The organism is Nanhaiella sioensis, assembly GCF_046557775.1.
Lineage (GTDB): Bacteria > Bacillota > Bacilli > Bacillales > SM2101 > Nanhaiella > Nanhaiella sioensis.
Genome location: NZ_JBKAEG010000001.1, coordinates 3506444 through 3564114, shown reverse-complemented (window position 1 = coordinate 3564114; position 57671 = coordinate 3506444). Strand labels below are relative to the sequence as shown.

The window sequence follows — 57671 nt, the reverse complement described above, 5'->3', positions numbered from 1 at the left end:
AATACCCTCTTCATTTTCCATCACCTCTTATTTACAATTGTATAAACCATTCCTAGGCTGTTTACCGATCATTTCTAAGAATATTGAGATGCCTCTTTTTTTTTGATTCAGTTGCTTATTTTTTCATGACCAACTCGTATACTAAATTGTAGTTTGGGGTATGTCTGTATCAGAATGGGTAGTTCAGGTCTAATATATATTCATTAAGCCTATTTGACTTCCACTATGTCCTGTTAGCATAAATCATTATATTTTTTTCACCTATCTTTTAACCACTCCTCTGTTCTTCTTATGCCTTCTTCTAAGCTCACTTTCGGCACCCATCCTAATAATTGTGTTGCCTTATCAAAATTACATAATAGTTTCTCTATTTCACTTTGAGGATGAATATGAGGAACGAGTCGAACCCTAGATTGATCACCATTAACAATTATCTTTGCTAACTCTTTTATTGTAATATCAGATCCTAACCCCGCATTTACTATTTCGCCATTTGCTTGATTAGAGTAGCCTGCTGTAACGACAAATTGAGCACAGTCATCTACGAAAAGAAAATCTCTCGTCTGAGTCCCATTCCCATATATATTTAAGCTTTGACCATTCAATTTATTTTGCAGAAATTTAGTAATAACCCCACCTTCGCCATTTGATTTTTGATACGGACCATACGTATTAAACGGGCGAAGAACTACTACAGGAAGACCGTATGAATAATAATAAGAGAGCACCATATTTTCAGCTGCTATTTTCGCTCCTGCATATGGAGATGCTGGTTTAATTGAATGTGTCTCATTAATGCCAACATCGTTTGAAGATCGATCATAAACCATACATGTACTCATAAAAACAAGCTTTACATCATATCTCCTGCATTGTTCAAGAATGTAGAATGTTCCAATTGTATCATTATTAAAAGTTGTATCGGGATGCTCAATACTATCATGAACATTAATGCTCGCCGCCAGATGATAACAAAGATCAAATTTTTGTTGAAAGAGCTCGTTTAATAAAGCGGTGTCTTTAATATCCCCATGAACAAACTCCATAAAATTTTCATTTCCAATAAACTCTTCAATATTTTCTGTTCTGCCGTTAGATAGGTCGTCCACTATCCACACTTTGTGCTGATCTGATAATAGCTGTTTAACAACCCATCTACCAATAAATCCAGCCCCCCCTGTAACAAGCATTTTCAATGGTAAATTCCTCCTATAAAGTAGTGCCTCAATTTATTCTTTCAAATCCATTTATGCTCAATGTATTCCTGTTAAAGTTGTACTATGTATAACAAAATAAGTTAAGTAATTTATTTACTTATGGACTTACCACTCAAAAAAACCTTACTCTGTAATACATGAGCAAGGTTTACTGAATTGTATAAGATAACTAAACAACTACTATCACCAAAGAAGATATTATTTACCCTCGTGCCCAATCAATGCTGATTAGCAAGAATAAAATACACTAGACAAACTATGAAAAGGAGTTAAAAAATGGGTAAATATACTACATCGTCATGTTGTGGTAGCACTAAGATAACTACCGCAGAGAAGACAGCTTGTTGCGATTGCCCTACCTTTGTTAACCAGATGAACAGTAGTGTTAACTTATCTTGTGGGGCATCTGAATACACAATTTTCACTGGAAATACCCAAGGCTCTTTAAGTGGAACAATCTCTACCAATGGAGCCGGTACAGGACCTTGCTCTAATGCAACTATACGTATCTTATCAAATAACACGTTATTACATCAACAGGATTTAATTGTGACACAAAACTTTAGCTTTTCTTTTAATAATGTAACAAGAGTTACCGCTTCGTGTAGTGGAGGTAACGATGGAGATATGTGTGAAATAAAATGGGAGTTGGCATCTTCAGAAAGATGCATAACAAATAGTCCTCCCCCAACAACATTTTCTTCAAACTCAAATGGACCATAGAATCAATATTCTATTGCTGTAGCAGTGATTCCCGAATTATATCACAATTCCATAAATTCACAAATCTTAACTAAGCGCTCTTACACAAGTTACCACCGTTCATAGCGGTGGTAACTTGTGTAATGTTAAATTACTCCTCATTAACTAATGTTATTTCTTATCAAATACTCCTGCAAATTTCTCAAAAGCTCTAGGAAATAAATGATACAAAACACTACTAGCATTCATCCATCTAGGTAAATTTAACTCTCGCTTAGGATTAATCATTAATTTTATGATTTGCTCAGACACATAATCTGATTTCAAGATTATTTTTTTTACATTTTTCACATAATTACCTGATTTGTCAGCAGTGTTGAAAAAATTTGTTTCAATTGGCCCAGGATTAACTGCCGAAACATGAATGTTTGTTTTAGCAAGCTCCATTCTTAAACTATTAGTAAATCCAAGTACCGCATGTTTAGTTGCTGAATAACCGCTCGATTTAGGCGTCGCCAATTTGCCGGCTTGAGATGCAATATTTATAATATGACCTGAGTTATTGCTAATCATTGAAGGTAACACTTCCTTCGTACAAGCCATTAAACCAAGTACATTCACTGCAAACATTCGTTCAATATCATCCATATTTGCATCAATAAATGCATGGAAAATACCGAATCCAGCATTATTTACGAGAATATCTATATGTCCAACCTCTTGATAAATTTGTTGAATAACTACTTTCACTTGATGTAAGTTACTTACATCAAGTGAAAAATACAGACTATCGACTGAAGCTTGTTCGTTTATATATAATGAAATCTCTTTTAATTTATCTTCAGATCTAGCAAGCAGTATAGGTCGTGCACCCAGCTTAGCCACCTTCAATGCAATTTTTTCACCAATCCCTGAGGAAGCTCCTGTAATAACGATGTTTTTATTTAATAGTGTATTCATCCTTCTCCCCCGCAAAAATTAAGTTTCATAAGAGACATATTAGCTCATTTTATTTTTATATGACAGTTTTCTAGATGCTTATCAATTGTAGTCCTTAATCGTTTTTTACGTATCATTTTTGAATTTTCACTTAATACATCTGATATGATCGACAAGTTTTCATTAGAATTATAATTTATCCATTGTCAATTCATGGCTCTTTTCCAATATTGAAGGAAAACCGCTGCCTTATCAACCCCATTTTCTCTACAAATAATAAGCGTGTTAAAAATAGTACAACGAAACATATTAAAAGCTGTATTTGAATGACTTAAACTACAACACACCTTTTTTCATCCTCAGCATGTTAATTTTCACCTATTAACACGTATACTCCTAGCGTTCGTGGCATATTTTCTTCTGTACAACGCTACTAACATATAAACCACTTTTTATGGTACTAATCTGATAACAATAGCAACAGAGTTTACAAAAAGAGTATTTACCATTGTTCACTAGCGCTACATTAATTGAATCTGATGATTCTAAATGCTAGAAAAATTCTTTTTAATAGCGTTCATCCAACAAAAAAATCCTTTACAATATATATCCTGTCTAGCTCCAAAGTAATAGCTGTTGGATGCAATAAAGATCATCCACATTTATTTCTTAATGCATTGCCACTTCAAGTCTTGAGGAACAAGCATTTTTTACAAGTGCTAAACTACAAGGAGAGATAGAATGAAACGTAAATTAATGATTACATCTATTTTTATTACGACCTTTATTTATGGCTGTTCTTCTGAGCAAAGTGGAAGAATAGCAAGCTTAGAAAAACAGATAAGTGAATTACAAACTCAAAATGAACAACAACAACAGAATATGGTCACATATAAAGATCAAATTATTAAGTTAGAGAAAAGTCTTGTCAATGAAGAAAACAGATTTAATGAATTTAAAGATTACGACTATAAGTCTAGACATATTTTCTACTATTTAAAAACAAAGCAATATGAGAAAATGAAAGATACTTATAACACACAATTTATAGTAGAAGAAGAACAAATTATATTTGATGAGGAGGATCAATATCAGAAAATACCACTTGATATTATCGAAAATAACTACCCCATAATTCTTATATCAGCAAACCCATTTTATAAAGAATTGGATGGTAAAGATGTCAGTGGTTACGAAATTATTTATTATGTTTATAATTATGAAAAAGAAACAACACACGAATTAGCAGTACAATTTGAAGATAAAAAATTTAAAACAATATATAGTGGTTTAGAATAAAAGCCATCTACTTAAATAAGGCTAACTGGTCCTAAACCGTTAGCCTTTAAACACTTTCTATTTGTTCACTTTACAACACTTTAGAAACTTGAGCGGAATATAGCCATTGCTCGCTCGATGTATCGACTACAATTTCGTTGATATCAACTAAATAGTCCAATTGCCCAAACGCTTCAGACATTGTGAGAGCTAACTCTTTTTGATAAACAGAAGGATACAGCTGCTTACACACCTCAAAAGCAGTCATAGGTTTTTTCTTTAACATGTCTAGCACATAATATGCCTTTTCTTTTTGTTTATCAAGGCGTTTAAGAATTAACGAATGTGCATCTTCTATATCTTCTCCGTGGCCAGTAAAAGCATAAGAGATATCAATATCAAGTAGCTTTTTAATTGACTCATTATATTGTAATTGAGGTTTTGGACGATTTATCTCACCAAACATAGGTGCTTCAAGCAGCGGGTTAGGTGAAATAGCTGCTAATAAATGATCACCTGCAATTAGCAGTCCATCTGATTCGCGATAAAGCACGATATGACTTTGGGCATGCCCTGGTGTTTCTATAACCTTCCATTCATGCAAACCGTCAATCGTATCGCCTTGAATAATTTCACGTGTTAATGACCGAGTGCAAGAAAAGCGGAGAGACAGTTTCATTTTTGCGATGAGAGGCATATAAGCTGGATCGATACCCGCTTGAAAAAAAAGTGATGTAAAAAAAGATTCCCTTTGCGTTAAGTATTCCTTATCTTGACTAATCCATGGTTCATTTTTCGGATGACCAATGACCGGTAGATCAGCAGGTAAATAATCTAGTAAACCAACATGATCTGGATGATGATGTGTAATAACAACTTGCTCAATATCCTCTGGGCGATAGCCGTATTCCTTTAATTGAGTTCTAAAAACATTCCATGCTTCCTCTGTTTTAATTCCAGCGTCTATTAACGTTAAGCTGTCACCTTTTATGAGATACATATTAACATCACCAACTGGAAATGGTGTTGGTACAGTTAATTTTAAAATTTGCTCCATTACTTTTCACCCTTTCATGTTCAATTATATTTATATAATCATTTTTCAGCTGTTAACTTACAATTTTATAGCTCCCCTAACATGAGGAGTTTAATAATCATATACTATGTATCATAGTTTACATGTTTTCCTCTCACTTGTCATTATATTCAAATAATTAGATATGATAACGCGTTAATGTGGTAAAAAAAATCAACTGATAGCTATTGACAAATAGATGTGGACAATTCATAATGACAAACAAATAAGAAAAGTGGAATTAAAACTTATTGGGTACATGAGCTGAAAGACAAACACATGAATGCACCTTTTGTCTTCAAATGTTTGTCTGAAACGACTTGAACCCGATCGAGCTCGATATCTAGACACAAATAACCTAGGCAATTTATGCCTTCTAACCAAATAAGCAAATGCACTGAATGGGACTAGTAAATGATTAATGGTAATAAGAGAATGAAATCCATCGGCTGAAAGATTTCATAACCCGCTTAATCAATGAACCTACCCAGGAGCAGTTAGCAAAACTAACCGTATACCCTCGTTACGGGAGAGAGCTGGACGATTTTCATTCGTGAATTGTGAGTATCGAGTGTTATTGTCAATGAAGGTGGTACCGCGGAAATAGACCTATTCCGTCCTTTTTATGGATGGAATAGGTCTTTTTATATTTCACATACTTTTTGGAATATCAATTTGATTTTGGAGGGATTACAATGAACACTGAGTTAAACATTGCTTTCATCGGAGCAGGTTCGATGGCTGAAGCGCTAATAGCTGGTATGGTGAAGGAATCACTGTATCTACCAAAGCAAATTTCAGTAACAAATCGCTCCAACCATTCTCGTTTAGTAGAATTATCGAATAAATATGGGGTGACAAGGACTACCTCTAAAGAAAGCCTTATAAAGAATGCGGATGTTATCGTCCTAGCAATGAAACCGAAAGATGTGGCTGAAGGGTTGTCCTCCATATCGAAATATATTCGAGCAGATCAGCTCATTATTTCATTGTTGGCAGGCGTTTCTACGACATCTATAAATGAACTTTTACAGGAAAAGAACCCTGTTATACGAGCCATGCCAAATACGTCTGCAACCATTGGCAAATCCGCAACTGCTTTGGCACAAGGAACATATAGTTCAAAAAGCCATTTAGAAATTGCTAGGACATTGTTTGAAACTGTTGGGATCGTTACTATCGTTGCTGAAGACAAGTTACATGCTGTAACAGGCCTTTCTGGAAGTGGGCCAGCATATGTATATTATTTAGTGGAAGCAATGGAAAATGCATCAGTTGAAATTGGCCTAGATAAAGCTGTTGCCAAAGAGCTTATTTTACAAACAATTATCGGGGCAGCAGAAATGTTAAAGACATCAGAAAAACAACCAGCCACACTTAGACGTGAGGTGACAAGTCCAGGTGGTACAACAGAGGCTGGCATACAGGTCCTAGAACAGCACCAATATCAACAAGCTGTCATTGCATGTATAAAACGGGCAACTGATCGATCAACTGAATTGGGGGCAGCTTTAACACAACTTGTTAAATAACAAAGCTTAGCAAACCCAATTCTACCGTAGAGCAATCTATTTCATCAGGTGGAGCTTTTCCCCACCTGATGACAACCCCTTTAGATGAAGTAGAAACTAACTTCATATCAAAAAAATTGACATTAACCTTTCGTACCTCTTGATAATTTTGGAATAGGGTATGACAAAAAGTCATGAGCCATATATGTATTATCGAATATCTCACGAGCCTCATTTACTAGCACTTCAGAGCTACTCCCCTGATAGCGCGAGCTAATATGTGTTAGCAACAAAGCTTTAACATTAGCCTTTTTTGCAATCTCTGCAGCTTCATAACTAGTTGAATGAAAATAATTATAAGCTAACTCTTCTTCTGCTCCTCCAAAAGTTGCTTCGTGAATCAATAAGTCTGCATTTTTACCGAGTTCAACACTTTTTTCGTTGCTTCTCGTATCTCCTAAAACCGTAATAATTCTTCCTTTTTGGCTTGGACCAATAAATTGTTTTCCATCAATGATGTCACCGTTTTCTAATTCAATAGTTAAACCCTTTTTTAATTGTTGGTATATTGGACCAGGGGGGATACCACGTGCTTTTAACTCGTCTACAAGTAACGCTCCTGGTAAATCTTTTTCAACAATTCGATATCCATAGGAAGTGATACCATGTTCAAGTTTACCTGCAGTAACATGAAATTGCTCATCCTCATAGATCAATCCTTCATCAATTTCATGAATATGTAAATCGTATTTTAAACGGGTGCTACTAGTTTTTAAGGAGATGGTTAAATAATCTTTAATACCGCTCGGTCCATAAACTGTCACTGGTGTTTCTCCACCTTGAAACGATCGGCTTCCTAATAACCCTGGAAGTCCAAAAATATGATCGCCATGAAGATGGGTGATAAAAATTTTGTCTATTCTCCTCGGGCGAATAGACGTATGTAAAATTTGGTGTTGAGTTGCTTCACCACAATCAAAAAGCCATACAGATGCACGCTCTTCTAACAATTGTAAAGCAATTGATGTTACGTTCCGCTCCTTTGCAGGTACACCAGCCCCTGTTCCTAAAAAAATAACTTCCATAATAATACCTCCCCCACCGTTGCGCTATACTAAGCATAACAACTACAGTTGGATTAGGCAAAAAGAAAAATGATAGTTAAACTCATGTATGATTTCTTCAAATAATGACTCCAGAACTTCATCATACCAGTAGCTGTTGTATTAATAGACCTTTGTTACTAAGTATATATTTAATACATAAGTTTACTATGTAGGTGTCGGTTTTTTTCGAAAAATATGTAGAATATTAGCCTGTTTTATCGTATTTTTTCTTTTAAAACATAAAATTGGTTGCTATAAATTTTATTTTTGTAGTCATTTATGATAAAACTAAATATAAAGGATCAGCTAATATCATATATTTTCCTTTTACTTACAAACCACAATTAAGTATTGCATAAATACTTTTAACGCTACGAGAAGAGAGAGGTTTTGAGCGTGAGCAATGTAGAAAAACCAAAAGCAATTATTATTATTTTTGGAGCAACAGGTGACTTAGCAAAGCGAAAATTATATCCCTCCATTTATAACCTATTTAAGGAAAAAAAGATGTCTAATGACTTTGCAGTTGTGGGGGTTGCAAGGCGACCTTTATCAAACGAAGAGTTCCGTAACGATGTAAAAACTTCGATTGAAGATTCCAATATCCAAGAGCTTGATAATGATGATTTTACGTCGCATTTTTACTATCACCCTTTTGACGTAACGAATAGTTCTTCATACGAGCAATTAAAGGAGTTAGTAGACACACTTGATACAAAATATAACACCGTGGGCAACCGAATGTTTTATTTAGCAATGGCTCCGGAGTTTTTCGGTACAATTGCCTCTTTCTTAAAATCAGAAGGATTAACAAACACTCAAGGGTGGTCAAGGCTAGTCATTGAAAAACCATTCGGGCATGACCTACCATCAGCACAAAAATTAAATGAACAAATTAGAGAATCCTTCTCTGAAGATCAAATATATCGTATCGATCATTACTTGGGTAAAGAAATGGTTCAAAATATCGAAGTTATTCGCTTTGCGAATGCTTTATTTGAACCGCTCTGGAATAATAGATATATATCAAATATCCAAATCACGTCTAGTGAATCACTTGGTGTGGAAGATCGTGGACGATACTATGAAAAATCCGGAGCATTGCGGGATATGCTGCAAAACCATATGCTACAAATCGTATCTCTCCTAGCAATGGAGCCACCAAGTAAGCTTGCAACAAAAGAAATTCGAAATGAGAAAGTAAAAGTATTAGGTGCACTTCGTCCAATAGAAGAACAAGAAGTTAATGATTATTTTGTTCGTGGTCAATACGGCAAGGGTATCGTTAACGATAAGAACGTGAGTGCATATCGTGAAGAAAATTTAGTTGATGCAGAATCTAATACTGAAACGTATGTAGCTGGAAAGCTACTTATCGATAATTTCCGCTGGGCAGGGGTACCTTTTTACATAAGAACAGGTAAAAGAATGCCTACAAAATCAACGAAAGTTGTAGTTCAATTTAATGATGTACCGATGAACCTCTATTATAAAAAAGGGGAAACGATGCACCCTAACTTACTCGTCATACACATTCAACCTGATGAAGGAATTACATTGCATTTGAATGCAAAAAGAAGTGGACAGACGATGAAAACAACACCTATACAGCTAGATTATTGCAATAATTGTGTGGACGGCATAAATACGCCTGAAGCATATGAAAAACTCATCTTTGATTGTATGAGGGGTGATGCTACGAACTTTACACATTGGGATGAAGTTGCTCTTTCTTGGGAATTTGTTGATACAATATCATCTGTTTGGGAAAAAGAGAAAGCACAGGATTTTCCTAATTATGAAGCTGGTACTACAGGACCAAAATTAGCAGATCAACTCCTTGCAAAAGATGGCTTCGCTTGGTGGGGGATTTAACCCTCCACCAGATATACATATTAATTTAGCGGGGGACATACCCCATGAAAGGAATTGAATAATAATGAAGATGTATGATGTGACTGCACAAGTTTATACAGGAATGCCTGTGTACAAAAATACACCTGCAAAACAACCGAGTTTAACAACTGTAACTAATGATTATATAACCGAATCTCGAATTGATATGGATGTGCACAGTGGCACGCATGTTGATGCGCCTCTACACATGATTAATGATGGTGAAACGATTGAAACGATATCAATTGAAGACTTAGTAGGCCAATGTAAAGTATTTGACCTAACAGAGGTTGAAGACCAGATTACAAAAAAAGACATTGAAAAATTCGACATTCAGGAAAATGATTTTGTTATATTCAAAACGAAAAATTCGTATGATGAAGAGTTTAATTTTGAATTTATTTTTGTAAATGAAGAAGCTGCAACTTATCTTGCTGAAAAAGGAATAAAGGGTGTTGGTGTTGATGCATTGGGCATCGAAAGAAGCCAGCCAGGACATCCAACACATAAAACATTATTTACGAATGATGTTATTATTATCGAAGGTCTTCGTTTAAAAGAAGTAGCTGCTGGTGAATACTTTATGGTTGCTGCCCCAATAAAGCTGCAGGGCTGTGATGCTGCTCCAGCGCGTGTTTTATTGTTTGAAGGTATGTAAAATAAAGAGCTCTCATAAATAGTTTTTCAATATAAAAATGTGTACATCCATATGTAAAAAGGTGTACACATTTTATTTTTTTATTCCAATATCTGACACATTGATCATGAGATCAAAAGCTTATACCGCCATTGTTTGTAGCATTTTACCGTATTAAACCTTAGCGAGCAATTTAGTTTAGACAAATGTACAAAGAAACAACCTATACCTTTTCAATAACTTGCACACCGTCACTTGACCCAATGATAACTACATTGGCCATATTCGGAAACAAACCTGTGTCAATGACTCCAGTAACTTGTTTCAAGCTTTGATGTAACACTGCTGGAGCATGAATATCACTTACATTACAATCAAGTATGAAATTACCATTGTCAGTTATATATGGCTCATTCTGAACAGAGCGTAGTTTAGGCAATACATTCAACTGCTGAGTAATTTCCTTAGCAGTTCTTTGCCAAGCAAATGGTACAACTTCAATGGGTAGTGGAAACTTTCCCAAGGTTTCTACGACTTTGGTTTCATCAGCAACTATGACTAGCTGTTTTGAGGAAATAGCAACTAACTTCTCCCTCAACAATGCACCGCCTCCACCTTTAATAAGATTATACTTAGCATCAATTTCATCAGCACCATCTATTGTTATATCAAGTTCTTTTATTTCATCAAAATTACTCAATGGTATATTTAACTTTCTTGCTAATATCTCTGTATGATTTGAGGTAGGTATAGCCTTTATCGAAAGCCCTGCTTTTACTAACTCACCCAGCTTTTTAATGGTCCAATATACTGTTGAACCCGTTCCAAGTCCTACTGTCATTCCATCTGTAATATATTCTACTGCTTTCTCTCCTGCAATTCTTTTTGTATCCACATAAGCCTCCTTATTTTATAACAAGGTTTTTAATATATTTGATCTGCTAAGCAACTTTTATACAATATTATAGTCGTTAACGCAGAAAAAGATGTTGCGAACTTGAGTTATATATATTGATCTGTCAGAACAAAAATATCAATCAAAGCTACAACTATGATTCTATTTTTACCGTACTCTTCTAGCAGCCTGTTGAATTGGATCCCACGCGCCGTTAAATGGTGGAGCATAACATAGATCAAGATCTTCTAGTTCGTTTATTGACATGCGATTATACAGTCCTGTTGCTAAGACGTCCACACGCTTATCAACCCCTGCTTTACCGATCAATTGTCCACCAAGTAAAAGGTGGTTATCACTTCTATAAACTAGTTTTATATGTATTGGATCAGCCCCTGGATAATACCCTGCAATATGCTTCGTAGTTATTTTTACTGTTTCATAGGGAATATTTAAAGCGTGAGCTTCTTTCTCCGAAAGTCCTGTTCTGCCTAATGATAGATCCATAAATTTTATAATGGATGACCCTGTAACTCCTGCAAAAGCTCTTGACTTTCCTATCATATTTAAACCAGCAAGTCTTCCCTGCTTGTTTGCTGTCGTTCCAAGAGGAATATAGTCATCTTGTCCTTTTACCATATGATATTGTACTGCACAGTCCCCTGCCGCATACACATCCTCTATATTTGTTTGCATATAACGATTTATTTGAATAGCACCCTTTACGCCAAAAACAAGCCCCGTGTCTTTCACAAATGTCGTATTAGGTCTTGCACCGATAGCTATTAAAACGAGATCTGTGTCATATTCACCACAATCTGTTTGAACTGATTCAACAATTTTATCCCCATTTAAGGAAATGACATTCTCATTTGTATTTAACTCTATTCCATGCTTTATTGCTTCTTCATGAATGAGTTCGGCCATATCTTCATCAAAAATACTTCCCAATTGACTTCCACGTTGAATCATGCGAACATTTTTTCCAAGCATCTTGAAGTTTTCTGCCATCTCTAAGCCAATGTAACCACCGCCAATTACAGTCACATTGTTTATATCATCATCCAGTTCTTCGAGTATGCTATTAGCATCTGGGATTGTTTTCAGTGTAAACACTCGCTTAAGGTTAACACCCTTCCATTTTGGAACGACAGGCGATGCACCGCTAGCAATTAATAATTTATCATACTCATAAGCAAACGTTTCTCCGGTATGGCTGTTAATACCTTGAACTACTTTTTCTTCAGAAATCACATTTTGAACTTCGTGGTATATTTGTGCATTAATTCCGTATTTGTCTCGAAAAGTCTCCACAGACCTAGCTATAAGTTTCTCAGTGGATGGAATTACTCCACTTATCGTATATGGTAGACCGCATTGTCCATAAGAATAAATTCCACCTTTTTCTAATGTTGTGACCTTGGCATCGCTGTCATTTCTTATAATTTGCATAGCAGCACTCATACCAGCTGCATCACCGCCTATAATTACGTAATTCAAAAAACCACCCTCCTCACTCTTATATTTATCAATAATTTTCAGTAACAGCGAAATTATTTTTTATCGGTTCTCACGATAAAAAACTTTTTATATCTGATAATAACTGTTCACTATCCTCAAACATACTCATATGACCAACGTTTTTAATTAGAGATTGAGTTACATTATCTTTTGAAGTGGAAAACACGTTTGCTGTTGATATGATTCGATCCTGTTCTCCAGCGACTAATAACACAGGTAAAGAAGTATGCTCTAGTATTTCGTTGCGATTTGGGCGGTTTTTCATTGCATTTAACGCACCAATAGTTCCCTCTTTCGATGTTTTATACCCAATTTCCTTTATGTAAGCCACCTCTTCCTTCATTTTCATTACGTTATTTTCTGAAAAGAGCTTCGGGACTAAACCATTAATTAGGGGGTCTACCCCGTCTTTTTCAACTTTTTTTATATTCTCTTCCCTACCGGCTATCGCCTCATCTGAATCAGCAAAAGCAGTCGAATGAATGAGTGAAAAACTATTTAGCATGCTACTATAATGTTCTACAAAAGCGAGTGTAATGTACCCACCTAGTGAATGTCCAAACATTGAAACTTTATTAATATTTAGGGCTTCTAACAGAAGTTTAATATCTTCAGCCATATCTTCAATCGCATATTCGTCGGTTTGATAAGTTGAACCTCCGTGCCCGCGTAAATCGGGAGCAATTACTCGATATTGTTTCGCTAATTCTGGCATAATCCTTTCCCAATAAGCATGACTCCCACAAAATCCATGCAGTAAGACAATGGCTTCACCTTGTCCAACATCTTCATATGATAGTGTTAAATTTTCCGATATGAACCGCTTCTTCAGCAAAATCTTCCCCTCCTATTGACTAATAAATAATTTAATCTGCAAATATACAAAAGAAAGCCCCACCTTAAGGAGCTTTCTTCATTACTTTTATTTTTCTAACCATTCTGTATGGAAAATGCCTTCTTTATCAATTCTTTGATACGTATGCGCTCCAAAATAGTCACGCTGTGCTTGAAGTAGATTTGCAGGTAAAGTTTCAGTACGATAACTATCGTAATATGCGAGAGCACTAGAAAATGCAGGTACAGGAATACCTAACTTCACCGCACTAGCAATAATCTCACGTAGTGATGATTGATAGCTTTCAACGATCTCTTTAAAATATGGATCAAGCAAAAGGTTTGGTAAATGAGCATCTCTATCATATGCATCCTTAATTTTTTGTAGGAATCTTGCTCGAATAATACACCCGCCTCTAAAAATCATCGCAATATCTCCGTATTGTAGATTCCAATCATATTCTTCAGAAGCTGCTTTATATTGAGCCCAGCCTTGAGCGTAGGAACATATTTTACTCATATACAGTGCTTTTCTTACCGCTTCAATAAACTCTTGTCTATCTCCATCAAAAGCAGGTGATTTCGGACCACTTAACATGGAGCTTGCTTTAACCCGTTCTTCCTTCATAGCAGATATGAAGCGAGCAAAAACAGATTCTGTAATAATAGGTAATGGCACACCGAGGTCAAGAGCACTTTGGCTTGTCCACTTTCCTGTACCTTTTTGACCAGCTGTATCTAAAATAACATCAACTAGAGGTTTCCCCGTTTCCTCATCAATTTTTTTGAATATATCAGCTGTGATTTCAATGAGATAACTATCAAGTTCACCAGTATTCCACTCTTTAAATATTTCATGAAGTTCTAAAGCGTCGAGTCCTAGGACGTTTTTCAATAGAAAATAAGCTTCACTAATAAGCTGCATATCGCCATATTCAATTCCATTATGTACCATTTTCACATAATGTCCAGCTCCATCTGGGCCAATATATGTACAACAAGGCTCACCATTAACTTTTGCGGAAATAGCTTCAAAAATTGGTCGTACAAGCTCGTATGCTTCCTTTTGACCTCCTGGCATAATAGCTGGGCCTTTTAAAGCGCCTTCTTCTCCACCTGAAACCCCTGTACCAATAAAGTGAATGCCTTTCTCAGCTAACAGTTGGTTTCTTCTTTGTGTATCGCCAAAATAAGTATTTCCACCGTCTATTAATATATCCCCTTTTGATAAGTGAGGAAGTAATTGCTCAATCGTTGCATCCGTCGGCTTCCCTGCCTTAACCATCAACATGATTTTTCGTGGTACTTCAAGTGATTCCACAAATTCTTCAATACTATAAGTAGGTTTAACATTTTTTCCTTGTGCTTCACTAAGCATTTCATCCGTTTTTTCACGTGAACGATTATATACAGATATAGAGTACCCTCTACTTTCAATATTAAATGCTAAATTTTTCCCCATGACCGCTAAGCCGATCACACCAATTTGCTGTTTTGTCATGATAAGTACTTCCTTTCTATCAACAAATTCTATCTTCAACCTTGAAAATACCACAAATATACTACTATAATCAAGTTCCACACCCTAATGTACTACAGGAAAAAGTCTTTTTCAAAGCTTGTGCCTGATTCATTATCTCCATAGTCATTTGATTTGTTAACTTTCACACCTCTTTTTATCGTATCTTTACCGAACTTTTCATTTATTTGTGTTATCGTATTAGCTAATGGTTCTTCTCTAGCATCATCTTCGAATGAAAAAATATCAAGCTGTTTTGATGCAGTTTCTTTTTCAAGTAAGTTTTGAGCTGTAATACCGAGCAAACGAATCGGTTGCTCATCCCAATGGCTTTTTAATAGTTGTAGCCCTGTTGAAAAAAGCATCTCATCGTCAGACATTGGGTTTGAAAGCTTTTGACTGCGAGTAATTGTTTTGCGATTAGCGTAGCGGATCGTTAGTTGTACTGTTTGACAAACTAAATGTTTACGCCTCAAACGTTGTCCCACCGATTGGGCTAATTTCTGCAATACTTTTTCTATTTTACGGTCATCAATTGTATCGTGTGGTAAAGTTGTTGAATTACCTATACTTTTACGATCATAAATCGCCTCTGGGTCAACCTGCCTCACATCTTGCCCATTTGCTCTTTCCTTCAATTTTATACCGTTAATCCCAAGAAGGTTTCTTAACTGAACATCGTTTCCTTTCGCTAAATCCTCGATCGTTTGAATATTGATTGTATTTAACTTTTCTGCTGTTCTTTTACCAACCCCGTGCATGGCATCAACCTGTAACGGCCAAAGCTTTGTTACTACATCTCTTTTTCTCAAAATTGTGATACCAAGCGGTTTTTTCATATTTGATGCCATTTTAGCTAGAAATTTATTAGGTGCTATACCAATGCTACTAGGTAATTGCAGATTGTGAAGAAGCTTTTTTTGTATTTCTGTGGCGATATGAAGAGGTGAACCGAGCTCATAGCAATTAGTAATATCTACGTATCCTTCATCAATGGACACCGGCTCGACAAGTGGAGTAATAGTTCTAAGCACGTCAAACATTTGCAATGAAGCTTTCCTATATCTTTCGAAATTTGGTTTAATTATCGCTAGTGTTGGACATAGCTTTTTCGCTTCCCATACGGGCATTGTAGTCTTAACTCCTAGAGCACGTGCTTCATAGCTACATGTTATAATAATTCCTCTTCGTTCTTCTACATTTCCAGCGATCGCTATTGGCTTTCCCTTAAGCGATGGTTCATACGATACTTCAACAGATGCATAAAAACTATTCATGTCTACATGTAAAATTACTTGACCATTTTTCGGATATAAATGTTTCATAAAAACACTTCCAAAATTAATGTGATAACACAGTCACCAATTATTGGTGACTGAGCATATGTCCTTTAATATCTTCTTTCCCTTCCAAACTATCAAATAGCATAGCCGGGTCAATTAAAGTTACTAAACGACTTTGTAGATTTGCTACACCTGTGAAATAAGATGTCTTTTTAAACTGTACAAGTTGAACCTCTTTTATATACTCACTAGCAATATCAATAATTTCCTTTGCTTCATCAACTACAAAGCCGACAGTAATATCTTTGGCTTTTGTAACTATTATTTTTATGTTAGCCATAGTTTCAAAAGAGTTGTTAAATAAAATAGTACTCGTATCAATAATCGGCACAAGCTCATCGCGAATTTTTAAGACACCTATCACATATGGAGGCATTTGAGGAATGATCGTAACAGACGCCATTTTTTCTATCGAAACGACTTGGTTAATTGGAAATCCGTATTCTTCCTTATTTATATTAAAAACGACCACTTTATTACTTTCCATTTAAATTCCCCCTTCAAATGGCAACGCCTACAAAAACTATTTGCTAAGTGCATTCAATTGAAATGCAAATCATTTCTAGAGACTCCAAAGGCTTTTTTGTATTCGTTGTTGTTTTATAAATTATATATAATTAGCGTCCATGGCACCTTTTCTTTTAAGGTAATTTAATGTTGGCAACAATAGCAACAAATGATAAGAAAAGTGCTTAGCTAAAAAATCGACCCCACTTCCCATGATAAGGAAATGGAGCCTCATCCTTACCTTAATTCGCTACTTCTTCAATAATTGCAACGACCATTTCAGCACATTTTACTAATTCTTCTATTGGTATTTTTTCATTTGTTGTATGTATTTCCTCATAACCAACTGCTAAGTTGACTGTTGGGATTCCAAACCCAGCAATTACATTAGCGTCACTACCCCCACCACTTCTTTGTAGTTCGCATGGACGATTGATTTTTTTTGCAGCTTTTTTTGCGATCTCAACAACATGATCGCCATCTCCAAACTTAAATCCTGGATACATAATGTTGACTTCAACATCAGCTTTTCCACCCATTTGTTCTGCAACAGATTCAAAGGCATCCTTCATTTTTGCAACTTGTGCTTCCATTTTTTCCTGAACTAATGAGCGTGCCTCAGCTAAAATATCAACACGATCACAAACAATATTTGTTTGGGTGCCACCCTCGAAGCGTCCAATATTTGCAGTAGTTTCTTCATCAATACGGCCTAACGGCATTTGTGCAATTGCTTTTGACGCAATTGTTATTGCAGAAACTCCTTTTTCCGGAGCAACCCCAGCATGAGCTGTTTTCCCATGGATGGTTGCTATTATTTTCGCTTGCGTAGGTGCAGCTACCACAATATTACCTACTTTACCATCGCTATCAATAGCATAACCATACTTTGCAATGATTTGCGATGGGTCTAATACTTTTGCGCCAACTAGACCAGACTCTTCACCAACAGTAATAATAAATTGAATCGTTCCATGCGCTATATTATTTTCTTTTAACACGCGAATGGCTTCTAGCATTGCAGCTAATCCAGCTTTATCATCTGCACCTAAAATCGTTGTGCCATCAGTTACAATGTAGCCATCTTTGATCGAAGGTTTGATGCCATTTCCTGGTACTACTGTATCCATATGTGACGTAAAATAGATTGGGTCAACACCATTTTTTGTACCATCTAATGTGCAAATTAAATTGCCAGCACCATGCCCTGTCTGTGAAGTTGTATCATCTTCAACTACTTTTACACCTAAGGATGAAAATTTTTCCTTTAATACTTTTGCTATTTCTGTTTCATATTTAGTTTCAGAATCTACCTTCACTAGTTCAATAATTTCGTTAACTAGACGATCTTGTTGAATCATTGTCATTCCTCCATCATTTTTATCAGCTTTTGCACATTTCTAGTGTAATATAAAACAGTTTATTTTTCACCTTTTGTCGGTTGTTCATCCTTCTAATGCAGGCCACCTAAATTATCTTTATCCTAAATTCATTACCTCTTCATCTTAAACTATACTGCTAAAAAGAAAGAAGCATTACTTCAAACACATAATGCCTCTCTCAATGAATACTATTATTGTTTATATAAATAAGAGCTCGGTTAAACTTCAATGTTTAGTTATAAGGAGGAACCCTATACAAACGCGAACTGGTTAATGTGCCCATCATGTCAAGTTTACTCTAACAATTGTCAGAAGAGTAAGGATGGCAATCCACCGTTGCAAACAGGACTTGGGTTGATTATAGGTATTTGCCTGATTTTGTTACTGGCTAACTTCAACGCCTATACCCTCGAGGTCACTTCGCCAAGAGACATTGTGCGTCTTCCTCTGTTAAAGGTTCCTGCCCTTATCGAGAAGAACAGTAAGCTCCTATTTTGTTCCTACAACGGGATGTTACCGTGTTTCTTTTTTGGACGCTGTTCTTTCTTATTCCTCAGCATTTCAAGCGCTTGAACTATTTTAATTCTCGTTTCTCGTGGGTCGATGACATCATCAACCATACCTTGACTAGCTGCTACATATGGATTTGCAAACTTTTCCCGGTATTCTTCTATTTTTTGTGCTCGAATCTCTTCAGGATTTTCACTTGCGTTAATTTCGTTTGCAAAAATAATATTTGCCGCACCTTGAGGACCCATTACAGCTATTTCAGCATTTGGCCATGCAAATACAATATCTGCTCCGATTGACTTACTGTTTAGCGCAACATATGCTCCACCATATGCCTTACGTAGTATTACTGTTAATTTTGGAACAGTCGCTTCAGAATAGGCATACAAAATTTTTGCACCGTGACGAATAATTCCACCATGTTCTTGTTTAACACCAGGGAAAAAGCCCGTCACATCTTCAAACGTGATAAGTGGAATGTTAAACGAATCGCAAAAACGAATAAATCGTGCAGCCTTATCTGAAGAATCGATATCTAATCCCCCCGCCATAAACTTTGGTTGGTTACATACAAGCCCAACTACTTCGCCTCTTATTCGCGCAAAGCCTACAACTATATTGCGAGCAAAATGCTCATGAATTTCTAAAAAAGAGCCTTCATCTACCACTTGTTCAATGACTTTACGGACATCATATGGACGTACAGGATCAAATGGGATCACATCTGTTAAATCTGCTCGATAATCATCATCTGATGAAGCGTCATATATCGGAGCCTTCTCCTCATTATTTTGGGGTAAATAACTTAGTAACCTTCGAACTTGAGCGAGTACCTCCTCTTCAGTCTGACCAGAAAAATGGGCATTCCCACTTATAGAATTATGTACATTTGCTCCACCTAAATCCTCTGAGCTAATTTGTTCACCAGTTACAGTCTCAATTACTTTTGGACCAGTGATGAACATTTGACTCGTCTTTTCTACCATGAAAACAAAATCAGTAATTGCAGGGGAGTACACAGCTCCTCCTGCACAAGGTCCCATAATTACAGAAATTTGTGGAATCACACCTGAATAGATTGAGTTTCTATAAAAGACATGGCCATAGCCATCTAAAGACAAAACCCCTTCTTGGATTCTCGCACCACCAGAGTCATTTAGTCCGACAAATGGGGCACCATTTTGAACAGCTAAATCCATTACATTTGCTATTTTTTTAGCATGCATTTCCCCTAGCGCACCACCAAAAACAGTGAAATCTTGTGAAAATAAATATATCGGTTTCCCGTTGACTTTCCCATATCCTGTTACAACTCCATCTCCAGGACCTTCCTTATTACCTAAGCCAAAGTCGTTGCAACGATGTTCAATAAATGGGTTTAATTCAACAAATGTTCCTTCATCTACTAACAGCTCAATACGCTCTCGAGCTGTTAATTTACCTTTTTCATGCTGTTTAGCTATTTTATTATCCCCACCACCCATCTCAACTTTTCTACGTCGATCGTATAGGTCATTAATTTTTTCATAGATGTCTTCCATGCTAATCCTCCTGCTTTCTTTTTTCACATAGCTCAAATAAAACACCTTTTGACGATTTAGGATGAATAAAAGCTATTTTCGAACCTCCTGCACCCGTTTTTGCTTTCTCGTTAATCATCCGAATCCCGTTCACCTTCATATCTTCTAGTCGTTGTTCTATAGAGTCTACAGCTAATGCTATATGATGGATACCTTCTCCACGTTTTTCAATAAAAACTGCTATGGGGCTATCTGTGTTTATTGGTTCTAATAGTTCTAGCTTAGATTCACCTATTTTTAAAAAGGCTACGCGAACTTTTTCAGACTCAACCTCTTCGATTCCTTCTAAATGTAGCTGAAGTACATCTTGATAAAATGGTAGCGCTTCCTTTATTGAACGTACTGCAATACCAATATGATCAATTTTCTTTACCATATAGCAATAACACCCCTTCTAGTAGGCATATCTTCACACAATAGTGATTATATAGCTACTCTTATCAGTAATAAAGCTGTAGTTTCCATAATATTTTACCTCATCCTAGTCTAGAGGTTTCTATTCTAGGTGAAATTACATCTGATGCGCTTTCCAATTATCCAGCTGCGCCTCCTTGCTTCTCAAGTTGTTTCATCTATACAACTAAAGGCAAAAACGACTTATAGTGTATAGTCTTCAACACTTGTGGGAGTCAAGGGTAACCCTACTATTGCCCACAGAGGGTGGGCTAATTTTATGTAGAATTTAGTCGGCTTTGTTTTCCTAATTATCTTATTCTCCAAAAAGCGACATTTTCCTTCAATTATTCTAATTTCCAAAATCAACTACAACTTCATAGAATAACTTCTTGTCCAAGTTATCATTTGGGGTTAAAATGATATAAAGAAAGTTTTGTTTAGGAGGGGAAAAAGAATGTCCCGTAAAAAGACACAAAAGGTTATCATTTATGTCATGCTCGGTACAATGTTACTTACTACGTTATTAGCTGGTGCTAGTACGTGGCTATAAAATATAATTATTAAAGCATCGGAATAAACAAATTCCGATGCTTTTTCATACTTCATCTTTTTATTTGAACTGAGCTTGCTGTTTATCATTCAACGTTTCATTGCGCCATATTGTATTGCTAACTCTTCGAAGCTATCCTCACTGCGAACAATTAAAACTTTTGTACCGATTGGCAATCGTTCAAAAAGCTGTTCAACATCTTTATTTTGCATCCTAACACAGCCTTGTGTTACATATGTACCAATAGATGAAGGGGTATTCGTACCATGGATACCGTAAATTCTACCTTGTGTACCTTTGACATCTAGCCCTAGCCACCTGCTCCCTAATGGATTTTTTGGGGAGCCACCTTGAATATCTTTTTTTCGATAATATGGATTAATTGCTTTAACGATAATCGTGAATTCTCCCTGTGGTGTATCTTTGTTAGTAGCACCCGTAGCGATAGGGTAAACCTTCTGTATATCCCCGTCATTAATATATGCTAAATTATTGTCCTGTTTATTAATAATTACAAAAGGGTCACCAATTATTGGATTTTGCCCTAATGGCCATATTGGAGATAAAGAAATAGTAAACAATAGCAAAATGGACCAATTCAAACATAACACCCCCATTTAAAACACTTTATCTTTAGTGTTATTAGAACGAGAGGTTTTATTCAAGATTTAACTAGTTCATTGGTATAAACGAGTCTTTAATAATTAAGTAGAGCTCCATTTCTTTTATAAAATGGAGTAAAGAAGCTCTTGCCTCAAATTCTTCACGACTAACAGGTAAAGGCATGTCCTCAAATTTCTTCTTCATATTTGCTAACTTAACTAAGTATGTTTTTGCTGTATTACCAGGATGAATGCCTGTAATTAACTCCTCTACGAAATCAGCTATTATTTCTCCCTGTTCCACAGTGATCGTAATAGATGTTACTGTAGGTAACACTCTTTCTATAATTTCAAACTGCTTTTCTCGCATAGTAAAGTAATGGTAGTAACCATCTTTTTTCCGAAGAAAGCGATTTTCTATGTCCTTAAGTGCCACATCTTTAGCCTCGTGTATTAGCGTATCTGTTGCTGTTATCTCCTCACCTTTCCAGCTCATATCATTGGTTCGTAGGTACACAACAATATGTTCGAATATTTTTTTAAAATTACCTTCGACTTCTTGTTGATAACTTCGTAATCTTTTTTCAACACTTGGCATGTATATATTTACGAGTAACGCAATTAATATACCAATTAAAATAATAATTAATTCATTAATTACAAATTGAACAGTAAATTGCTGCGCAGCGTAAAAATGAAGAATTATTACAATACTCGTTATTATTCCTTCCTGAATCCGCAACATAACAGTTGTAGGAATAAAAAATAAAACTAATAGACCGACTGAAACTGGTGTATATCCAAAACCCTCAAAAAATAAAAATGCAAAAATAATTCCAACAACACAAGCTAGAAACCTGTCAATTGAGCTCAAAACTGATTCCTTCTTTGTCGATTGAATACATAAAACAGTAATAATTCCCGCAGAAATGTAATTCTCCAATTGCAAAAAATTCGCAAGAGCCATTGAAATCGTTATTCCAAGTGCAGTTTTCAACGTTCGATAACCAATTTTAAACATAATTTTCTCCTAGGTTGTGAAGTCCTATATATGTAGTTACACTTTCTTTGCAAACATAATTATAAACTGCATGCTAAAGAATTGAAAGTTCCGTTAGTTAAAAGGAGATATGTGTAGCTTTTAAAATTGACAAGCAAAGCAAAAGATGTTTTAATTATCTCGAATTAAAAATATTTTAATATGAGATAATTAGTCATGTTTTTCAAATCACAATAGATGATGAAAGTGAGGTATTGAAATTGAGCGCAAAGCAATTAATCAAAGAAAGACGGTCCGCAAGTAATTTCGAAGAAGATATCAAAATGACCGAACATGATTTCGAACAAATATTTGAACTAGTAAAATATGCTCCATCAGCATTTAACTTGCAGCATACACACTATGTTGTCGTACAAAATGCTGAAACGAAGCTTGCACTCAAAGAAGCAGCTTTTGGTCAACACAAAGTAGGCACAGCTTCTGCAACAATCGTTGTTTTAGGTGATCGCCTAGCTTATCAACAAGCTGCCGATATATATGAAGGACTTGTAAACTTAAATATACTCAGTAAGCAAGAATTTGATCATACGATTCAAAGTATTAATCAACTATATGAATCTCGCGGTTCTCAATTCTTAACAGAAGAAGCAATTAGAAATGCTAGCTTATCAGCAATGTTATTTATGATTGCAGCTAAAGAACACCGCTGGGATACTTGCCCAATGATTGGTTTTGATCCTACTCAAGTAAAAAAGATTTTACAGTTAGAGGATCGCTATGAACCTGTATTATTAATTACAATTGGCAAAGAAAAATTATCTAGTCGTTCTCCAAGAGGATATAGAAAACCAGTAAGAGAGTTTGTTACGTTTACATAAGAACTTTCTCTAAAAAAATAGAAGCGCTCCTCATAAAGGAGTGCTTCTATTTATCGCTTACTCTACAGTAAACTCTGAAGAGGTCCCTTCGTACTCATATACCTTTCCTGTAATAGTCTGATAAGCACCATAATGAACAATTCGGTAATCCCCAGCATCTGCGTCATAAGGAATTTCCCATTCAATCAAAGAGGAGGAAGTCCCTAATATTGTTGATTCTCTTATCCACCTAAACTTCGTTTCCCAATCTCCATCATTAGCAACAGTTATCCACTCACCATTCTCAAGCTTTTGAACTTCTAAGTATGTGGACTGTGTCCTAAAATTATTATTTGGATGTCCAGACCAAAAACTAACACTAACTATATTCCCTTTTTGATAAGACGATTGCACATCTTCTTTTACATCACCAAAGTCCTTAAAAATTGGTGGTGCATCAAAAATGATACCAATATCAAAATACACTTGTTCATTACTTAAATCTTTTGGAAGTGGACCAGGAGCTATTGCTTCATTATTAATAATCGCGTTTGATAATTTATCAAATTCTTGCAAGTATCCGCTTAACGTCCATTTCCCGAATTGAGTTGATGCTCCTTCATAATGCTGGATATCATATTCTTCAGGCGTTGTAACATAACTGCTGTACGAGTTTGATAACCCTGCAATGACTACGTAATTTTCACCGTTAAATTGTGGAGCCATATGCTCATTTACACTCTCTTTTAACCTTCTACCGGCCATTGATGTAAATTCTGCAGGCACGGCTAGAATCGAAAGCTGACCAATTTGAACCATTTGTAATGGGATAATTTGTGGAGTCCATGGATCAGGTGATACTTCTGACGGTGCAAATAATATTGGCTTCGGATAGTGCTGCTCCCATAGCTCCGGATATAACACCCCACTCATTTCACCTATTTGCGGAACGAGAGTCAATAGTCCTTGTGCATAAGTTACAAGGTTATCATAACCGTCAACTGAATATTCAGGTTGTGTCATTCCTTCAACAAAAACCGGTAAATTGGTTCGACCATCCTCTGTACCAGCTGCAAAAGAATATCCCATCGTCGATGGATACGTTCTTCTTTCTTCACCATCGGTATATTGTGGATCAACTACTAAATTTGAAAAATCTACGAATTCATGCCGAGAGCTTATCTGCCCTGTTAACCGCGTTTCAGCTAAGTTGCTTAATGCTTTTGCTTTCTCAAATTGAATTTCTCCAGATCTTTTAGTACTATCAAAGTCATCATCACCATAACCTTTACCATCTCCAAATATGTTAGGGGTTACGTCTCCTTCATTTGATTGTGCAAAAGCAGCAACAAATGTTTTATTAGCGTTATAATCTGTCTCCATCTCTTGTTCATATAAATAAGATGCGTACCCTTTATTATCTCCGGAAATCAAATGATTTTCTTGACTCATTGAGACAGGGTGAACAGCAAACCAATTTATAATTCCTAGCAACTCACCTTGTTGATTGCGAAAATTAAGATGTGTCACCGTTTTATCAACACTGTCTTGAAATTTACTTCGTTCACTTTCAGGGTTATTGTTATATGCTTCGATAGACCGATTTGCACTTGTTCCGTCTAAATACCCTTCTGTTATTTCAACGTATCCTGGCTCAAGATTATAATGTGCTCTAATAATAGATTCATAAATCCCATCTACGATTGCTTGATAGTTTTCTTCATGAAACCCAAATGTAGAAACATTATATAGCCCTTCATGCGAGTATCCACCTGGCCCACTATGACTGTGTGTTGCACTTAGTATTACGTTGCTGTAATTATAAAGATGACCATAGCCGTTTTGCTCTAATTTATTGATTACCCCTTGTGTTACAGAATGAAAAATTTGTCCTACATCAGCACTTACAAATACAACATTATTATTTGTATCTTTTTCTTTCATTATAAAAGCTCTAGAGCGTAAACGAAAATGCAAACCCTCTGTTTTCTGAGCAGAATCAGCATACCCCATCATCACTACTTCTGCAGCTGGGCCCGTTATATCGTACATACCAGCACCTACATAATAATCAAATACATTTGAATTGGTAGCGCTTTCAGTTTTTACTACAGGCGAGTATGAAAGTACAACAACAAAAATAATAACAAGTAACAACATTTTCTTATACAATTTCAAATTCCTCCTTACTAGTTTAACAATATGTTTATATTGTTTTTAATATATTCATAAGCTACAAAACTAGTTATATGCAGAAAATTCAGAAAATATATCGATAGAACCAGTTTATATTTATACGTATACAGGTAGAAAGTACCACTAATCATAGATTACTTGAACTTTTAAAAAAATAGGTTTTGATTTCATTCACACTCAAATGACAATTTAATAGCTTATTTTTGGCTCTTATCATAAAGAAAAATGAAGAAACCTCTTTTAAGATACGTGATCAAAAACTAGCATCTCGAATTAAGATATTTAATGGATTCATTGGGTTATATAAAGTGAAAATAATTCGTTTAGCTTCTTATGATTGATTTATGGGATTTTATGTTAGCTTTGTTATAAAAACGGGTAATTAGCTCACCTTTCTCTGAAACATTTTTTTGAATTATTCGTCAATTATATATGAGGAGGTTGTTATGAAAAAAAATATACTATATTTGTTTGTTATTGGAATATTAGTAGGTTGTTCAGAAAGAACCGTTACTGAGGAAAGTTGGGAAGTTTCCCCTACATTTACTGTTAAAAGCGAAGAACATGAAAGAGAGTTAAGAGGATATAAAGGTGAAGTCGCTTTTTTGGATACAATGGAATTTACAATTGGTCAAGGTGGTAAAACAAGGTGGTTTTTCTGGGGTGAAGAATTAAAAGAAGTTAATGAGGAGAATTTTAAATTGATTGGTATTCATAAAAAAACAGGAAAAGAAATAACTTTGATTAATTCAAAGGGGTGGGAAGTCGTAAATCAAAATGATACAGAAACGGGATTAAAAGGTGTACTAGGGGCTCAATTGTCTCAACATACTGTGTTTTCACTTCCAACGGCTGGTTTATGGCGATTAAATGCTTTTATAGGGGATAAACTTTATGGAAGTATTGTTGTAGAAGTCAAAGAATAGAAGTGAACTTGAAAAACAAGTACTTGTCCATCGGTGAATCAGGTGAAGTAAAGCTCTTCATTATACATGGTATTTGAATAAACCAATAAACCAACAACGCAGAGTTGTAAAAAGCAAACTCTGCGTTTTATCAAAAAATAAGATCCACCTTGTGAATTTAATTTTTCTATTTTCAGCCAAATTTATAAAAGCTCAACCACATTGATGACCTTGTAATCCGTCGTAAGTAATACAACTATCTAAGCAAAAGCACTGTGACAATAATAGCTTACAACATTTATGGTGAAACAGGTACATAAAGAGTTTCTAGTTTAATCTCATTCAGTTGTTCAAAGTGTCTTAACTCATGAAGGCCGATAAACTCTAGACACTGTGCTACACTTAATACACCAAACTTGGGAAAACTGATCGCTAACCTTTCTACTTCATCTTGATCTTTAATCTCATCAATTAGCCGTAACAATGTTTGTCTTGATTGAGCCAACAGTAATAGTAACTCATCCTTCGTTGTAAATTCTTGTGAAGGTGCCCTTCCTTCTGGAACTTTACCTTTTTGAGTTCTATCGAGAATCATGAATAGTGGTTTTCTTTCTAGATTTCCAGTATTAGATTGTTCTATTGCAAATTTTATCATCTGTGTAAGTCCAGTTTCACTATCGTACAAATGGCGCAAAAGCTGTGCAATACTCCATTTATCATCTGAACTTCGTTTATTTATTTGAGAATCTGTTAACTCTTCAACACTAGCTAGTATTTTGTTCCTAATCATGTCAATACTCATTAACTCATAATCTAACATTTGCTCTCCACCCCTAGAAATAGATTTGCCACCCTTATTCTATTCGTTTTAGCGTGATAGTATACCAGAACAGCCAAGGTAAATTGTAAATAAACAAATTAGTTCTTTTTATATTGGATTCAAACGAAAAGAACAAAGAATAAAATAAAAAAGCTGTAAAAGATCGTTATATCTACTACAGCTTAATTATAAATCCGTATTCGTATTGTTGTTGTTCTTGAATTAATTATTTTGTACCATCTTGTTTTCTCAATAACAATAATAATCAGTTAAATGATGTGTACTTTATTCCTAGTATAATAACGAAATGCACGAAAATATCCTAAAAATTTAACACTGCAAAAAAGTGTGCAGCTGAACCAGCAAGAACGAATAAATGCCAAACTGCATGGTGGTATGGAAAGCTGCGCCACATATAAAAAATCGTTCCTACTGTATAAAGCACTCCTCCAAGAACGAGTAGGTACATTCCTACCACAGGTATACTTACAGTAAGTGGCTTCCAAGCAAACACAATGATCCAACCCATTAATACATACATGAAAGTAGAAGTATAAAGAAATTTCTTAACAAAAAATACTTTAAAAATAACTCCCGCGATGGCAAGACCCCAAACTATTCCAAATAACGTCCAGCCTAACGCACCTTTAATAACAGTAAATAAAATGGGTGTATACGTTCCTGCAATAAACAAGTAAATCGCTGAATGATCAAAAATCTGAAATAAATCCTTGACCCTTCCATCAGGGAAACTATGAACTAAAGTTGAAGATAAGAATAGTAAAAGCATCGTCACACCATATATCGTAAAGCTAACGACATGCCATGCTGTTCCCTCTGTTGCAGCGGTAACAATGAGTATAACGAGTGCGGCTACACTTAGTAAAGCTCCAATTCCATGTGTTATGGCGTTGGCAATCTCTTCTTTTTTCGTAAATGTATGCGTTGTGGCCATTATATCTTTTCCTTTCTTTCCGTTTCATTATATTATACTACTAAAAAAGAAGTGTGACATGAAAAGTTATGTTACACTTCTTCTTTCATTTGCACTAGCTTTACTCGAGTAGATCTTTTTTTCATTTCAGCTAAAATCGCGTAAAGGGTTAGTATGCCTATTAACAACAATACCCAGATTGGTGAATATGTCAGCATCCAAAATAAGGCTACAATTAAAACCATACAACTAAAGGTAATTGCCCAGTTCTTGATGATGCGCATGGCTGCTAGCAACCCAATAATTGCATTACTAATAAAAAATGCATTTGCTATTTCAACGAGTAATTCAAGGTTAACTAAATCAGTATACAGAATAACTAAAACGATTAAATGGATACTTGCTAGTAATATTAAACTTACAATCGGGATATTTGATTTTGACTTATATCCCAACACCTTAGGTAACTTGCTATCTTCAGCTTGAGCAGAAATTAATCTTGCGATCCCACCTACGATCATAATATATGTAGTAACACATAGAGCTGAAGTAATTAATGTCAGTACAGGTATTGCATACGATCCAAAGAGAGGTGCTATGATTAACGCCAATTTGAGCTGAGAAGAGGCTTGCCCACTGTTTAAGGCAGCTGTGTCAATCCACTGATAAGCTGCAGCAACAGTTATATAAATGATCGCAATGATAATTGCACTAAAGAAAACACTCTTTTTAATCGTTTTTTCACGATCTCTCACTTCCATTGAATAGTTTCCAATAATTTCCCATCCCATCATTGCCCAAAAAAGAAGTAACACACTATTTCCTAACGATTGAATATTAAGTGACCCTACTATTGATACTTCTGATCTATAAAATAGTAGAGTTGAAAGGCCTCCAATAAATAATACGAGTGCTGAAATAGATGTTAATACTAATGAGATTTTTCCTAAAGATGAAATGTTTCTCAACAATATCATCTGACATATGATTAACAGCACAATTCCATATATTTCAACTTTTATTGTAGACAATTGAAATAACAATGAAATATACTCACTCGCAGTCATTAACACCGCTACTGGGCCTACACAAACTGCCAGTATCATAAAAACAGCTGTTAATTGCTTAATAGCGTCACCAAAAGTGTGCTTTACTGCATTCGTCACACCTGAATCACCAGGAAATAAAATACTAAGCTTGCCGAACACATAAGCAAAGGGAAAGCTTAAGATCGTAATGATCAGCCAAGCAATAATAGCGGAACTTCCAGCCTGCTCCTTAATGATTGGAGGCAATAGTATGATACCTGACCCAAGTATTGGACCGATAATTAAACCACTTAAAAGCAGTGGACCAATAAGTTTTGATTTCATTTTTCTTCACTCCAATGTAAAATAATGATAAATCGTTTAATGTTTGTTGGTTTGATTATATCTTCGTTTCTTACTTCAGTAAAATAGATAGTTCCGAACAAAACAATCGAATAAAACGATCGATTCTTCATGAAGGGAGATATGTAATTGGAACTTAAACATTTAAAAACATTTAAGGTTATTACAGATGTGGGAGGATTTACTAAAGCCGCAGATATGCTTGGTTATGCTCAATCTTCGGTTACTGCACATATTCAAACCCTTGAAGATGAAATAGGCTCTCCTATATTTGATAGGATCGGTAAAAAGGTTGTTATTACAGATGCTGGTAAAAAACTATTACCATATGCTATTCAAATGTTAGATTTATATGATCGAGCAAGACATATTGCTAAAGAGGAAGAAAACCCAGCCGGAACAATTAAAATTGGTGCCCCTGAGTCCTTAACAGTTTATCGACTACCACCAATTATCTCAGCATATAAAAAGCTATATCCTAATGTACAAATTATCATTAAAACATTTGAGTGTTGGAGATTAAAAGAGTTATTACGTAGTGGCGAAATAGACATTGCCTTGCTGCTACAACCAGAACATGAAGATTCGGATTTACAACTTACAAAACTAATAGATGAACCAATGAATGTTATTGCACCAATCGAACATCCTTTAGCTAAAAAACACGATGAACCAATTTCGATCCCATTCGATGAAACGTTTATTTATACAGAGAAAGGCTGTGATTATCGAGCAACTTTTGAAAATCACTTACTTAAGCATGGTTATGTCCCTGATACAACACTTGAATTTTGGAGTATCGAAGCAATTAAACAATGTGTGATGTGTGGGTTAGGAATCTCATACCTTCCTTCGATAGCAGTTCAAACTGAGCTGGAGGAGGGAAAGATCGCATCACTTGATTGGAAAATTGATGGTGAAAATGTCTCAACATTATTAGCCATTCATAAAAACAAATGGCTCTCGCCTGCTTTAGACGCATTTATAGAAATGTGTACACAATATTCAGTTACATGGCAAAATGAAATTGACAATGTATAAAGGTGCTGGTAAGGGTGATTAAAAAACTGGATATTCGTAATTCTTTAATTGCAACCGAGCTATTGAATATCCAGCTCGTATCGTATGAAGTAGAGGCAAAAATTATTGACTATAAGAATTTACCTCCGTTAAATGATACAACTGAGGCGATAATGTCATGCGGGGAGGAATTCTACGGGTATTATGTTAATGAAAGGCTAGCAGGTGCAATTTCATTCAAACTTTACGACAATATGTTAGATATCCATCGATTATTCGTCCATCCTGACTTTTTCAGAGCAGGTGTAGGTAGAGCATTAGTTCAATATACGTTAAACAACTACTAAAATGTGGACAAGTATATTGTTAGGACTGGCAAAATGAATACTCCAGCAAAAAATTTATACAGTAAATTAGGATTTGTAGAAATAAAAGACGAACAAGTTGCCCCTAACTTGTTCATTACTGTATTTGAAAAGCTGTTTTCCCATTGATTGTTGCTTTTCTTTCTAAGATATAAGCACATATACAATCTAGCATTAGTGGCATTTTCTGTACAATTATTGTGCTCTCTTATAACTCATCATATTGTCTATTTAAACAATAGCAACTAAGTTTACGAAAAGAGCCATTTGAAAAGTATTTATCGTACACTTAGTTGTAAATTTAACCAAATTGTTACTACGGTTGTCAACTATTAATGTGCCATGAACTGTAGTTAAAATCATGGTACGAATTACAACAATCCTTGCGTAAACGTCCATCTGAAAAACCCTAAGTGTAAATTACAGCTTCACTTAGGGTTGTTAATTAATTGAGTTTAAAATTATAACACCTTTGCTAAGAAATCTTGTGCACGTTGACTTTTTGGTGAGGAGAAAAATCGTTCTGGTGCTGCATCCTCAATCAATTGACCGTCATCTAAGAACAAAATTCTATCAGCTACCTCTTTTGCAAAGCCCATTTCATGCGTTACAATAACCATCGTCATACCTGTATGGGCTAGTGATTTCATCACCTCTAACACTTCCTTCACCATCTCTGGATCTAAGGCAGACGTAGGCTCGTCAAACAGCATAACATCAGGTGCCATGGCTAGAGCACGAGCAATGGCAACACGTTGTTTTTGCCCTCCAGACAGTCGTTTAGGATACTCATTTGCTTTATCTGAAAGCCCGACCTTCCCCAATAAATCTCTAGCCTTCGTTTCTGCTTCAGTTTTACTAACACCCTTTACTTTAATAGGAGCATACATAATATTTTCTAGGACGGATTTATGCGGAAATAAATGAAAATGCTGAAAAACCATCCCTACATGATGACGGACTTTCATAATATCAGTTTTAGGGTTCGTTACTTCATCTTGCCCTATCCACACCTTACCTTTCGTAGGCTCCTCTAATAGGTTAAGGCAGCGTAGAAAAGTTGACTTACCAGAGCCTGAAGGTCCAATGACAGCCACTACCTCACCAGAATCAATCGTTGTCGAGACATCCTTCAATACTTCAAGTTTACCAAATGATTTATACAGGTTTTCTACTTTAATCACTTGTTCTCAATCTCCTTTCAATCGCTTTGCCAAGGAGGGTTAAGATCATAACCATAACATAATAGATCAAGCCGACAAATAATAGTGGTTCAAAATAAGCGTATTTGTCCATCCCAACAATTTGTGCTCGCCGCATCAAATCACCTAAACCGATAACTACTACAATAGCCGATTCCTTCGTTAATGTAATAAACTCATTCATTAAAGCTGGTAAGATATTTTTTAGTGCTTGAGGTAATATTATATCAAGCATCATTTTCTTATAAGGAACGCCTAATGCAAAAGCTGCTTCTCTTTGACCTTTATCAACGGCTAAAATTCCTGCTCGAATAATTTCAGAGATATAAGCTGCGGAATTTAAGCTAAACCCTATTACAGCTGCAGGAAAAGCTTCAATTTTAACCCCTATGAGCTCTGGTAATCCAAAATAAATTATCATCAATTGAAGTACTAACGGAGTACCTCTGAAAATGGACGTATAAAAATCAGCAAACCATCTGAGAATTTTAACCTTCCCAATTTTAAATAACGACAAAAAAACTCCTAATATAAAGCCAATTACAGCTGCACAAGCAACAACAGATAATGTAACTAGTAACCCTTCTAAAATAAAGGGGATTGATGGTACAATTTGGGTAAAATTCAAATTCAAAACTAGTCATCCCTTCCTAACTACATTTAAAAAAGGTGAGTTGGTTATCTCACCTTTTCCTTCCTTGAATAGGAGGATTATTCCTTCTTCTAACTAAAGGAAATTTTAATTGATATATTATTCTTCTCCACCAAACCATTTTAATACTAGTTTTTCAAGCTCACCGCTTTCTTTCATTTCCTGTAACGCACTATTAAATTCTTCAGTTAGTTCACTGCCTTTTGGAAATGCGATTGCATATCCAACATCTTCTTCTTTACCTTCAAGAGTGAAGCCAGTTAGCTCGTCATCCTTTTCCAAGTAACCTTTTGCAACTGTATTCTCAATAAATAAAGCATCAATGCGATCTACTTTCATTTCTTGGAATAAATCTGGTATTTTATTTCTACTCTCTACAGTGATGTTAACTGTTTCTGCAATATTATTAGCTTCTTCCTCTTGAATAGAGCCTAATTGAGCACCTACCACTTTTCCTTGTAAGTCATCAATGGATTCAATATTGCTACCTTTTTTAGTAATAATCATATGATTAGCCATATAGTAAGTATCAGAAAAGTCTACATTTTTCCTACGGTCTTCATTTGGTGACATTGCTGAGATAGAAAGATCAACTTTATTTGATTGCAGGGCACCGATTATTGACCCAAAGTCCATGTCGACCATTTCAATCTCATACCCTAACTTTTCTTTTAATGAAGTTAGGATGTCGATATCAAAACCTATTATTTCATCACCTTTTGCTGTATCAATATATTCAAAAGGCGGGTAATCTGCCGAAGTACCAACTGTTAATACTTTTGTTTCAGCTTCTCCCTCAGCAGCTTGTCCGTTATCTGCACCTTCATCCTTCGTTGTTCCACATGCTGCCAACAAACCAATTACTAATATACTAATTAAGCCTAACAAAATATTCTTTTTCACATTTATCCCCCTTAAAACATTGTATTTTTATGCAAGTAATTGTATTTTAACATAAATCTATAATTATGCAACAAAAATAATTATTATGTTTACTAGAATGTATCACCTCTTTTTGGATGGCTCTTTTCCTAAACCTATTTACTAAATTAGAACACAAATAAGGCTTTATGCGACTTTCATCTATACAGAAGAGTAGATACTCCACGACCATTCATCTAATACATGTTTTATTCTAAATATGAAATCTATTATGTATTCAAGATTTAGTTATTATGTATATGGCACATTGAGAGGGATTCATTGCCATTGATATCGTATACTTTGTCGCTTTTGAGATTAATATAGAACAGCAATAATAATTTTATTCAATTACCTCATTCTTATATGAGAAAATAATTTTTAGTAAGCGTTTTCATTTATTAGTATATATACAGCCTTTCTAAAGAAAAGCCTTATAGAAATGTTTAGACACAATTCATTAAGGCTTTATTCTCTAGAGGATAAGCGTGTTTATATTTCTTCACAATACTTTTCAAATGATGCTTGGAGCTTATTAATAACTGCCGTTGGTTCATGCCCTTCTATTTCATGACGTTCTACCATCGTGCAAATTTTGCCGTCCTTTAATAAAGCAAAGCTAGGCGAAGATGGTGGGTAGCCTTCAAAATATTCTCTAGCTTGAGCAGTCGCTTCTTTATCCTGTCCAGCAAAAACTGTCACTAAATGATCAGGGCGTTTATCGTAGTGGACTGCATGGGTAGCAGCTGGTCTAGCAATCCCCCCTGCACAGCCACAAACAGAATTAACCATAACTAATGTTGTTCCAGAACGCTGGAAAGCTGCTTCTACATCATCTATCGTAGTCAATTGCTCGTAACCCGCTGCATCCATTTCTTGACGAGCTTGACGAACAACATCATTCATAAACAAGTTAAAATCAATATTCATTTACAATATCACTCCCTTAATTATCAACCTATTACTATGATAGCAAGTAATCAATCTTATTTGCAATGATTTCACTATATATACGTATAAAACATAACTAGTTTTCATTAAAATACAATGCAAGTAACTGTTGAACAGCTAACGTTACTGTTACATTCCCTGATATTACATTACTCTCTACTTGAGGTAATCTTCCTTTTATTTGTGGATGAGTAAAAAACCTTGTTTCTAGCTGATCTTTAATTGTCGCATATATCCATTCTTTCATTTGTGCTTTTCTACGGCTTTCAAAAGTACCAGCTGCCTTTGTCTGATCTACAAATTCATTAATAATTTTCCATACATTATCAATTCCTTTTCCAAAGAGCGCTGAACACGTATACGCTTTCGTTTCCCACCCTTCAGTAGCTGGTCGTAAATAATGTAGAAATCGATTATAATCTTGTTGTGCCATCTCCGCATGACGCTTATTATCGCCATCTGCTTTATTGATAATTAACGCGTCAGCGAGTTCAAGTACACCCTTTTTCATCCCTTGTAACTCATCGCCTGCCCCTGTAAGAACGAGTAATAAAAAGAAATCAACCATCGTTCTAACTACGATTTCACTTTGCCCTACACCAACTGTTTCAACAAGGATAACATCAAAGCCTGCCGCTTCACAGAGCAACATCGTTTCCCTCGTTTTCCGATGTACTCCCCCAAGCGTCCCACCTGAAGGTGATGGCCGTACAAATGCCCGGGGGTGTCGAGATAGGTTCTCCATCCTAGTCTTATCTCCAAGAATACTTCCTCCAGTAATTGAACTACTAGGATCAACAGCTAATACCGCAACATGATACCCTTGGTCACAAAGATATGTACCAAAAGATTCAATGAATGTACTTTTGCCTGCACCAGGGACCCCAGTAATGCCTATTCGAATAGAGGAACCTACATGTGGAAGTAATTCATTTAAAACAGCCTGAGCTTTTTCTACATGTCTCTGTGCGTTGCTCTCGATTAACGTTATCGCTTGAGCCAACATTGTTCGATCTTTATTTAATACTCCATCGACATAGTCATTTACTTGCTTCTCCGTTTTTCTCATAAACTTCTTGTTTTCAGAATGTTGACTTTTCATCCCATCATGACTACCAGCTACACCTTTTTTAATATATGATGTAAAGCTGTCATTTTCTTTTGAAGGTACCCAATCAGGTCTTTCATTTATATTCGTCACTAACATCCACTTCCTCATAGCCGAGTCTATGATAAATTTCTTCAATGACCTTCTCGGCAGCTACCGGGATGATCGTACCAGGGCCAAAAATAGCGGAAGCTCCATTTTCTTTAAGATAATCATAGTCTTGAGCTGGAATGACTCCACCAATTACGACAACAATGTCTTCACGACCTAGCTTCTTTAATTCTGAGACTAATTGAGGAAGCAACGTTTTGTGACCAGCAGCGAGAGAACTTATGCCAACTACATGAACATCATTTTCTACTGCTTGTATCGCCGTTTCTTCAGGTGTTTGAAAGAGAGGACCAACGTCTACGTCAAAACCTAAATCGGCAAATGCAGTTGCAATCACCTTAGCTCCTCTATCATGTCCATCCTGCCCCATTTTTGCAACCAAAATACGTGGTCTTCTTCCTTCTAGTTCAAGAAATTCATCTGTAGTACGTTTGATCAGCTCAATTTCCTCCTCACTTGAAAACTCTGAGCTGTACACGCCGCTAATTGAACGGATAATCGCTTTGTGACGTTTAGCTACCTTTTCAATCGCATCAGAGATTTCTCCTAATGTTGCACGAGCCCTTGCAGCTTTTACTGCAAGGTCAAGTAAATTCCCTTCGCCACTTTCTGTCGCTTTTGTTATGTCATGTAAAGTTTGCTGTACTGTAGATTCATCTCTAGTCGCTCTAAGCTTTTCTAAACGTTCAATTTGCTTTTTACGCACAGCAGTATTATCAATATCCAAAATATCGATCGGTTCTTCTTCAGTTAATTTATATTTATTTACACCAATGATCGCTTCTTTACCAGAATCTATTTTGGCCTGTCTGCGAGCAGCAGCTTCCTCAATACGCATTTTGGGCAATCCAGTTTCTATCGCCTTAGCCATGCCCCCTAAGCTGTCAATTTCCTCTATATGTTCCCATGCACGTTTCATCAATTCGTGCGTTAAATATTCAACATAGTATGACCCAGCCCATGGATCAATCACATCACAAATACCTGTTTCATCTTGTAAATATAACTGAGTATTTCTTGCAATTCTCGCCGAAAAATCTGTTGGTAGGGCGATTGCTTCATCAAGTGCATTCGTATGCAGTGATTGAGTATGGCCGAGCGAGGCTGCCAATGCTTCAATACATGTCCTTGTGACATTGTTAAATGGATCTTGTTCAGTTAAACTCCATCCAGATGTTTGTGAATGTGTTCGCAGAGCTAAAGATTTAGGATTTTTAGGATTAAATTGTTTCATTAATTGTGCCCACATCAGTCTAGCTGCCCGCATTTTGGCAACTTCCATAAAATAATTCATACCTATCGCCCAAAAAAACGACAACCTCGGAGCGAATGAATCAATATCAATTCCAGCTTTTATCCCTGTTCGGACGTATTCTAGACCATCTGCAAGTGTATATGCTAACTCTAAATCTGCTGGTGCTCCGGCTTCTTGCATATGGTATCCAGATATACTAATGCTATTGAATTTCGGCATAGATGTTGATGTATACTCAAAAATATCTGCAATGATACGCATTGAAGTATCAGGAGGGTAAATATACGTATTACGAACCATATACTCTTTTAGAATATCATTTTGAATAGTCCCAGCTAGCTTTTCTCGGCTTACCCCTTGTTCTTCTGCTGTGACGATGTAAAATGCCATTATTGGTAGTACAGCTCCATTCATCGTCATTGACACGGACATTTTATCAAGTGGGATCCCATCAAATAATACTTTCATATCTACAATAGAATCTATTGCTACACCTGCTTTTCCAACATCACCAATAACACGGGGATGATCTGAATCATAGCCGCGATGTGTGGCTAAATCAAATGCAACAGATAGGCCCTTTTGCCCCATTGCTAAATTTCGACGGTAAAAAGCATTACTTTCTTCAGCTGTAGAAAAACCAGCATACTGTCTAACAGTCCAAGGTCGATTGACATACATTGTCGGATATGGCCCTCGTAAATAAGGTTCTACACCTGGCATATAATGTTGATGATCTATGTCTTTCAAATCATCTTTTGTATACACTTGTTTTAAAGCAATGTGTTCATTCGTTTCAAATAATAAGTCCTCCATCGTCGCATCGATGTGCTGACGAATGGCTTCTCCATTATCAGGCTGTGAGGTATGATTATGTGGGCTAGTATAATTTATTTTTGTAAAATCCGGTCGTTTCATTTTTTACATCTCCTGTTCCTGATGTAATGAAGTTAAAAACTCATAGCAATTTGTTGTAGCATCTATGATGTGGCTTACTCCAGCTTCAGCTAGCTCTTTTGTAAGGCTATCTTCTTGCTTTCCAGCTAGATATAGCTTAATATCCTTTGTTCCATCAAGAAGTTTTCTACAAATAGCAACAGCCATTTTGTTATATGTTTCATTACTACCACAAATTACATATGTTGCTAGGTTCATAGCTTTTGTACCTTCAATAGCGTCTTCTACTGATAAATAACCATGAGATGGTACAATTTCAAACCCACCTGCTTCAAAAAATCCCGTAATGAAATCTGCACGAGGCTTATGCTCAGGTATCGAACCTAAATTAATTAAGCCAACTTTAGGACGAAAACCATACTTTTCTACATATTGGTCAGATGTTTGTCTTAATTCCTCAAAAGATTGCGTAAGTCTTATTTTTTCTATGCTGTTTACTTTTACAGTAGCTTCTTTATCTTTCATCAAATTAATAAATTGTGATATAGTGAGCCCTTCACGCATATAATGAACAGCTACATCCATGACATTATTAATATCCTTTTCAAGTACTTCTTGTAATCGCGCTAACTTCTCAATTGATAGTTGATTTTTAGTGTCAACATGTTCATCTTTGTTTAAACTACTCATCGTCATAGGTTCTTCATGCAAATCTGCATAAAAATTAGTTCCAACAATTTTGTGTTTTCTATTATGAACATGCTCTTGCCGTTTTGTTGCAACATCATTTATTTCTTGTTGAACAAAGTTCAATTTCAATGCTTGCTCCATACCTCCTAATTGTTCAACCTTTTGGAATAATTCCCATGACTCCTTTGCAACATCATTCGTGAGCTTTTCAATATACCAAGAACCACCAGCTGGATCAATAATCTTTGATATAAAAGCTTCTTCTTGAAGAATAATTTGAGTATTTCTTGCAATTCTCCTTGAAAAGTTAGTTGAGCGATCTATTACTTCATTAAAAGACGAAACATCTAAGCTATCAATTCCGCCCACTCCTGCTGCAAACGCTTCTGTTGTCACTCTTAACATGTTTACGTACGGATCATAAGATGTTTTCGTAAATGCAGATGTACGACCATGAATGTTCATTTTTTGTGATGTTTTATTTCCACCAAAAGATTTAACAATCGATGTCCAAAGCGTTCTAGCAGCTCGTAATTTCGCAATTTCCATAAACATATTTGCTCCGATTGAGAATGAAAATGTTATTTTTTGAGCAACATCATCAATGGCCAAGCCTCTTTTCAGCGCTTCCGCTACATACTCGACAGCAGTTGCTAACGAAAAGGCTAATTCTTGAACAGCGCTTGCCCCTCCATTATGGTATGGATGTCCTTTCACTAGAATGGTATTTATATTTGGGCTGTGTTTATTTCCCCACAATGTTAATTGTGCCATTACATCATAGAGCTGAGATGTATTCATAGATAATTCTCCATCTTCCACTAGAGCAGCCAACGGATCCATGCCAATCGTTCCCTTAATCGTTTCCAAAGCAATATTGTTCTTTTCAAAATAAGCTGTCAACATTGATAGCATTGGCAATGAACAATAATGGGTGTCAATCATAAGCGATTTATGTTGTAGAGAAATATTATTTAAAGCTTTCTCAATATCATGAATCGTCTCTACTAAAAGACCTTTACCATTAGAATTAGGCAAACTAAATCCTCGTTTAGTTTTATCATTTAATAATAGATGAATCATTGTTAAACCACGATCTATATCATCTTTCAACACTTGATTACACTGATGGGGACAAGGCTCATCTATTTCTTGACTAACGTCCCAAGCCTGCCCGCTCGTTCTTAAAAGCTTTGTCCCACGAAGATGTGATCCTTGCCCAGGTAAATCATTCAAAAAAGGTAAACCCTCTACATCCTCCTCTGTATACAATGGTTTTAGTTCAATGCCCTCATATGTATTAGTGTATAGCTGTTCAATTGATTTACCCTTAAGAGATTGTGTCGCTTTGCCTTTCCAGTCATCGAATGACGGAACAGCAAATTGTGAATTCTTAACTTCATTTATGTTCTTCATAACCGTTCCTTCTCTCCTTAAGGTAGTTTATTATTATAAAATTTTATTAACCCTTGAAGATTCCCTTACAAGAAATATAGATTGTAAGTTCTTCGTTCCGTTTTCCTTCACTATGCTGTTCATGTTGCCAGTCATTTCCAGTCTACAAATAAGTGATGTCATCTAGTCACCGTAGCATTGGCATTACTCTTAACCCACCTCACCCAATACCAAGTCATATGGTGCGTAAAAATTATTCATTTATTCTTGTTCTCATATTCAACATGAGTCAACAAAGAAACCGCTTTCAACATAATTGTCTAAATATTTTCAAAAGTACTGCTAACATTAGTATATTAAAAAAATGACTTTAATTCCATATACGTTTAGTACATTTTGACTTTATAAAAGAGAATTGAAAAAGCAATACTTCAAAAAACACTGCTACGAATTTGCAGCAGTGTTTTTCGTTACTAATATATAGATGTATTATCTTTTGATGTCTTTTCTAGAATATCCTTCACACGTGCAAGGAAGCGTCCACATACAAGTCCATCAAGAACACGATGGTCTAAAGACATACATAGATTCACCATATCCCGAACAGCTATCATCCCATTATTCATAACAACTGGTCGTTTCACAATTGATTCGACCTGGACGATTCCTGCTTGTGGATAATTAATAATTCCCATTGATTGTACTGACCCGAATGACCCTGTATTATTTACAGTAAAAGTTCCACCTTGCATCTCATCAGCCGATAGCTTACCTGAGCGAACCTTTGTAGCCAGTTCCGTTATTTCACGTGCAATTCCTTTGATCGTTTTCTCATCAGCGTGCTTAATTACAGGTACAAACAATGCATCATCTGTAGCTACGGCGATTGAAATATTTATATCTTTCTTTTGAATAATTTTGTCACCTGCCCACATTGAATTAATTTGTGGGAACTCTTTCAGAGCTTGAGCAACAGCTTTGACGAAGAATGCAAAGAAAGTTAGACTAAATCCTTCTTTTTGTTTAAATTCGTTCTTAATTTCATTTCGATACTCAACTAGATTTGTTACATCAACTTCAACCATCATCCACGCATGTGGAGCTTCATGCTTACTACGTAACATATTTGTTGCAATCGCTTTTCGAACGCCTGATACAGGGATTTCAATATCACCAGTTTGGACAGGAATGTTAGGAGCTTGGCTTGTTTCTTTGTGTTGCACTCTTTCTGTAACAGTATTTTGCACCTTTGATTCTTCAACTGTTTCAACAATAACCGTTTCCTTCTTTTTATTTGCACCTGCCACTGGAATATCACCAGAGCTTATTAACTTCTTCAAGTCTTTTCTCGTTATACGGCCACCTTTGCCTGTACCTGTAACAAGTTCAAGGTCTATATTATGTTCTTGAGCTAATCTTAAAACAGCCGGTGAATAGCGTACTTTATTTTCACGTACCTCTTCCACTTTAGGTTGTTCATTAGCCGTAGGTGTATCCTGTTCCTTTGCCTCTTGAGCAGGTTGTTCACCTTCTACCTCTATTGTACATATGAGACCATCAACAGGAATCGTTTCACCTTCTTCAGCAACTAATTCTTTTATCACACCAGTAAATGATGATGGTACTTCAGCGTTTACTTTATCTGTATTTACCTCAGCAAGTGGATCATATTTATTTACTTTATCACCAACAGAAACGAGCCAGGTACTGATCGTACCCTCTGTTACACTTTCACCAAGCTGCGGCATTGTAATTTTTTCAAGTGCCAATGGATAAACCCTCCTTCATCTAAAATTCTGCAAGCTCTCTCATGGCCTTCTCCACTTTGTCAGGATTCACCATAAAGAATTTTTCCATAGTTGGTGCATATGGCATAGCAGGTATATCGGGGCCAGCTAGACGTTTTATTGGAGCGTCTAAATCAAATAAGCAATGTTCAGATATAATAGCTGAAACTTCGCTTATAATACTTCCTTCTTTATTATCTTCTGTTACAAGTAGTACTTTTCCAGTTTTTGTAGCTGCTTCTATAATTGCCTCTTTATCTAATGGATACACTGTACGAAGATCAAGAACATGTGCAGAGATTCCATCTTGAGCAAGTTTTTCAGCCGCTTGGAGTGCAAAATGAACACATAAACCGTATGTAATAACAGTAATATCTTCACCTTCACGCTTAACGTCAGCTTTGCCAATTGGCAACACATAGTCATCTTCTGGTACTTCACCTTTAATTAAACGATACGCGCGCTTATGCTCGAAAAACAAGACCGGATCATTATCACGAATAGCTGCCTTTAATAACCCCTTCACATCATATGGTGTTGAAGGCATGACAATTTTTAAACCAGGCTGATTTGCAAAAACAGCTTCTACAGACTGGGAATGATATAACGCACCGTGTACTCCTCCTCCGTATGGAGCACGAATCGTTAGTGGACACGACCAGTCATTGTTGGAACGATATCTAATCTTAGCTGCTTCTGATATAATTTGGTTTACAGCTGGCATGATAAAATCAGCAAACTGCATTTCTGCGATCGGTCTCATACCATACATGGCAGCACCAATACCTACCCCAGCAATCGCAGATTCAGCAAGAGGTGTATCTATGACTCGCTCTTCCCCAAATTGTTCATGTAAGCCAACCGTAGCTTTAAACACGCCACCTTTTTTTCCTACATCTTCTCCAAGTACAAATACTTTTGAATCGTTTTCCATCTCTTCACGTATTGCCATTGTAACAGCGTCAATATATGAAATTACAGGCATTTAATTTCCCCCCTCTTTCACTCTGCATAAACATACTTCATTGCTTCTTCTGCTTCAGCATAAGTAGCATTTTCCGCATATTCTGTTGCTTCATTAACCTGACTCATCACTCGATTATCAATTTCTTTTTCTAATTCTTCACTTAATAAGCCAATATTTCTTAAATAGGAAGCAAAAGTGATGATAGGATCATTTTTCTTCGCTTCAGTTACCTCATTACTTTCTCGATAACTACGGTCATCATCGTCACTAGAATGTGGTGTTAAGCGATAAGAGATTGTTTCAACTAATGTAGGACCTTCACCGTTACGTGCTCGCTCAGCAGCCTCTTTTACAGCCTTGTACACTTCTAACGGATCATTACCATTTACTGTATAACCAGGCATTCCATATCCAATGGCTCTGTCAGAAACTTTCTCACATGCTAATTGTTTCTCAATTGGAACTGAAATAGCATATTTATTGTTTTCACACATAAAAATAACAGGGAGCTTGTGAACACCTGCAAAATTCGCACCTTCATGGAAATCTCCTTGATTTGAAGATCCTTCACCAAACGTAACAAATGTCACAAGGTCTTTTCCTTCCATTTTGCCAGCTAGAGCTACTCCAACAGCATGTGGAACTTGAGTTGTAACTGGCGATGACCCTGTTACGATATTATTGCTCTTCTGGCCGAAATGTCCTGGCATTTGACGTCCACCTGAATTTGGGTCTTCTGCTTTTGCAAATCCTGATAACATTAAATCTTTTGCAGTCATACCAAACGTTAATACGACTCCCATATCTCGATAATACGGTAGGACATAATCTTTATTGCGATCTAACGCAAAGGCGGCACCTACCTGTGCTGCTTCTTGCCCTTGACAAGATATTACGAACGGTATTTTACCAGCTCTATTTAATAACCACATACGTTCATCAATTTTTCGTGCAAGTAACATCGTTTCATACATTTCAAGTACTCTTTCATCATTTAAACCTAGCTCTTGATGACGATTTTCAGTCATACATATATACCTCCTTTATTATTTAGGCTGTTTTCGCATTGATTGTTGCTTTTCGTTCTTAAATGCAAGCATTTATTAGTGGCATCTTTTCTACTTATAAAATTATTGAGTTCTCATAAAATTCATCGTACTGTCCATACTTTAGTAGCAATAGCAACAATGTTTACGGTAAGAGCCATTTTTTATATTATCTATTAGCCATGAATTGGTTTACCATCTACAGCTAGCGCAGCTTCACCAATAGCTTCTGACAAAGTAGGATGTGGGTGAATAGTATGTGCTACCTCCCATGGAGTAGCATCTAATACACGTGCTAACCCAGCTTCTGATATCATATCAGTTACGTGTGGGCCAATCATATGTACGCCTAATATATCATCTGTTTCTGTGTCAGCAACAATTTTAACGAATCCATCTGATTCACCAAACACAAGCGCTTTTCCTATCGCCTTGAATGAGAATTTACCTGTTTTTACAGTAAACCCTTGCTCTTTTGCCTCATGTTCAGTATAACCAACACTTGCAACCTCTGGATTACTGTATACACATTTTGATATTAGTGAATAATCAATTGGAGGAGGATTTTCTCCCTTAATATGCTCTACAGCAACAATTCCTTCGTGTGACGCAACATGTGCAAGTTGAAGGCCTCCTATGCAATCTCCAATCGCATATATATGAGATTCTTTCGTCTGATAAAATTCATTTGTTTGTACGAACCCTTTATCAATTACAATATCAGTATTTTCAATACCAATTCCTTCAACGTTTGCTTGACGACCTACAGACACGAGTATTTTTTCTGCTTGGAAAGTTTTTTCTTCCCCTTTATGTTCTGCCTTAATCGTCACTTCTTGACTTTTTGATAACGTTTCGGGAAGTACTTTTGCGCCAGTAACAATGTTAATTCCTTTTTTCTTCATGAGGCGTCGCATCTCTTTGGAGATTTCAATATCCTCAGTTGGTAGAATGTGATCTGCATATTCAAGAACAGTAATTTCGACACCGAAATCTGCTAACATAGAAGCCCACTCTATTCCAATAACTCCTCCACCGACAATGATCATTGATGATGGTAGTTCCTTCATTTCAAGAGCTTCATCAGAAGTCATCACAAATTCGCCGTCAATTTCTAACCCAGGTAATGACCTTGGACGTGACCCTGTTGCGATAATGACATTTTTCGGAATGATCATTTCATTTTCGTCACCGTTATTCATTTCAACTGAAATTGTTCCAGGCATCGGAGAAAAAATTGATGGACCTAAAATCCTTCCAATTCCCTCATAAACATCAATCTTACCTTTTTTCATTAAATATTGAACACTCTTATACAATTGGGAAATGATCTGATCTTTTCTACCTTGAACCTTTGAAAAATCTAAGGAAACATCTGTTGTTAGAACTCCAAATTCTTCACTTTTTTTCGTTGTTGAATAGACTTCAGCGCTTCTAAGCAGTGCTTTACTAGGGATACACCCTGAGTGCAAGCATGTACCACCTAATTTACCCTTTTCAACCACAGCTGTTTTCAAACCTAATTGTGATGCACGGATCGCTGTTACATAACCACCTGTACCACCGCCGAGTATCACGAGATCATATTCTTTTGACATTGTTACTATCCCCTTCCTCATTACACGATCTTATATGTTAGTTAGCAGGATATATTTTTTCATCTTCATCATTACGCAAAACACGTAACGCACCTTCAGTTAACGCTTGTAATTCATTTTCCCCAGGAAGAACGATTACATCAGCAATCCAGTTAACGCGTGTAGATATGTGCTTAACAAACTCTTTGCCGTAAGCTAATCCCCCAGTTAAAATAATTGCATCGATTTTACCTGACAGAACTGCACTTGCAGCACCAATTTCCTTCGCAATTTGATAAGCCATCGCTTCATACACAAGTTGGGCATTTTCATCTCCCTTGGTTATCATTTTTTCAACCGCTACTGCATCATTTGTTCCTAGATAACCTACTAGACCTCCGTTACCTACTAGCTTTTTCATCACTTCATCACGGTAATAATCACCAGAATAGCAAAGCGTAACTAAGTCACCAGCAGGTACAGTCCCAGCGCGTTCTGGGCTAAATGGTCCGTCTCCATGTAACCCATTGTTTACATCTACAACACGACCTTGTTTGTGGGCACCAACCGTAATACCACCACCCATATGGGTGACAATTAAATTACATTCCTCATATCTCTTACCTAAATCTTTTGCAACTCTTCTTGCAACGGCCTTTTGGTTCAGCGCATGAAAGATACTTTTTCGTTCTATAAGTGGGAATCCAGAAATCTTTGCAATTGAATCCATTTCATCAACTACAACTGGGTCAACGATAAAGGCAGGTATATTTAATCCTCCAGCAATTTCATGTGCTATGATGCCACCAAGGTTTGAAGCATGTTGGCCAGCGTAACCAATACGTAAATCAGCAAGCATTGCTTCATTTACGCGATAGGTACCACCTTCAATAGGACGTAATAACCCACCACGTCCACAAACAGCATCTAATTTAGAAATATTAATGCCCTCATGATGCAATGTTTCTAGGATTGTGTTTTTTCGAAATTCGTATTGGTCAATAATTGCTTCATACGAGTTAATGATCTTACTATCATGCCGAATCGTTTTCTCAAATATCGAGAGTTCATTATCAAAGACTCCTATTTTCGTCGATGTTGACCCTGGGTTGATAACAAGAATACGATATTCTCTCTCTTGCAAAATCAATACCTCCATTTTGTGATGTCATTGGGGCTTCGTGATAGCTCCACAGCATATGTATGGAGTACTCAGGTGGCGTCATTTTGCCACCTAATTTTCCAATTAATCTTTAGCAATGATAACTCTATTGACAATTGCTAAAATTTATCCACGTTTACCCTCATCACAAGCTTCCTATTTTAGCGATTTCGTCTACTTAGAATGTGATTTTCATTTCGTAAGAACTGGCTACGTGAATTTCTCATACGTTCAATGCGCTCTTCAGCTAAACGATCAGCAGCTACATAAGTTGGAATACGATCACGATTTGCTATTTCAATGACTTTTTCTATATTATTATAAATCGTTTCTACTTTTTTCATAGCGCGGTCACGGTTATAACCATTTAATTCATCTGCCACGTTCATTACTCCGCCAGCATTAATCACGTAATCAGGTGCATATACAATTCCTAAGTCATGAATAGTATCTCCATGACGTGGCTCTCTTAATTGATTATTCGCTGCTCCTGCAATTACTTTTGCTTTCAGCTTAGGAATAGTATCATCGTTAATCGTTGCACCAAGAGCACACGGTGCATAAATATCGCAGTCTACACTGTAGATATCATCAGGGTCTACAGCCTGTGCACCAAATTGTTCAACTGCTGCTTGTACTGCCTCTTTGTTAATGTCAGTAACGATTAATTGTGCTCCTTCTTCATGAAGGTGTTTACACAAGTTAAAAGCTACATTACCAACACCTTGAACAGCGATGACTTTTCCTTCTAATGAATCTGTTCCAAATGCTTCCTTTGCAGCTGCTTTCATTCCGCGATACACGCCGTAAGCAGTCACAGGTGAAGGATTACCTGATGAACCAAATGCTGGTGAAATACCTGTTACAAAATCTGTTTCTTCATGTATCAAATCCATGTCAGCTACTGTAGTACCGACATCCTCTGCAGTAATATAGCGACCATTTAGTCCTTGAATATAGCGGCCAAATGCTCTAAACATTTCTTCATTTTTGTCAGTGCGTGGATCACCAATAATAACTGTCTTACCACCACCTAAATTTAAGCCTGCTGCAGCGTTTTTATATGTCATTCCTTTGGCTAAACGTAATGCATCTTCAATTGCTAATTCCTCAGAGGCATATGTCCACATTCGAGTCCCACCAAGAGCAGGTCCTAAAGTTGTATCATGAATTGCAATTATAGCCTTTAATCCTGATTGTTTATCTTGACAAAACACTAATTGCTCATAATCATACTCTTCCATATAAGAAAAAATCTGCATATTAAAATCCTCCTAAAATTCTAAATTATTTAATGAACAGAACGAATAGCCAAAGCTAGTGAGTAAAGCTTGCTCTCTGATGAATCTGCTCTTGAAGTTAAAACAATTGGAGCTTTGGCACCAGATATAATAGCCCCCACTTTTGCTTTAGCAAAGTAAATAAGAGCTTTATAAAGGGCATTTCCCGTTTCAATATTAGGAACAAGTAATATATCTGACATTCCAGCTACTTCACTTACAATACCTTTTTGTTTAGTAGCATGAACTGAAATAGCATTATCAAGTGCCAATGGACCATCAACAATACAATCTTTAATTTGACCTCTTTTATTCATTTGCGTTAAGGCTGCTGCGTCAAGTGTAGCTTGCATCACTGGATTAACTACCTCTACAGCACATATAGGAGCTACCTTGGGCTGATTAATGCCAATCGATCGGGCAAGCTGAACTGCATTTCCTATTATTTGTGCCTTTTGGTCAAGGTTTGGTGCAATATTCATAGCTGCATCAGTTATGAATATAAGTCGATCAAAACCCTCAACCTCAAACACTGCATTATGAGATAATACCTTACCTGTTCTAAGCCCCCACTCTTTGTGAAGCACAGCAGATAAAATTAACGAAGTTGAAAGATTTCCTTTCATTAATACATCCGCTTCACCTGAAGAAACGGATTTAACGGCTAGCTCAGCTGCGTGCTCATGTGAATCTGCAGCAATAAGCGAAATTGCTTCACTGTTGACATCGTCAGGAGCTAACTCCTGAAGCAATTGTTTCACCTTCACTTCATCACCAAATAGTCGAAAATTAGCTAAGTTTTTTCGAAGTGCTCCCACTACTGCTTCAATGATTTCTTTGTCCTCAGCAACTGCAACAGCTACAGTTTTTTTGGGAGACGTTGTTGCTTGCTCAATTAATAGGTCCAATTTCATGTAATCTACTTCAACCCTTTCGTAAGAATTACTTGAGCTAATCCTACTTTCTGAGTATATTGTTCTCAGATGTTTATATTTGCAAGAAGCATGCCATAAAAAAGAATGATAAGTAATAGTGTATTTAAGTTATGTTTCACAACATGCACTGCGCAAAAAAATTCAAAACTTGAAATTTATTGCATGCTTTTTATTGCAATATTATATTTTTCAATTTTATAATATAAATTCCGTAATGAAACACCCAGAGATTTTGCTGTGGCAGTTTTATTCCCGTTGTTGTTCGTTAAAACTTGTTCAATAATAGCCCCTTCATAATTCTCTAACATTTCTGATAACGTTTGATCATTTTGCGTAGGTATAGTGATAAGAGATGCGTCAGCTTTGTTGGCTATTTCAGGTTCAAGAGTAGGAACATGTTTAAGTCCTATATGAACTTCATTAAATTTCATAAAGATCATTGCTCGTCCAATAATATTCTCTAATTCTCTAACATTTCCCGGCCAATTGTATGTATGAAAGTAATCAAGTACTTCCAAGCCTAAACCTTCTACATTTCTTCCATATTCTTGGTTTATTTTACGAAGAAGGTGTTCGCATAATGCTGGTAAGTCTTGTTTCCTATTTCGTAAAGGAGGAATTTGTATAGGTAACTTATTTAAGCGATAAAATAAATCTTCCCGAAAAGACCCATCAGCTATAGCCATTTCAAGATTCACATTTGTTGCAGCTATTATTCTTACGTTAATTGGAATGGGCTGCGTTCCTCCAACTCTAATAATTTCATTTTCCTGTAGCACCCTTAATAACTTTGCCTGTGTATTAGGCGATAGCTCACCTATCTCATCTAAAAAAATACTACCATTATTCGCTTCTTCAAACAGACCTCTTTTCCCACCACGTTTCGCTCCTGAAAAAGCTCCTTCTACATAACCAAACAATTCACTCTCTAGGAGTGTTTCAGATAAAGCCGCACAATTGACACGTATAAATTTATTAAACTTTCGATTACTTGCGTTATGAATCGCATGTGCAAATAGTTCTTTACCAGTTCCTGACTCACCGCGTAATAGCACTGTAGCAGGTGTGATTGCTCCAAGTTTCGCTTGTTGGATAGCAAATTCCATCTCTTCAGATTGACCAATGATATCATCAAATGAATACTTTGCTTCTAACGTACGAATAATTTGCCTTGCTCTATTCAATTCAGTAGTTAATTGCTGAATTTCAGAAACATCATGGATGACACCAACGCTCCCTTTTAATTTCCCATCCACAATAATAGGTGCAACATTTACTAAGACATCTCTTTTATTAGGGCCAACCTTCATCCTAACCCCTCTAACAGGTCTTCTCGTATTCAGCACTTTCATGTGAACACTTTCACCTTCTGAAATATCTGCAGTAGCAGGTTTTCCGACCACCTCATCTTCTGTTAACCCCGTAATCTTTGTATAGGCACGGTTAATTAGTAAGCCAATACCGTTCTCATTCACTACTGATATTGCTTCTTCAGATGATTGAATAATTGCTCCTAGCATAGTTTGAATCTCTTTCAGGTTAGTTATTTCTTCGGCTAGTTTTACTGCATCAGTTATATCCTTAAATACAGCAACCGCCCCATATAGGACACCTGCTTCATTAATAATAGGTATTCTTGTCGTAATAATTTTCTTACCATTACTTAATATAAGCTCCTGATTAATTTCAGTTTGCCTCGTTTTCATCACTCTAGTCAGTTGACTTGCAGGTATGATTTCCTCAATCGGCTTCCCTATCACATCTTCTTTACTCAAGCCAACAATTCGTTCAGCACTTCTGTTAAACAAAACAATATTCGTGTCGAAATTGATCACTATCATACCATCATGAGTGGAATTTAAAATTAAATCATGCTTATCTGATTCGTTTTTTAATTTAGTAATTAACCCTTCTTTTTGCTCCATTAACTGGGCAGTTAAATAAGCAACAGCTCCAGGGATTAACACTGTTTTTTTAGTTCTTACTTCACGAATTTCTTCAAAAACCTTTTCACTACCTGTTGCTTCTATAACAACATCAATCTCACTTGTTAAAAACTCTCGCCAATTACTACCAGTACGAATACTCAAATCTCTTGCCATCTTCAATCCAATCGCGGTAGGCTTAATATCGACAACCGCTACAACTTCCATTATCTCTGTTTCTTGTAATATTTTTAGAATTGCCGAGCCACCCTTTCCAGCCCCAACAATCAACGCTTTTTTCATGAACAACACACCTCTACGGCCTCTTTGAAATAAATTACATACTTCTCAACAAAATATATGCAATATCTTTCACTAACATATCATACCGTTTTTTTAACTGCTTGACAAATAAATTAGAAGAGTTATTCTTTTTTTAGAGCACTATTTTGCATTACTTGTAGTTGCCATACTAAGAACTAAATTCATATTTGACTACCGTTCACTAGACCATTTCTAGTCGTACAAATTTAGGAAATAGCAACAAAACTTGTAATAGAGAAACTCCATTGAAAGGATTAATACGATGAAACGAATCATTGCATTATTAGTATTATTAATACCAGGAATTTTATCGGCCCTTGGAATTAAATTAATGAGGGATATGCTCTTCAATATATTACAGAAACCTTTTCCTTTTTTATGGCTTCAATTTCTCGTAGGGTTCATCATGTTTATAGCTGGTTTAGTATTTGTTGCCGGCTTTATACTGCACCGAGACCGTAAACGAAATAAAGTACAACCACGCTTACAGCAAAATAGTAAGATAAAATAACTGAATGAACAGCTAGATCTGTTGATTTGGTCAAATTCTCATTAACAATGAATATCTGGAGGTGCATGTTAAATGAATCCACATCAAATATCTCTTGAAACTGCTCAAAAACTTGCAAGCACGCTAAATATTCCAATAGAACAAATTATGCATATGCCAAAGCATATTCTTGTTCAAAAAATGGCTGAAGCAGAGAAGAAAAAAGACGAGGCTGGGACATAAGTGGAAAACTAACTGGTTTTTATACATTACGCAAAAAAAAAACGCACGAAATCAAGGTTTATAAATTTGATTTCGTGCGGTTTCTTCATTTTAATTGGGTTTTGTCCCAGCCTCGTCTTTTTCTCATAATTGCTTAGTTTATTATTTTTTATGTCGTATCAATCAATATGTAGTTGTTTATCCACTACATAGAAAACTCCTTTACTTGGACTTTTCAATTTCTTTGTTTGTTTCTTAATTTGGATAAACGTTTCCGGATAAACCTTTTGAAAGATCGATACTTGCCCATCACCTTTTAAATTTAACAATTCGGTTAACCCTTTTCGAGATTGTTCAAAGTTTGAAACTTCTGTAACTTGTTCATCAAACTTATGCCTCAAGCGCTCATACTCTTGGTCATCCTCTACTAAATCTCTATGATTATAGTTGTCAAGAAGCATTTTTGTTGATTCTGTTTTTTGAACTGCTTTTTTATAATTTCTAAGAAGTTCTTCCAACTCTTTTTTAATCTCATCACGATCAAAACCTTCAACAATAACAACTGTTGGTTTTTCCATTTCATTTCCTATAAAACCCGCTGTAACACTTGCTCTCGCTTCTACTTCCCCTCCAATAATTTTCCCCTTATATTCATGGGCATATAAATTAGTTGCCTTTATAGTACACCCAATTGCATAATAACCGACATTAATATTTCGTTTTGAAGTTAGCGTACACTCATTTGCATATTTAACAAAAATATCTTGTCCTGAAACAATGTTCGTAACACCTTTTCCAAACACACCACCTTTAATAAATACATCACCTGTTTTAGATTGAATTAATTTAACCCTACTTATGCCGATTTCACTCATAATAGAAATATCCTTCGTTGCAATTACCGAATATCCATCTTGTACAATACCTTTTATCGTAACACTTCCATCAAAATTTATATTTCCAGTCTCGACACCAACATCACCATTAATGACTAAATGGTCGCCTATAGATAACTTCCCGTTTTCTATTTGTACCACACCATCAATAACAGCTCTTAATACAACTTTCCCGTTTTCTAACTCTTCCTTTTTAACCGTTTTTTTATCATAATATAAAACTTTATCTTTTCCTTTTTTCGGAAATAATAGACTTCCTAAAACTGTTCGTCCAGCTTTCCCCGTTGTTGGTGGAATTTTTTCTCCAAGCCACTCTCCTGCTTCTACTACATCGATAAAATTCATATCAAAGTAATCAGCTTTCCCATCTTCTCTAATTGTTGGCTTTCTTTCAGACATTTTATAATATGAAACAATAGAATCTTCCCCATTAACTGGTTCAACCCCTCTTGCAACAACAATATCTTTTTTGGCTTCTAATTGTTGGTGTAGAACGTCTAGGGAAATACCATCTGCTACCCCTTTAGAATGTAGAAGTTCTATTGCTTTAGGAATATATAATAATTTATTTTCATTTAATTCTTCATTTGAACAATGAAAGTGAATTGTTGCAACCATTTTGTCCTGTGAAATCTTGCAAGTAACCAGTGGTTTCAACTCACCAATCTGCACAGTTTCACATGTAGCTTCTTTAATCGCTTGTTTCAGCAGTAAAAATTTCGAAATGTTGATTCGTGGATACTTAGTTAATAGACTATTAAACTCAGTCATTGTATAACCAGCCTTAAACACATTAATAAAAACTTTTGAATCATCATCAACTGTTATTATAAAAAAGTTATTTTTTAAGAGTTCCATTTCTAGGATACACCTTTCATTATATAATTTAGTAATAAATCAAGTTATTAGTAACACCCGTTCTTAATTTTATGTATATGGAAAAATAAAATTTTACCAATAAACTCTTATAATTGAATCTTAATACTTGAATAGTTACTTATCAATAATCCATTTATACTATTATTTAGAAATAGAATTTTTTTTATTTCTAAGCAATATTTGTTATTTAGATAAAGGTTAATGAACAGATAAAATTTTCAGGTATTATTTACTGTTAAATAATTATAAATATTAAAACTATGGTAGATTAGAACGAGGCTTTTTTTTCAGATATGATACAAATTTATATAGTTGGAACTACTACTTAAGTATATATAATTCGAAGTTTAAAAGGAGAAAATTAAACAAAAAAATATCTATTTCGATTTATCAACATTGAATGAGCTCAGAAACCATGCAAAAATTACTCCAATAGGCTGATTAATTGAAAAAGATACTTCATGCAGATTTCGTTAACCTTCAAATTTCTATCAACTAAACGAAACAGTGTAATGAAACAACAGAATGTTGCACTGTACTAGAACTAAAGAATACGCTTAATCTTTTTAATTGTAAATATTTATGGTATTTATACAACAAAAAAGCCCTCTTAAAAAAGAGAACTTAAATACATTTATATTGGCATTAGTACTTTTCTTGTTAATTACAACTTATTTATAGGATTTTTTCACTTATAATTTGTTTAATTACCCTTACCCTTTCAAGAAGCTTTATGCTCTAAACGCAGCTTATCAGCAACCATAGCAATGAATTCCGAATTGGTAGGCTTAGCTTTTGACATACTGACTGTATAACCGAACAATGACGAGATTGATTCAATATTGCCTCGACTCCATGCAACTTCTATTGCATGACGAATTGCTCGTTCTACTCTACTTGCTGTAGTGTTATATTTTTTTGCAATATCAGGGTAAAGTACTTTAGTAATTGACCCTAATAGTTCAATATCGTTATACACCATTGATATCGCTTCACGAAGGTATAAGTATCCTTTAATATGTGCAGGAACACCAATTTCATGGATAATGCTTGTAATACTTGCATCAAGATTTTTATGCTTAGACTCATTTTGTGTGCGATACAATGTTGTTGTTTGTTTAACATGTGTAAGACCTTTACCACTAACTTGGCGAATATGACTAATTAAATTTTCCATATCAAAAGGTTTTAAAATAAAATATGAGGCCCCTAATTCCACAGCTTTTTTAGTAACGTCCTCTTGACCAAAAGCTGTTAGCATAATGACATTTGGTTGATTCTCTCTTTGTTCACGGATTTTTTCAAGGACAGCTAAACCATCTAAATGAGGCATAATAATGTCCAAAACCAATACATCAGGGGTATTATTTTTTAAAATATCCAAGCAGTCATGCCCGTTATAAGCTACCCCTACAACTTCCATATCATCTTGATTAGCAATGTATTGTTCAATTAGGCTTACTAACTCTCTGTTGTCATCAATAATACAAACTTTAATTTTTTTCACACACTTTCCTCCTCGAACTCCAAATAAAATCAGGATTCATTATTTTCTGACTTCAGTGTAATGGAACATTTCGACGACATAACATGAAATCCCTTTAATTTTTTAAAAATAATATAAAATCTCTGAAATCTATACTTATCTCCCAAAACCTTTATTATCCTATGTTTTTCGTTATTCGACAAATAACAAAAAACTTTTGTCGAAATACGTATTTCAGTTAAAGCATTATGTAAAAAACGAGCTGTTTTAGCTCGCTTTTTGTTGTTTTTTTTCGTAAATGTCAATCCCTGCTTCATTTAGCATCCATTCAATATGAACGCCATACCCGCTTGTAGGATCATTAACAAATACGTGAGTTACAGCACCAATAACCTTTCCATTTTGAATAATAGGACTGCCGCTCATACCTTGAACTATACCACCTGTTTTGCGCAACAGCTTTGGATCTGTAATTTTGATAACCATACCTTTTATTGCTGGAAATTTTTGTGGAACCGAGCTAATGATTTCAACATCAAATTCCTCAACTTTATCATTATCAACCACAGTTAGTATTTTTGCTGGACCTTCCTTAACTTCATGTGATAATGCTATTGGTAATGCTTGATCATTAATCCCATTTTTAATTTTTTTAGTTAATTCACCAAAAATTCCAAATGGGCTATTTTTACTAATTGTACCAATCTCTTCTTTATCCTTTGAAAACCTTGCTAATTTCTCACCTGGAGTACCTGTACTCCCTTTTTGAATGGATGTAACAGTCGACCGAACAATGTGTCCATCTTGAACTCTAATTGGTTTTTTTGTATCTATGTCTGAAATCACATGACCCAGAGCTCCGTATTTTTTAGAATCAGGATGATAAAATGTCATTGTGCCGATTCCTGCAGCTGAATCACGTATATACAGACCTATACGATAGGCGTGATCATTTATATCTTTGATTGGTTGCAAAGTAGTAGTTACTACATCATTATCACGGGAAATTGTTAGTTCAAGCGCTTTTTCTTCTTTCCCAGCTTGTTTAACAAAAGGAGCAACATCACTCATTTTTTCTATTTCCTTACCATTAATTTTAGTAATTAAGTCTCCAATTTTCACACCAGAACTTTCTCCAGGAGACACGCTACCTTCCTCTGTTTCAACTTGATGAAACCCAACTACTAAAACACCGATTGAATTAAGCTTGACTCCGATAGACTGTCCACCTGGTATCACCTTTAAATCATTAAGAACATTTACATTGATTTTTTTAATTGGGATACCTGCCATCTCTAAAAGCATTTCACCATTTCCAGAAGCTTCACCCATAACGGCTAAACCAGTTTCAGCATTTGAAACTGAAAATACATCATTATCGTTTTGTTGACTAACTGTTACAGGTAATGTAGAAGGTAGTTTAAGCTGCTGACCTTCAAAAACAATAATATTTTTTGGCAAACCAACATATTCTTTAAATGGACCAAAAAAAAGTATACTTACCAATGTAACAAGGAGAACAGCACCAACTATTTTTCTTATCTTCTCTGTTATCAATCACTTTCACTCTCCTCGCCCTAACCCACACCAAATTAATTACATGGCTACATCATTAATTTAGCCTACTAAGCGAACATTTATAACTATATAACAGAGAAAAAGCTAGCCGTTTTTGGATAGCTTTTCATGCATTTTTTAAATTTTTTGCTAAATCAAGCAATTCCTTTGCATGTTTCTTAGTTAAATCAGTGATTTCGACACCTGAAATCATCCGACCAATTTCTTTTATTTTCTCATTTTTATTAAGATGAGTAACTTTTGTTGTCGTTCGATCTTGTGAAGTATTTTTTGAAATAAACAAATGTGTATCTGCCATTGCTGCTACTTGAGGTAAATGCGAAATACAGAGTACTTGTGATCCAACAGAGACATGATATATTTTTTCAGCAATTGCTTGAGCTACTCTTCCACTTACTCCGGTATCAACTTCATCAAAAATAATAGATGTAACGCCCTGATGCTTTG

The 57671-nt window shown here is 35.7% G+C and carries 51 protein-coding genes and 1 pseudogene (2 of these 52 running past the window's edge); 12 read left to right on the top strand and 40 right to left on the bottom strand.

What is annotated here, in order from left to right; genetic code table 11:
* Window positions 1–14, bottom strand: the start of a protein-coding gene (locus tag V1503_RS16515; protein ID WP_410628299.1) for a glycosyltransferase family 4 protein. Its footprint begins 1114 nt before the window's first position; only the first 14 of its 1128 coding nucleotides appear in the window; it begins with the start codon at window positions 12–14; its stop codon lies beyond the left edge, outside the window.
* Between the two features lie 243 nt (window positions 15–257).
* Window positions 258–1196, bottom strand: coding sequence for a dTDP-glucose 4,6-dehydratase (locus tag V1503_RS16510; protein ID WP_410628296.1), 939 nt, complete (start codon window positions 1194–1196; stop codon window positions 258–260).
* A 297-nt stretch (window positions 1197–1493) separates the two neighbouring features.
* Here V1503_RS16510 and V1503_RS16505 point away from each other — a divergent pair, with 297 nt between their 5' ends.
* A complete protein-coding gene (locus tag V1503_RS16505; RefSeq protein WP_410628294.1) occupies window positions 1494–1940 on the top strand; it encodes an S-Ena type endospore appendage in 447 nt (148 codons plus the stop codon).
* A 150-nt stretch (window positions 1941–2090) separates the two neighbouring features.
* Here V1503_RS16505 and V1503_RS16500 read toward each other — a convergent pair whose 3' ends face one another.
* Window positions 2091–2879, bottom strand: a complete 789-nt coding sequence (locus tag V1503_RS16500) for an SDR family NAD(P)-dependent oxidoreductase (RefSeq protein WP_410628292.1) — start codon at window positions 2877–2879, stop codon at window positions 2091–2093.
* Between the two features lie 720 nt (window positions 2880–3599).
* Here V1503_RS16500 and V1503_RS16495 point away from each other — a divergent pair.
* Window positions 3600–4157: a hypothetical protein gene (locus V1503_RS16495; protein ID WP_410628290.1), complete on the top strand. Its 558-nt coding sequence runs from the start codon at window positions 3600–3602 to the stop codon at window positions 4155–4157.
* 70 nt (window positions 4158–4227) lie between these two features.
* Here V1503_RS16495 and V1503_RS16490 read toward each other — a convergent pair whose 3' ends face one another.
* A complete protein-coding gene (locus V1503_RS16490) occupies window positions 4228–5193 on the bottom strand; it encodes an MBL fold metallo-hydrolase (RefSeq protein WP_410628288.1) in 966 nt (321 codons plus the stop codon).
* Window positions 5194–5906: 713 nt separating this feature from the next.
* Here V1503_RS16490 and proI point away from each other — a divergent pair.
* A complete protein-coding gene (gene proI, locus V1503_RS16485) occupies window positions 5907–6743 on the top strand; it encodes a pyrroline-5-carboxylate reductase ProI (RefSeq protein ID WP_410628286.1) in 837 nt (278 codons plus the stop codon).
* A 122-nt stretch (window positions 6744–6865) separates the two neighbouring features.
* Here the strand turns inward: proI and rnz are convergent, their stop codons facing one another.
* Window positions 6866–7807: a ribonuclease Z gene (rnz, locus tag V1503_RS16480; protein ID WP_320256910.1), complete on the bottom strand. Its 942-nt coding sequence runs from the start codon at window positions 7805–7807 to the stop codon at window positions 6866–6868.
* A gap of 417 nt (window positions 7808–8224) precedes the next feature.
* Here rnz and zwf point away from each other — a divergent pair, with 417 nt between their 5' ends.
* A complete protein-coding gene (zwf, locus tag V1503_RS16475; RefSeq protein ID WP_320256909.1) occupies window positions 8225–9703 on the top strand; it encodes a glucose-6-phosphate dehydrogenase in 1479 nt (492 codons plus the stop codon).
* 64 nt (window positions 9704–9767) lie between these two features.
* Entirely contained in the window at window positions 9768–10382 is a 615-nt protein-coding gene (locus V1503_RS16470) for a cyclase family protein (RefSeq protein WP_320208002.1), read from the top strand.
* 202 nt (window positions 10383–10584) lie between these two features.
* Here the strand turns inward: V1503_RS16470 and rpiA are convergent, their stop codons facing one another.
* From rpiA to mce, 9 genes are all read right to left on the bottom strand, one after another.
* Complete coding sequence (gene rpiA, locus V1503_RS16465) at window positions 10585–11256, bottom strand: ribose-5-phosphate isomerase RpiA (RefSeq protein WP_410628283.1); 672 nt, start codon at window positions 11254–11256, stop codon at window positions 10585–10587.
* Between the two features lie 168 nt (window positions 11257–11424).
* Window positions 11425–12756 carry a CoA-disulfide reductase gene (locus V1503_RS16460; RefSeq protein ID WP_320256907.1) on the bottom strand — a complete coding sequence of 444 codons (1332 nt, stop codon included), beginning with the start codon at window positions 12754–12756 and terminating at the stop codon, window positions 11425–11427.
* Window positions 12757–12826: 70 nt separating this feature from the next.
* On the bottom strand, window positions 12827–13612 hold the full coding sequence (locus V1503_RS16455) for an alpha/beta fold hydrolase (RefSeq protein ID WP_410628281.1): 786 nt from the start codon (window positions 13610–13612) through the stop codon (window positions 12827–12829).
* A gap of 87 nt (window positions 13613–13699) precedes the next feature.
* Window positions 13700–15112 (bottom strand): NADP-dependent phosphogluconate dehydrogenase, encoded by a 1413-nt coding sequence (gene gnd, locus V1503_RS16450; protein ID WP_320256905.1) that lies wholly within the window; start codon window positions 15110–15112, stop codon window positions 13700–13702.
* A 92-nt stretch (window positions 15113–15204) separates the two neighbouring features.
* Window positions 15205–16455 carry a DNA polymerase IV gene (locus V1503_RS16445; protein ID WP_410628278.1) on the bottom strand — a complete coding sequence of 417 codons (1251 nt, stop codon included), beginning with the start codon at window positions 16453–16455 and terminating at the stop codon, window positions 15205–15207.
* A gap of 40 nt (window positions 16456–16495) precedes the next feature.
* Window positions 16496–16960 (bottom strand): chemotaxis protein CheW, encoded by a 465-nt coding sequence (locus V1503_RS16440; protein WP_320256903.1) that lies wholly within the window; start codon window positions 16958–16960, stop codon window positions 16496–16498.
* A gap of 262 nt (window positions 16961–17222) precedes the next feature.
* Window positions 17223–18341, bottom strand: a complete 1119-nt coding sequence (locus V1503_RS16435) for a M20/M25/M40 family metallo-hydrolase (RefSeq protein WP_410628276.1) — start codon at window positions 18339–18341, stop codon at window positions 17223–17225.
* Between the two features lie 521 nt (window positions 18342–18862).
* Complete coding sequence (locus tag V1503_RS16430) at window positions 18863–20413, bottom strand: acyl-CoA carboxylase subunit beta (protein WP_214480174.1); 1551 nt, start codon at window positions 20411–20413, stop codon at window positions 18863–18865.
* 1 nt (window position 20414) lies between these two features.
* Window positions 20415–20828 (bottom strand): methylmalonyl-CoA epimerase, encoded by a 414-nt coding sequence (mce, locus tag V1503_RS16425; RefSeq protein ID WP_320256901.1) that lies wholly within the window; start codon window positions 20826–20828, stop codon window positions 20415–20417.
* A 474-nt stretch (window positions 20829–21302) separates the two neighbouring features.
* On the opposite strand from mce, the gene prli42 reads away from it, so the two are divergent.
* Window positions 21303–21398 carry a stressosome-associated protein Prli42 gene (gene prli42, locus V1503_RS16420; RefSeq protein WP_214480176.1) on the top strand — a complete coding sequence of 32 codons (96 nt, stop codon included), beginning with the start codon at window positions 21303–21305 and terminating at the stop codon, window positions 21396–21398.
* 89 nt (window positions 21399–21487) lie between these two features.
* Here the strand turns inward: prli42 and V1503_RS16415 are convergent, their stop codons facing one another.
* Both V1503_RS16415 and V1503_RS16410 read right to left on the bottom strand, forming a co-directional pair.
* Window positions 21488–22000: a L,D-transpeptidase gene (locus tag V1503_RS16415; protein ID WP_410628272.1), complete on the bottom strand. Its 513-nt coding sequence runs from the start codon at window positions 21998–22000 to the stop codon at window positions 21488–21490.
* 70 nt (window positions 22001–22070) lie between these two features.
* Window positions 22071–23021 carry an aromatic acid exporter family protein gene (locus V1503_RS16410; protein ID WP_320256899.1) on the bottom strand — a complete coding sequence of 317 codons (951 nt, stop codon included), beginning with the start codon at window positions 23019–23021 and terminating at the stop codon, window positions 22071–22073.
* 233 nt (window positions 23022–23254) lie between these two features.
* On the opposite strand from V1503_RS16410, the gene V1503_RS16405 reads away from it, so the two are divergent.
* Window positions 23255–23878, top strand: a complete 624-nt coding sequence (locus V1503_RS16405) for a nitroreductase family protein (protein WP_410628270.1) — start codon at window positions 23255–23257, stop codon at window positions 23876–23878.
* A 57-nt stretch (window positions 23879–23935) separates the two neighbouring features.
* On the opposite strand, the gene V1503_RS16400 is transcribed toward V1503_RS16405, so the two are convergent.
* Window positions 23936–26029: a neutral/alkaline ceramidase gene (locus V1503_RS16400; protein ID WP_410628268.1), complete on the bottom strand. Its 2094-nt coding sequence runs from the start codon at window positions 26027–26029 to the stop codon at window positions 23936–23938.
* A gap of 470 nt (window positions 26030–26499) precedes the next feature.
* On the opposite strand from V1503_RS16400, the gene V1503_RS16395 reads away from it, so the two are divergent.
* Entirely contained in the window at window positions 26500–26979 is a 480-nt protein-coding gene (locus V1503_RS16395) for a DUF4871 domain-containing protein (protein ID WP_410628266.1), read from the top strand.
* A gap of 277 nt (window positions 26980–27256) precedes the next feature.
* On the opposite strand, the gene V1503_RS16390 is transcribed toward V1503_RS16395, so the two are convergent.
* The 3 genes from V1503_RS16390 to V1503_RS16380 all read right to left on the bottom strand — a co-directional run bounded on the left by V1503_RS16390 (window position 27257) and on the right by V1503_RS16380 (window position 30085).
* Complete coding sequence (locus V1503_RS16390) at window positions 27257–27778, bottom strand: DinB family protein (RefSeq protein ID WP_214480182.1); 522 nt, start codon at window positions 27776–27778, stop codon at window positions 27257–27259.
* 322 nt (window positions 27779–28100) lie between these two features.
* Entirely contained in the window at window positions 28101–28733 is a 633-nt protein-coding gene (trhA, locus tag V1503_RS16385) for a PAQR family membrane homeostasis protein TrhA (RefSeq protein ID WP_214480183.1), read from the bottom strand.
* Between the two features lie 71 nt (window positions 28734–28804).
* Window positions 28805–30085, bottom strand: coding sequence for an APC family permease (locus V1503_RS16380; RefSeq protein ID WP_410628263.1), 1281 nt, complete (start codon window positions 30083–30085; stop codon window positions 28805–28807).
* A 147-nt stretch (window positions 30086–30232) separates the two neighbouring features.
* On the opposite strand from V1503_RS16380, the gene V1503_RS16375 reads away from it, so the two are divergent.
* Both V1503_RS16375 and V1503_RS16370 read left to right on the top strand, forming a co-directional pair.
* A complete protein-coding gene (locus tag V1503_RS16375; RefSeq protein WP_320256894.1) occupies window positions 30233–31144 on the top strand; it encodes a LysR family transcriptional regulator in 912 nt (303 codons plus the stop codon).
* 14 nt (window positions 31145–31158) lie between these two features.
* Window positions 31159–31470 carry a GNAT family N-acetyltransferase gene (locus V1503_RS16370; RefSeq protein WP_410628261.1) on the top strand — a complete coding sequence of 104 codons (312 nt, stop codon included), beginning with the start codon at window positions 31159–31161 and terminating at the stop codon, window positions 31468–31470.
* Window positions 31471–31949: 479 nt separating this feature from the next.
* Here V1503_RS16370 and V1503_RS16365 read toward each other — a convergent pair whose 3' ends face one another.
* The 16 genes and pseudogenes from V1503_RS16365 to V1503_RS16295 form a co-directional block, all read right to left on the bottom strand.
* Window positions 31950–32672 carry an amino acid ABC transporter ATP-binding protein gene (locus V1503_RS16365; RefSeq protein ID WP_410628259.1) on the bottom strand — a complete coding sequence of 241 codons (723 nt, stop codon included), beginning with the start codon at window positions 32670–32672 and terminating at the stop codon, window positions 31950–31952.
* A complete protein-coding gene (locus V1503_RS16360; RefSeq protein WP_410628257.1) occupies window positions 32665–33324 on the bottom strand; it encodes an amino acid ABC transporter permease in 660 nt (219 codons plus the stop codon). Before V1503_RS16360 ends, V1503_RS16365 begins: the two co-directional genes overlap by 8 nt.
* A 117-nt stretch (window positions 33325–33441) precedes the next feature.
* Complete coding sequence (locus V1503_RS16355; protein WP_410628255.1) at window positions 33442–34245, bottom strand: transporter substrate-binding domain-containing protein; 804 nt, start codon at window positions 34243–34245, stop codon at window positions 33442–33444.
* A gap of 510 nt (window positions 34246–34755) precedes the next feature.
* Window positions 34756–35193, bottom strand: a complete 438-nt coding sequence (locus tag V1503_RS16350) for a BrxA/BrxB family bacilliredoxin (protein ID WP_214480189.1) — start codon at window positions 35191–35193, stop codon at window positions 34756–34758.
* A 97-nt stretch (window positions 35194–35290) separates the two neighbouring features.
* The gene (meaB, locus tag V1503_RS16345; protein WP_410628252.1) at window positions 35291–36421 is read right to left on the bottom strand and encodes a methylmalonyl Co-A mutase-associated GTPase MeaB; all 1131 of its coding nucleotides are present in this window, start codon (window positions 36419–36421) and stop codon (window positions 35291–35293) included.
* A complete protein-coding gene (gene scpA, locus V1503_RS16340; protein WP_410628250.1) occupies window positions 36399–38606 on the bottom strand; it encodes a methylmalonyl-CoA mutase in 2208 nt (735 codons plus the stop codon). Before scpA ends, meaB begins: the two co-directional genes overlap by 23 nt.
* A gap of 3 nt (window positions 38607–38609) precedes the next feature.
* Window positions 38610–40691 carry a methylmalonyl-CoA mutase family protein gene (locus tag V1503_RS16335; RefSeq protein WP_410628248.1) on the bottom strand — a complete coding sequence of 694 codons (2082 nt, stop codon included), beginning with the start codon at window positions 40689–40691 and terminating at the stop codon, window positions 38610–38612.
* A gap of 452 nt (window positions 40692–41143) precedes the next feature.
* Window positions 41144–41977 carry a dihydrolipoamide acetyltransferase family protein gene (locus V1503_RS25200; protein ID WP_496113377.1) on the bottom strand — a complete coding sequence of 278 codons (834 nt, stop codon included), beginning with the start codon at window positions 41975–41977 and terminating at the stop codon, window positions 41144–41146.
* Window positions 41977–42439: pseudogene (locus V1503_RS25195) on the bottom strand (biotin/lipoyl-containing protein); the annotation flags it as partial. The gene V1503_RS25200 and the pseudogene V1503_RS25195, both read right to left, overlap by 1 nt.
* A 19-nt stretch (window positions 42440–42458) precedes the next feature.
* Entirely contained in the window at window positions 42459–43442 is a 984-nt protein-coding gene (locus V1503_RS16325; protein WP_410628244.1) for an alpha-ketoacid dehydrogenase subunit beta, read from the bottom strand.
* A gap of 17 nt (window positions 43443–43459) precedes the next feature.
* A complete protein-coding gene (locus V1503_RS16320; protein ID WP_214480195.1) occupies window positions 43460–44452 on the bottom strand; it encodes a thiamine pyrophosphate-dependent dehydrogenase E1 component subunit alpha in 993 nt (330 codons plus the stop codon).
* Between the two features lie 194 nt (window positions 44453–44646).
* Window positions 44647–46068, bottom strand: a complete 1422-nt coding sequence (gene lpdA / locus V1503_RS16315; protein ID WP_410628241.1) for a dihydrolipoyl dehydrogenase — start codon at window positions 46066–46068, stop codon at window positions 44647–44649.
* A 37-nt stretch (window positions 46069–46105) separates the two neighbouring features.
* A complete protein-coding gene (buk, locus tag V1503_RS16310) occupies window positions 46106–47191 on the bottom strand; it encodes a butyrate kinase (protein ID WP_214480197.1) in 1086 nt (361 codons plus the stop codon).
* 179 nt (window positions 47192–47370) lie between these two features.
* Window positions 47371–48471, bottom strand: coding sequence for a branched-chain amino acid dehydrogenase (bcd, locus tag V1503_RS16305; RefSeq protein WP_410628238.1), 1101 nt, complete (start codon window positions 48469–48471; stop codon window positions 47371–47373).
* Window positions 48472–48500: 29 nt separating this feature from the next.
* The gene (yqiS, locus tag V1503_RS16300; RefSeq protein ID WP_410628236.1) at window positions 48501–49403 is read right to left on the bottom strand and encodes a phosphate butyryltransferase; all 903 of its coding nucleotides are present in this window, start codon (window positions 49401–49403) and stop codon (window positions 48501–48503) included.
* 176 nt (window positions 49404–49579) lie between these two features.
* Window positions 49580–51652: a sigma 54-interacting transcriptional regulator gene (locus V1503_RS16295; RefSeq protein ID WP_410628234.1), complete on the bottom strand. Its 2073-nt coding sequence runs from the start codon at window positions 51650–51652 to the stop codon at window positions 49580–49582.
* 283 nt (window positions 51653–51935) lie between these two features.
* Here V1503_RS16295 and V1503_RS16290 point away from each other — a divergent pair, with 283 nt between their 5' ends.
* Window positions 51936–52184: a DUF2627 domain-containing protein gene (locus V1503_RS16290; protein WP_214480201.1), complete on the top strand. Its 249-nt coding sequence runs from the start codon at window positions 51936–51938 to the stop codon at window positions 52182–52184.
* A 72-nt stretch (window positions 52185–52256) separates the two neighbouring features.
* Window positions 52257–52406 (top strand): YycC family protein, encoded by a 150-nt coding sequence (locus V1503_RS16285; protein ID WP_410628232.1) that lies wholly within the window; start codon window positions 52257–52259, stop codon window positions 52404–52406.
* A gap of 158 nt (window positions 52407–52564) precedes the next feature.
* Here V1503_RS16285 and V1503_RS16280 read toward each other — a convergent pair whose 3' ends face one another.
* From V1503_RS16280 to recN, 4 genes are all read right to left on the bottom strand, one after another.
* On the bottom strand, window positions 52565–54139 hold the full coding sequence (locus V1503_RS16280; RefSeq protein WP_410628230.1) for a flagellar assembly protein A: 1575 nt from the start codon (window positions 54137–54139) through the stop codon (window positions 52565–52567).
* Window positions 54140–54881: 742 nt separating this feature from the next.
* Complete coding sequence (spo0A, locus tag V1503_RS16275; protein WP_320257150.1) at window positions 54882–55703, bottom strand: sporulation transcription factor Spo0A; 822 nt, start codon at window positions 55701–55703, stop codon at window positions 54882–54884.
* Window positions 55704–55913: 210 nt separating this feature from the next.
* On the bottom strand, window positions 55914–57200 hold the full coding sequence (gene spoIVB, locus V1503_RS16270) for a SpoIVB peptidase (protein ID WP_410629456.1): 1287 nt from the start codon (window positions 57198–57200) through the stop codon (window positions 55914–55916).
* 130 nt (window positions 57201–57330) lie between these two features.
* Window positions 57331–57671, bottom strand: partial view of a DNA repair protein RecN gene (gene recN, locus V1503_RS16265; protein WP_410628227.1) — the final stretch only. It continues 1384 nt past the right edge of the window; only the last 341 of its 1725 coding nucleotides appear in the window; its start codon lies beyond the right edge, outside the window; the stop codon is at window positions 57331–57333.

Coding starts and splice junctions, on each gene's coding strand:
- V1503_RS16435 (WP_410628276.1), bottom strand. CDS start 18,341: ATGATTCAACAAGATCGTCTAGTTAACGAAATTATTGAACTAGTGAAG.
- V1503_RS16395 (WP_410628266.1), top strand. CDS start 26,500: ATGAAAAAAAATATACTATATTTGTTTGTTATTGGAATATTAGTAGGT.
- trhA (WP_214480183.1), bottom strand. CDS start 28,733: ATGGCCACAACGCATACATTTACGAAAAAAGAAGAGATTGCCAACGCC.
- bcd (WP_410628238.1), bottom strand. CDS start 48,471: ATGCAGATTTTTTCTTATATGGAAGAGTATGATTATGAGCAATTAGTG.
- gnd (WP_320256905.1), bottom strand. CDS start 15,112: ATGACAAAACAGCAAATTGGTGTGATCGGCTTAGCGGTCATGGGGAAA.
- V1503_RS16350 (WP_214480189.1), bottom strand. CDS start 35,193: ATGAATATTGATTTTAACTTGTTTATGAATGATGTTGTTCGTCAAGCT.
- V1503_RS16280 (WP_410628230.1), bottom strand. CDS start 54,139: ATGGAACTCTTAAAAAATAACTTTTTTATAATAACAGTTGATGATGAT.
- V1503_RS16390 (WP_214480182.1), bottom strand. CDS start 27,778: ATGTTAGATTATGAGTTAATGAGTATTGACATGATTAGGAACAAAATA.
- V1503_RS16505 (WP_410628294.1), top strand. CDS start 1,494: ATGGGTAAATATACTACATCGTCATGTTGTGGTAGCACTAAGATAACT.
- meaB (WP_410628252.1), bottom strand. CDS start 36,421: ATGTTAGTGACGAATATAAATGAAAGACCTGATTGGGTACCTTCAAAA.
- scpA (WP_410628250.1), bottom strand. CDS start 38,606: ATGAAACGACCGGATTTTACAAAAATAAATTATACTAGCCCACATAAT.
- prli42 (WP_214480176.1), top strand. CDS start 21,303: ATGTCCCGTAAAAAGACACAAAAGGTTATCATTTATGTCATGCTCGGT.
- V1503_RS16490 (WP_410628288.1), bottom strand. CDS start 5,193: ATGGAGCAAATTTTAAAATTAACTGTACCAACACCATTTCCAGTTGGT.
- rnz (WP_320256910.1), bottom strand. CDS start 7,807: ATGGAAGTTATTTTTTTAGGAACAGGGGCTGGTGTACCTGCAAAGGAG.
- V1503_RS16285 (WP_410628232.1), top strand. CDS start 52,257: ATGAATCCACATCAAATATCTCTTGAAACTGCTCAAAAACTTGCAAGC.
- lpdA (WP_410628241.1), bottom strand. CDS start 46,068: ATGTCAAAAGAATATGATCTCGTGATACTCGGCGGTGGTACAGGTGGT.
- V1503_RS16295 (WP_410628234.1), bottom strand. CDS start 51,652: ATGAAAAAAGCGTTGATTGTTGGGGCTGGAAAGGGTGGCTCGGCAATT.
- V1503_RS16320 (WP_214480195.1), bottom strand. CDS start 44,452: ATGACTGAAAATCGTCATCAAGAGCTAGGTTTAAATGATGAAAGAGTA.
- V1503_RS16430 (WP_214480174.1), bottom strand. CDS start 20,413: ATGGAAGACATCTATGAAAAAATTAATGACCTATACGATCGACGTAGA.
- V1503_RS16290 (WP_214480201.1), top strand. CDS start 51,936: ATGAAACGAATCATTGCATTATTAGTATTATTAATACCAGGAATTTTA.
- V1503_RS16440 (WP_320256903.1), bottom strand. CDS start 16,960: ATGGAAAGTAATAAAGTGGTCGTTTTTAATATAAATAAGGAAGAATAC.
- V1503_RS16495 (WP_410628290.1), top strand. CDS start 3,600: ATGAAACGTAAATTAATGATTACATCTATTTTTATTACGACCTTTATT.
- proI (WP_410628286.1), top strand. CDS start 5,907: ATGAACACTGAGTTAAACATTGCTTTCATCGGAGCAGGTTCGATGGCT.
- yqiS (WP_410628236.1), bottom strand. CDS start 49,403: ATGAAATTGGACCTATTAATTGAGCAAGCAACAACGTCTCCCAAAAAA.
- V1503_RS16410 (WP_320256899.1), bottom strand. CDS start 23,021: ATGTTTAAAATTGGTTATCGAACGTTGAAAACTGCACTTGGAATAACG.
- V1503_RS16335 (WP_410628248.1), bottom strand. CDS start 40,691: ATGAAGAACATAAATGAAGTTAAGAATTCACAATTTGCTGTTCCGTCA.
- mce (WP_320256901.1), bottom strand. CDS start 20,828: ATGGTAAAGAAAATTGATCATATTGGTATTGCAGTACGTTCAATAAAG.
- V1503_RS16500 (WP_410628292.1), bottom strand. CDS start 2,879: ATGAATACACTATTAAATAAAAACATCGTTATTACAGGAGCTTCCTCA.
- V1503_RS16325 (WP_410628244.1), bottom strand. CDS start 43,442: ATGCCTGTAATTTCATATATTGACGCTGTTACAATGGCAATACGTGAA.
- V1503_RS16380 (WP_410628263.1), bottom strand. CDS start 30,085: ATGAAATCAAAACTTATTGGTCCACTGCTTTTAAGTGGTTTAATTATC.
- V1503_RS16470 (WP_320208002.1), top strand. CDS start 9,768: ATGAAGATGTATGATGTGACTGCACAAGTTTATACAGGAATGCCTGTG.
- V1503_RS16445 (WP_410628278.1), bottom strand. CDS start 16,455: ATGAAACATTTATATCCGAAAAATGGTCAAGTAATTTTACATGTAGAC.